Origin of the sequence: Brevibacterium sp. HMSC24B04 (assembly GCF_001806835.1) — a bacterium.
Taxonomy (GTDB): domain Bacteria; phylum Actinomycetota; class Actinomycetes; order Actinomycetales; family Brevibacteriaceae; genus Brevibacterium; species Brevibacterium ravenspurgense.
This window is the reverse complement of record NZ_KV786087.1, coordinates 162,668-211,475: the sequence shown is the minus strand read 5'-3', so window position 1 is coordinate 211,475 and position 48,808 is coordinate 162,668. Positions and strand designations below refer to the sequence as shown.

The following is a 48,808-nucleotide window of genomic DNA, read 5'->3' as shown; positions in this document are numbered from 1 at the left end:
TCAAGCTTCACGATTTTTGCAACAGAGCCCTCCACCTCGTGAGAGGACCGGCCCGGTCATGTCAGTGGGTGGCCCTATGATGGTGAGCCGCGGGGAAGCCCGCACAGGGGGAGGGACAGATGGCAGACAACACATGGGAACACGCAGACGCCGGTCTGCGCACACCACCGCAGGACCGTGACGCCGAAGCCAGCGTGCTCGGCGGCATGATGCTGTCAAAGGACGCAATTGCGGACGTTGTCGAACTCCTGCGCGGCGACGACTTCTACATCCCGTCGCACGAAACCATCTACAACACCATCCTCGACCTCTACGCCGCCGGCGAACCAGCAGACGCCGTGACCGTGGCCAACGCCCTGTCCAAAGCCGGATCCATCGCCCGGATCGGCGGCCCCGCCTACCTGCACACCCTCATTTCGTCCGTGCCCACAGCGGCCAACGCCGGCTTCTACGCGAACATCGTTCGCGAACAGGCCATGCTGCGCAAACTCGTCGAAGCCGGCACCCGGATCGTGCAGATGGGCTACGACGCAGAGGGCGACACAGAAGACCTCGTCAACCGGGCTCAGGCCGAAATCTATTCCGTCACCGAACGCAACGCATCGGAAGACTACGTGCGGCTGTCAGAAGTTCTGGGGCCCACAGTTGAAGAAATCGAGCGCTCCGGAGCCCACGACGGCGACACCATCGGCGTCCCCACCGGCTTCTACGAATTCGACGAACTCACCAACGGCCTGCACGCCGGGCAGATGATTGTCATCGCCGCCCGCCCCGGTATGGGCAAATCGACACTTGCCCTGGACTTCGCCCGCTCCGCTGCCATCCACAACAGCCAGACCACCGTCATCTTCTCGCTGGAAATGGGCCGGCAGGAACTGACCATGCGCCTGCTGTCAGCCGAATCCGGCATCCCCCTGCAGGCCCTGCGCCACGGCGACCTCGACCAGAGCCGCGACTGGACCACCCTGGCCAACACCATGGGACGCATCAACGACGCCCCGCTGTACATGGACGACTCCCCAAACATGGCGCTCACCGAAATCCGCGCCAAGTGCCGTCGGCTCAAACAGCAGCACGACCTCAAAATGGTCGTCATCGACTACCTGCAGCTCATGACCTCTGGTAAGCGCGTCGAATCACGCCAGCAGGAAGTCTCCGAATTCTCCCGTTCGCTCAAACTGCTGGCCAAAGAACTCGAAGTCCCCGTTATCGCGCTGTCCCAGCTGAACCGTTCATCCGAACAGCGAACCGACAAACGCCCCATGGTGTCTGACCTGCGTGAATCCGGTTCGATCGAACAGGACGCCGACATGGTTCTGCTGATCCACCGCGAAGACGTCTACGATCCCGAATCACCGTCGGCAGGTGAAGCGCAGATCATCGTCGCCAAACACCGAAACGGACCCACCGGCGAAATCACCGTCGCATTCCAGGGCGCGAAGTCGCGCTTTGCAAACATGCCGCGGTAAGCGCGGGCGTTTGGTGCCCAGGACCGGCAGCCCCGGGCACCTGGCAGCGCGAGGCGGGCGACACCTCGGGCCTCGGAACGTTACCGAACCGGCACCTGAGAGCCCACCCAGAAAAGTGTGCATAAACGCTGGACGGGGTAGACTGAGTAAGAATGTCCTAATCCGCTTTAGTGAAGAGGTCACTTATGCAGGTCATCGGTGCCATCATCGCCCTCATTGTCTTCGCCGCCTCGTGGGTTATTCTGCCCGCACTCTGCGTCGCAGTCGGTTGGGTAATCTGCTGGATCTACGAGCTCGGTCGCCGCGCGTTCTTCAACCACGCCGCGCACCAGTCCAAGGTTGATCAGCTGGTAAAGACCACCAACTGAACTAGTTGAGCTGAAAGCCGGTCCGCCCACCGCGGACCGGCTTTTTATGTCTTTTTTCAACCGTTAACCATAAATCCGAAAGGAGCGAGCGATGATTCTGTACGGAGTCGCCGCGCTCGCCGCAAGCGTGCTGGCCGGCACCATCATCGGTGAAATCCTCGGCCAGCTTCTGGGCGTCGATGCCAACGTCGGAGGTGTGGGCTTCGGCATGATCCTGCTGATTGCGCTCACCACCTGGCTGCGCAGCAAAGGCAAACTGCCTGCCCCCACAGAACACGGCGTCCTGTTCTGGAACGCCATGTACATCCCGATCGTCGTCGCCATGGCCGCAATCCAAAACGTGTACGCGGCTGTTGGTGCCGGTCCTGTTGCCCTGGCAGCCGGTGTGGCCGCCACTGTCGTCAGCCTCGCCATGGTGCCGCTGCTGTCGAAAATCGGTGCTCCGTCCGAGCCTCTGCCGGACGTTGAAGAACCAGGTGAGACAGCCGAGCCAACGGAGACAGCTGACCAAGCTGCGACAGCCGAATCAGCTGACTCTGCCGAACGAGCCGAAGCCACGGAAAGCAGGGGTCGCTGATGCTCGACACAGTTCTCTCAGTCCTTGAAGACCTTGACCTTCTGGTGGCGTTCGTTGTCGTCGCAGCCATCATGATCGTCTCCGGCTGGCTGTCGAAAACCCTCACGAAAGGCCGCCTGCAGGCCTCGGCCATCGCAATCGTCTTAGGCCTCGTGCTCGCTTATTTCGGCGGACTGGCAACCGGCGGCAAGAAGGGCATTTCCGACATCGCCATATTCGGCGGTATGGCTCTGCTGGGCGGATCAATGCTGCGCGACTTCGCGATCGTTGCCACCGCCTACGGCATTGACGTGCGCGAACTCAAGCGATCCGGACTGCCCGGCGCTCTGTCGCTCATGATCGGCGTTGTTCTGTCGTTTATTGTCGGCGCCGCTGTAGCCGTGGTCTTCGGCTTCCGCGATGCAGAATCAATTGCCACGATCGGTGCGGGAGCCGCCACCTACATCGTCGGCCCCGTCACCGGAACCGCGGTCGGCGCATCCGAAACCGTGATCGCCCTGTCGGTGGCCGCCGGCCTGGTGAAGTCGGTGCTCGTCATGATCGGCACGCCGTTCGCGGCGAAGCTCATCGGGCTGAACAACCCGAAGTCGGCCATGATCTACGGCGGACTCATGGGCACAACCTCCGGTGTAGCCGCAGGGCTCGCCGCCACCGATGAACGCCTGGTGCCCTACGGCGCGATGACCGCCACCTTCTACACCGGTATGGGCTGCCTGCTTGGCCCCAGCGTGTTGTACTTGGCAACGCGCGTCATCATCGGCTGAGCCGTCACAGGATGATTTTGTAGCCCTCGTGGGTGGCCTCGAAGCCCAGCCGGTCGTAGAACCGGTGGGCGCCGACGCGGGTCTTGTCGGTTGTCAGCTGCACAAGCCCGCACCCGGACTGTCGGGCGCATTCGATCGCCCACCGCATGAGCGCGCTGCCGAGTCCCATGCTCTGGTAGTCCTCCGCCACGCGGACGGCCTCCACCTGCAGGCGCGACATGCCCTTCCGGCTGAGGCCGGGCAGGAACGTCAGCTGGAACGTCCCGGCGAGCGGGATGGGCTCGTCTTCGCCGGGTTCTTCTGACGAGGCGCCGCGCACCTCTCGCACGGTCAGGAGGGCATTGTCTGGGCTCGCCTCGATGAGGTCGAAGGCCCGCTCATAGGCTTCGGCATTCTCCTGCCAGCCCTCACGGCCGACCCCGAGAACGTCGTCGGTCAGAAGTTCGACGATGGGCCGGACATCGTTCTTCGTCGCCTGGGTGATGGAGAAAGTGCGGCCGGCAACGGTGACCTGCGAGGGAAGACAGTAGGAGAACATGCCGAAAGTCTAGGACGGAAGGCGACAGGCACCTCGGCAGCTGTGCAGATTAAGGCGCCTATCGAGGCAAAACGGCGACTTTGCCTCCCTATTCCACCCAGTCAGCAGAAAACAGCTGCGGGGGCGGCTGCGGAAAAGTCCGCAACCGCCCCCACAGCTGTTTCAGTTCACGCAGGAACGTGCACTACACGCGGATCAGAGGAAGGCTTCGCCGGCCTCTGCGCGCTTCTTGAGGTACTCCGAGGGTGCGAAGCGTTCGCCGTACTTCTGTGCGAACTCTTCAGCGCGAGCAACAAAGGCCTTCATGCCGCCGGGGTAGCCGTTGATGTACTGGAGAACACCACCGGTCCAGGCGGGGAAGCCGATGCCGAGGATCGAACCGATGTTGCCATCGGCCACGGTCGTGAGAACGCCCTCTTCCAGGCAGTTGACGGAGTCGATTGCCTCAGCGAACAGCATGCGTTCACCGAGTTCGTGAATGTCGACGCCTTCGTGCTTGGAGTTGTACTTCTCACGCAGGCCAGGCCACAGGCGGGCGCGCTGACCGTCTTCGTATTCGTAGAAGCCCGCACCGTCCTTGCGTCCGGGGCGACCTTCGTCGATCATCCACTCGACAACGTCCAGCCCGAACTCTTCGAAGCGCTTGCCCTCAGCCTGGTTGGCCGCACGGGTTTCGTCCGCAATCTTCTTATTCAGGGTGAGCGTCAGTTCGTCCATCAGCTGCAGCGGACCAGCGGGGTAGCCGGCCTGCAGGGCAGCCTGTTCGATCATCTGCGGTTCGACACCCTCACCGACCATGCCGATGGCTTCCAGGAGGAACGTGCCGATGACGCGCGAGGTGAAGAAGCCGCGCGAATCGGTGACCACGATCGGGGTCTTGCGGATCTGCTGAACGAAGTCGAAGGTCTTCGCAAGCACAGCGTCCGAGGTCTTCTCGCCGCGGATGATCTCCACCAGCGGCATCTTGTCGACCGGGCTGAAGAAGTGGATGCCGATGAAGTCTTCCTTGCGCTCGACACCTTCTGCCAGCGTGGTGATCGGCAGGGTCGAGGTGTTGGAACCGAGAACAGCGTCGGGTTCGACAACATCCTGGATTTCCTGGAACACCTGCTGCTTGACGTCGACGTTCTCGAAAACAGCTTCGATGACGAAGTCAACGCCCTTGAAGTCCTCTGCGTCACCGGTGGTGGTGATGCGGTCAAGCAGATCCTGTGACTTGTCTTCGGTTGTGCGGCCGCGCTCAAGCGCCTTGGCTTCGAGCTTCCGGGCGTAGTCCTTGCCCTTTTCGGCTGCTTCCTTCGACACGTCCTTGAGCACAACGTCGATGCCGGCCTTCGCACTGACGTAGGCGATTGCGGCACCCATCATGCCGGCACCGAGAACACCGACCTTGGTGGCCTGGAACTTCTCGTAGCCCTCGGGGCGGGACTTGCCGGCCTTGATGGCCTGCATGTTGAAGAAGAACGCCGTGATCATGTTGGTCGACGTGGGGTGCGCCAGCAGGCTGATCAGGTAGCGCGACTCAATTGTCGAGGCGGTGTCGAAGTCCACGCGGGCACCTTCGACTGCCGCTGACATTGCGGCAAGCGGGGCCGGCATGGGCGCACCCTTGAGCTGCTTGCGCAGCTGGGCGGGCAGAGCCGCAACAAGACCCTGGTTGTCCTTCGGAGCACCGCCGGGGATCTTGAAGCCTCGTTCATCCCACGGCTTGACGGGTGCCGGGTTTTCCTTGATCCAAGCGCGAGCGGCTTCGTCCATCTGGTCCAGCGGAACGACGTCGTCGATCAGCCCGGCGGCCAGGGCCTTTTCCTGGTCGAACGGCTTAGCCGGCAGGATGACGTTCTGGAGTGCCTTCTGCAGGCCGAGCATGCGGGTGACACGGGTGACACCGCCGCCGCCGGGCAGCAGGCCCAGGCTGACTTCAGGCAGACCCAGCTGGATGCGGCCGTTGTCAGACGCGGCGATCCTGTGGTGGCAGGCCAGTGCAAGTTCGAAGCCGCCGCCGAGTGCCGCACCGTTGATGGCTGCGACAACCGGCTTGCCCAGCTGCTCCAGACGGCGCATGAGGGCTTTGGTGTATTCAAGCTTTTCGAATTCGGCTTCCAGAGCGTTTTGAGGCATGTTGAGGAAGCCGGTCAGGTCGGCACCTGCGAACCAGATCTTCTTTTTGGCGCTCTTGATGATGACGCCGGTGATCGAGTCGACTTCCGCTTCCAGACGCTCGACGGTTGCTTCGAGCGAGGTGAGGAAGTGCTGGTTCATGATGTTGGCGCCGCTGTTCGGATCGTCCATTGTGATGGTGACGATTCCGTCGGGGCTCTGCGACCAGTCGTATCCGGTGTATTCAGTCATGGTTTTTCCCCTCAGACTCGCTCGATGATGGTTGCGATGCCCATGCCGCCGCCGATGCACAGGGTGGCGAGGCCGCGCTTGAGGTCACGGCGCTCGAGTTCGTCCAGCAGCGTGCCCAGGATCATGGCGCCGGTGGCACCCAGCGGGTGGCCCATGGCGATGGCGCCGCCGTTGACGTTGACCTTGTCGTGCGGGATGTTGAGGTCCTTCATCCACTTGAGCACAACGGCCGCGAACGCTTCGTTGAGTTCGAACAGGTCGATGTCCTCAACCTTCAGGCCCGCGGTCTTGAGCACCTTTTCCGTGGCCGGGGTAGGGCCGGTGAGCATGATCGTCGGGTCCGATCCGGTGACGGCGGTGGCGACGATGCGGGCGCGCGGCTTCATGCCGAGCTTTTCGCCGATGGCCTTGTTGCCGACCAGGGTCAGTGCGGCACCGTCGACGATGCCGGAGGAGTTTCCGCCGTGGTGAACGTGGTCGATCTTTTCGATGTGCGCGTACTTCTGCAGTGCAACAGCGTCGAAGCCGACTTCTTCGCCCAGCTTGGTGAAGGAGGGCTTGAGCTTTGCGAGGTCGTCCACGGTGGTGCCGGGGCGGCGGTGTTCGTCTTCTGCCAGAACAGTGAAGCCGTTCATGTCCTTCACGGGGACGATCGACTTGTCGAAGTAGCCGTTCTGCCAGGCGTTTTCGGCGCGCTTCTGCGATTCGACGGCGTATGCGTCGCAGTCTTCGCGGCTGAAGCCCTCGGTGGTGGCGATGAGGTCAGCGCCGATGCCCTGCGGGGCGAAGTAGGAATGGTAGGCCGTCTGCGGGTCTTCTGACCATGCGCCGCCGTCGGATCCCATGGGGACGCGGGACATGGATTCGACACCGCCGGCGAGCACCAGCTGGTCCCAGCCGGCCGAGGTCTTCTGGGCGGCCGTGTTGACGGCTTCCAGGCCCGAGGCGCAGAACCGGTTGAGCTGGACACCTGCCACGGTGTCGGGCAGGCCGGCCGCGATCGCTGCCGTGCGGGCGATGACAGCGCCCTGTTCGTCGACGGGGGTGACCACGCCGAGCACGATGTCGTCGATTTCCTTGGGGTCAGCCTCGGGGTTGCGCTCGAGAATGGCGTCGATGAGGCCGGTCACGAGGTCAATGGGCTTGGTTCCGTGCAGTGCGCCGCCGCGGTTCTTACCGCGCGGGGTGCGCACCGCGTCATAGATGTACGCGTCTGACATCGGTGTCCTCCGATCTGGGGAGCAGTTTGTGTCTAAGCTAACACAAACCAAACGATCGTTCAGTAGGATCTCGCGCATTGCACACACTCCGCGCTCGTAGCCTAGAAGCATGGAGACGCTCACCCCCCTGCCGGACGATCCGAACCGCTATCGCGCCAAGCCGACGGTGATGGAAGCGCTGCGCTCGCCGAAGATTCTGTCGCGCGAGGTGCTGGCCGGTCTGGTGGTGGCTCTGGCCCTCATCCCTGAGGCGATTGCGTTCTCCGTCATCGCGGGTGTTGACCCCAAAGTGGGTCTGTTCGCCAGCTTCATCATGGCGGTCGTAACGGCGATCGTCGGCGGTCGGCCCGCAATGATTTCCGCGGCAACGGGAGCGGTTGCGCTCGTCATCGCTCCGGTTTCGCGCCTGTACGGCTTCGACTACTTCATCGCCACCGTCATCCTCGCCGGAATCTTCCAGGTGACATTGGCGCTGTTGGGCGCGCCGAAGCTCATGCGGTTCATACCGCGCAGCGTGATGGTCGGCTTCGTCAACGCGCTGGCGATCCTCGTGTTCATGTCCCAGCTGCCGCACCTTTTCAATGTGCCCAGCGCGGTCTACTGGCTGGTGGCAGCGGGACTCGTGCTGCTGATCGTGATTCCCAGGTTCCTGCCGAGCGTGTGGGCTCCCCTCATCACCATCGTGCTCATGACGATTGCGGTGGTGTCCTTCGGCATCACCGTGCCGACCGTGGGTGATCAGGGCGAACTGCCCAGCAGTCTGCCCGGCTTCTTCCCGCCCAATGTGCCGCTGACCCTGGAAACCTTCACAACGATTGCGCCCTACTCTTTGGCGATGGCCGTCGTCGGTCTGCTGGAGTCGCTGCTGACAGCGAAACTCGTTGACGAGATCACGGACACGCATTCCCGGAAGGTCCGCGAAAGCATGGGCCAGGGAATCGCGAACATGGTCTCCGGGTTCTTCGGTGCGATGGGCGGCTGCGCTGTTATCGGCCAGACGATGATCAACGTCAAGATCTCCGGTGCCCGCACGCGGATCTCCACATTCCTGTCCGGCGTCTTCCTGCTGGTCCTCGTGGTCACACTCGGCGACACTGTTGGCCAGGTGCCCATGGCAGCGCTCGTAGCGGTCATGATGATCGTCGTCTACCAGACCTTCGACTGGCGCTCGATCGCCCCGAAGACGCTCAAGCGCATGCCGAAGTCCGAAACTGCGGTCATGCTCATCACCGTCGTGTTCGTCGTCATCAGCGGCAACCTGGCGGTGGGTGTTGGCGCCGGCGTCATCGCAGCCGCGATCCTCTTTGTGCGCAAGGTGGCGCACTTTGCGGAAGTTGAGCGGCACCTCGACCGTGATCCCGACAGCGGTCGCGAACGCGCCCGCTACACGGTCACCGGCGAGCTGTTCTTCGCCTCGAGCAACGACCTGACAACGCAGTTCGGCTATTCAGAAGACCCCGACCTCGTGGTGATCGACATGACGAAGACGCGGGTGTGGGACGCCTCGACCGTCACAGCGCTGGATGCGATCGTTACGAAGTACGCCGAGCTGGGCACAGAAGTTCACTTCAGGGGCATGGACGATGTCACCCGACAGCTGTACGGACGGCTGAGCGAAGACACTCACTCCTCACGGTGAGCAGGGCTGCCAACCAGCGAGTGCTCAGCTGACTTCGCGTTCGATCCGGTTGATGAGCGTGTCGAGGGCGACGATGTTGCGGCCGCCTTCGGGGATGATGAGGTCCGCGCTGCGCTTTGACGGGTCCACGTAGAGTTCGTGCATCGGCTTGACCGTTTTGAGGTACTGCTCTTCGACCGAAGCCAGTGACCGGCCGCGTTCAACCACGTCGCGCTGAATACGGCGCAGAATCCGCACGTCGGCGTCGGTGTCGACGAACAGCTTGAGGTCCAGCTGCTCGGTCAGCTCCGGCAGTGCGAACAGCAGAATCCCTTCGACCACCAGAACGGGGGAGGGCTCCACCCGGACGGTCTCGGCGGCGCGGTTGTGCTCTGCGAAGTTGTACACCGGGCAGTCAATCGCCTGTCCGGCACGCAGCTGCCGTAGGTGTTCGGCCATGAGCTCGACATCGAAGGCTTCGGGGGCGTCGTAGTTCGTCACCACCCGTTCGTCCCACGTCAGGTGTGACTGGTCCTTGTAGTAGTTGTCCATGAAGACAACCGAGGACTGCCCGGAAAAGCGGTCAAGCAGCGCTCGCGTCAGCGTCGTTTTGCCGCTGCCGGTGCCGCCGGCAACACCGACCGTGAAACAGGACATCGGGCCTCCTCGAAATAGTTCCCGTACAGAATAGTCGAGCAGCCCCCGCCGAGGTGCCGCTCGGCTTATGCGTGCATGCTCTTCTGGTCGTAGCCGGACAGGAACTCTTCAAGCCGGTTGAGGGCTTCTGCGAGGTCGGTGACGCTGGGCAGGGTGACCAGGCGGAAGTGGTCGGTGTCCTCCCAGTTGAAGGCGGTGCCGTGGCTGACGAGGATCTTCTGTTCGCGGAGCAGGTCCAGTGCGAACTGTTCGTCGTCGACAATGCCGAAGCGGTCCTTGTCCAAACGGGGGAACAGGTAGAGGGCACCCTGGGCGGGCACGCAGTCCACGCCGTCGATTTCGTTGAGCCTGCGCGTGGCCAATTCCATCTGCGCACCCAGACGGCCCTGCGGCAGCACGAGGTCGTCAATCGACTGACGTCCCCCAAGGGAAGCCTGAATCGCGTACTGGGCGGGCACATTGGCGCACATGCGCATATCGGCCAGCAGTTTGATCCCGGCAATGTAGTCCTGGGCTTTCCAGTCCGGCCCGGTGATCGCCAGCCAGCCGGAACGGTAGCCGGCAACCCGGTAGGCCTTCGACAGTCCGGAGAACGTCAGACACAGCACATCCTCCCCGGTCAGGGAGGCCATGTTGATCATTTCGGCATCGCCGTAGGTGATCTTTTCGTAGATCTCATCGGCAAAGATCAGCAGCCCGTTCTTTTCGGCCAGCTCCACAATCTTCGTAAGCGTTTCACGCGAATACACGGCACCGGTGGGGTTGTTCGGGTTGATGACCACAATGCCCTTGGTGCGTGGGGTGATCTTCGCTTCGAGATCCTCAAGGTCAGGGTTCCAGCCGTCTTCTTCAAGGCACCGGTAGTGCACCGGGGTGCCGCCGGACAGGGCGACCGAGGCGGTCCACAGCGGATAGTCGGGGCTGGGCACCAGGATTTCGTCACCGGGATTGCACAGCGCCTGCAGCGACAGCGTGATGAGCTCAGAAACACCGTTGCCCAAGAACACCTCGTCAGAATCAAGGTTCTCGATCCCGCGGGTTTCGTAGTACTGCACAACCGCGCGGCGAGCAGACGGCAGACCCCTGGAATCTGAATAGCCCTGCGCTTCCGGCAGGTGCTTGATCATGTCGACCAGCACCGCATCGGGTGCTTCAAAGCCGAACGGAGCCGGATTGCCGATGTTGAGCTTGAGGATCTTGTGCCCCGCCGCCTCCATCTTCTGGGCTTCCGACAGGACGGGACCGCGCAGGTCATAGAGCACGTCTTTGAGCTTGTCCGACTGCTTGAACATGGTCGCTTTCTGCCGCCTTTCTGCTGTGTGCGTCACACCACACACTAGGCCACCGGGTGCCGCTGACGGCACAGCCGTCGAGGTGCCGCCCGCCTCCCGCCTGATCTTCAAGGACGAGACAGGCGGCACCGAAAGGGCGAGCGAGCAATAATAGAGGCGCTATGCCGTCGACAGACATGTACATCTACATCCTCGACCTAGTGGGCGTCCTCGCGTTCGCCCTGTCGGGGAACCTTCTGGCGTCGCGAAAGAACATCGACCTGACCGGCGGAATCGTGCTGGGCATGCTGACCGCAACCGGCGGGGGAATCGCCCGCGACCTCATCCTGGCCACCAGGCCGGCGGCCTTCAAAGATCCCGTCTACCTGCTCATCCCGATTGCCGCCGGCATCATCGTCTACCTGATCGGTCCGCGCGTTGTGCAGGCTGAGCGCGGAATCGTGTTCTTCGACGCAATCGGCCTGGGCGTGTTCGTCGTCATCGGCACCACAAAAGCCCTGCACTACGGCATGCCGGTGCTGTCGGCCGTTCTGCTGGGACTCATGACCGGTGTGGGCGGCGGAATGCTGCGCGATGTCTTCGCCAACCGCGTCCCCGTCGTGTTCCAAAGCTCCGACCTCTACGTCATCCCCGCCGTCGTCGGTGCGGCAGTCACCGCCGGGCTCCACCAGGCTGATCTCATCACCTGGTGGTCCGAGGTCGGCGTCATCGCAATGGTGACCATCTTTCGCCTGCTTGCGCTGCGCTTCGGCTGGCGAGCACCCTCATCCATGCGCAGCTGGTCCATCCGGCCCATCACCCGCCGCACCCTGAGCAGCGAACGCACCCTGAACAGAGAAGAGGAACAGGAATGACGCCTCCCGTTGGCTGGTGGTCGCAGACCGCGGCGAACCTCGGGATCGAACTGTGGCGAATCCCGTTCATCATCGGTGCGGCAATCGGCATCTACTTCATCCTGGCGCTGCTCGTGCGGCTCTACGGGGCGCGCTCGCTGTCATCGCTGTACATGACCGACACGATCGCAGTCATCATGCTCGGCTCGGTTGCCGGCCGCGTCATCCTCGGCAATAAGCCCACACTGGCCACCGGTGTCATCGCGCTGGTGTGCATCCTCACTCTCGCCTCGTTCATGCGGTTCATCAACCGCAGATTCGGAGCGCAGTCGCGCACCGCCCCGCACCCCATCGTCGTCATGGCCAATGGCGAAGTTCTGGAAGACCAGCTCAAAAGAGCCCACCTGGCCCGCGTTGACCTCTATGCCGCGCTGCGCCAAAACGGAGTCTTTCAGCCGGAAAAGGTGCGCGGCGTCATCTTCGAACAGACCGGCCAGTTCACCGTCATCAAAACGGATGAACCGGTTGACCCGGAGCTGCTCCGAGGTGTGTCTGGGGCCGAGGAGATCCTGGGGCACAAACCGGGGGATCTCACCGAATAGCATCGGCGGGGTCTCTCAGGTTTCGTGAACCCGGCTGTGCGAAGCTGGGCATAACACACTTCGAGGGAAGGAACATCTATGTCCACCATGAGCAGGCGCGATGTCTTCAAGAGCGCCGGTGTCATCGGAACTGTCGCAGCCACGGGAACCGTTCTGGCGGCCTGCTCCAGCCAGGACCTCGGTGAAATCGAAGTCAACGTTGCTGACGTTCCGGAAGGCTCCGGCATCATCAAGGACAACTTCGTCGTTGTGCAGCCTGAGAAGGGGCAGTTCAAAGCGTTCTCCGCCGTGTGCCCCCACCAGGGCTGCCTGGTCAACCAGGTGGACGAAGAAAAGATCGTGTGTCCCTGCCACACATCGCACTTCTCTTCCAAGGACGGCTCGTTCATTTCCGGTGCCGCCCAGAAACCGCTTGACGAAGCTCAGCTGACCCAGGACGGCGACACGCTGCATGTCTCCGGAAAGTGACGCTTCGAGCCCGGAAGAAACCCGCGGCTCACAGAAAGTTCGCGCATCCGCGGCGAAAGAAAACGAGTTCACCCACTACGGGCGCGTAGCCACGTGGATGATCGCCCGGGGACTGTGGTCGGTCATCTTCGGAATCGTCGTGGTGTTCTGGCCGCGCGTGCAGATCGACAGCCCCTTCAACACTGCCGTCGGAGTGCGCACAGCAGCGCTGCTCATCTTGGCCTACATCGTCGTGCAGGCCCTCATGCTGCTGGGCCAGGCGGCGAAAACCCCAGCCCTGCGCACCCAGCTTCTGGGCCAAGCAGTTGTTGTTCTGCCGGCAGCCGGCTTCCTGCTGTTTGCGTCTGAAGCCGGCGCAGTGCGAGCGGCGATCATGGTGTGGGCGCTGCTGCACGGACTGCTCGAAGCGTGGATCTACCTGCGCGTGAAACACCAGCGGATGTCCACCGACTTCGCAATCGCCGCCGCCGTCCACCTGCTTCTGGCCATCGCCATGATCGCCGGATCGAACATGAAGGCACTGTCGGAAATGGGCCTTACCGGAGCGGCTGCAACGATTATCGGCGTGGTCTATGCGGTCGGCGGCTTTACGCGCAACAATAGGAAAAACACCGGCGCAATCAGCGAGGATGGGGAATGAGCAACCACGCGCACATCGGTACCAGCTCAGCCGACGCCCACGGCATCGGCGTACAGACCGCTCTGCGGAAACTCGACCCGGAGCTCTTCCGGATCATCCAGCAGCTGGCCCGCGCGGAACAGCTCCTCGTCGCAACTGACTACGACGGCACCATCGCCCCCATCGTCGATTCACCCGCCCACGCCTACCCGAAAGAAGAATCGGTACAGGCCATGCGGGTCCTTGCAGAACTCGACAACACCACCTCGGCAGTGATTTCCGGGCGGTCCCTGCGGGACCTCGCCGCCATGTCGCGGCTTCCACGCGAAGTCCACCTGGTCGGCTCTCACGGCGGGGAAACCGACACGGACTTCGAAGAATCGCTCAGCCGGTCAGAACAGCACGCGCTGTCCACCCTGCGCCACGGTCTGGCCTCGGTCCAGGCGGCCATGCCTGCGCTCAACATCGAACCCAAACCCTCCGGTGCGGCCATCCACCTGCGCGGCCTCGAAGGAGCCCAGCGCCGCCAGGCAGAAGACGCCGTGGCACGCCTCGAAGCGCTGTCGGGCGTGCGTTCGGTGCGCGGCAAAGAAGTCGTTGACCTCACAGTGGTCGACTCCACCAAGGGCGACGCCCTGAACAAACTGCGCCGCCGCCTGGATCAGCCGACCGTGCTGTACATCGGCGACGACGCATCAGACGAACCGGCTTTCGCTTCACTCGGCGAAGACGACCTGGGGCTGAAAGTCACAGAGGCCGCAGCCGAAAACCGACACGGCGAAAACGGGAACGGTGTGGAAACCGCCGCTCGGTTCCTGCTGAGCGGACCTGACGAGGTGGCACTCGTCTTGTCCTCGGTTGTTGCGCTGCGCCGCGCGTGGCTGTTCGGCAAAGAAGCCGTGCCGATTGAGCGCTACACCCTGCTGTCCAACGGGACAACCACCGCGCTGGTCGACCCGACCGCACAGATTTCCTGGCTGCCGCACCCTCTGCCGCACTCAGATTCCCTGTTCTCGGAAATCCTCGGCAGCGACGACGCCGGCTACTTCTCCGTGGTGCCGGCCCGCGAACCCAACGCACTGCCCATTTCCCAGCGCTACCGCGACGCCACGCACATCCTCGAAACCCGCTGGCAGCAGGTTTCCGTCACCGACTACCTGGCACCCGTGGCCGACGGCGACCCAGCCGGCTCCGCCGTTCTGGTGCGCGCCCTCAAAGGTGAAGGGGAAGCGCTCATCCGCTTTGCACCTCGGCCCGATTACGGCGCCTACCCCGTACGTCTGAAGCTCACCGACCGCGGTGTGCGGGTGCGCGGTGTGGCAGAAGCCGTTGAGCTGGTTGCACCGGGCGTGCAGTTCAAAGTCATCCAGGACGGCGAATCCGAAACCGCGATTGCCCGCGTCAAACTGAAAGAGGACGCACGGGTTGTGCTCGCGCTCATCCTCGGCGGAGCTGAAAACACTGCGGCTGCGGTCCTTGAAGACGAATCCGCCGTTCGCGCATCAGTGAAAGAAGAATCGCGCGAATGGGTCGAAGCGCTTAGCCTGCCCACCAAGGCGCGCGATCGGGTTGGGCGCTCCGCCCTGACTTTGCGCGGGCTGTGCCACGCACCCACCGGGGGCATCCTGGCAGCTGCGACCACCTCGCTGCCCGAAGGCATCGGCGGTGTGCGCAACTGGGACTACCGCTACACGTGGCTGCGCGATGGTGCGCTCACCGCTTCGGCGCTTGTTGATCTTGGCTCTGCGGCTGAGGCCCGCGGTTTCCTGCAGTGGCTTGACGCCATCATCGCCCAGGCCGCCGAACAGGACATGACAGTTGAAGAACTCCGCCCGCTGTACGCGGTCGACGGTTCGCAGCTGGTCACAGAAGCCGTTCTCGAACACCTGCCCGGCTACGCCGGTTCCAGGCCCGTGCGCGTGGGCAACGCCGCTGAACACCAGGTCCAGCTGGATGTGTTCGGTCCGGTTGCTGACCTCATCGTGAGCCTCGCCCGCTTTGACGGGACACTGTCGGATTCGCATTGGAAGCTGCTGGAAGACCTCGTGCAGGCGGTCGCCAACCGCTGGCACCAGGCCGACCACGGCATTTGGGAAGCCCGCCGGGCACCGAAGCACAACGTGTACACGAAGGTCATGTGCTGGCAGACGGTCGACAGGGCGCTCAAGGCGGCCGAAGAGTTCGGCCGTCCCGCGGAGGCTGACTGGGAACAGCTGCGCGAGGACATCAAGAACGACGTCTGCTCCAAGGGCTTCAACTCCAAGGTCGGCGCGTTCACGGTTGCCTACGGCGAAGACGATCTCGACGCCGCGTGCCTGTTCGTCGGACTGTCCGGCATGCTGCCGGCTGATGATGAGCGCTTCCGCGCAACCGTCGACGCCGTTGAGCGCAGCCTGCGCGAAGGACCCACCGTGTTCCGCTACCGCTACGACGACGGCCTGCCGGGCCTTGAGGGTGGTTTCCACATCTGCACGTCGTGGCTGATCGAATCGCTGCAGATGGTCGGCCGGACCGCTGATGCGCGCAACCTGTTCAACCGCATGGAAGCACTAATCGGCCCCACCGGCATGTTGCCGGAGGAATACGACCCCGTTGCCGAACGGCACCTGGGCAACACACCGCAGGCCTACAGCCACATCGGACACATCAAGGCGGCAATCGCCCTGAGCGAGTGAGACTGGAGCCCGCACGCGCTCAGTGCAGGCGTGCCCCGCGGGGCGCCCGCGTCAGCCGGCTAGCGCGTCTTTGCCCCATTTGAGGTCGGTCTTTGCGCCGCCTGCCTGTCCGGTGCCGAACCCCAGGTCCATGCCCAGCAGCTTCGCCTGTCCCTGAGCGATCACGAGGCCCAGTCCCATGCCGCCGCCCCCGCCGCTGGAGAAGCGCGTGGGGCCGATGGTCAGGATGTCGGTGGGGTAGCCGGGACCGTGGTCTTCTACGCGCACGGCCGTGTCTGTTGCGGTGACCGTGATCGGATCGGCGCCGTGCCTGATGGAGTTGATGACCAGGTTGGTGACGATCCGCTCAAAGCGCCGCTGATCAGTGTTGATGGTCACGTCTGCCAGTGCGAAGTCGGAGTTGATGACGTGGTCGCCCACCGCGCCGGATGACCGCAGATTGCTGATGAGCGCGTGCAGTGTGGTTGCAACGTGCATGGGCTGGACGATGACGCGTGCGGCTCCGCCCTCCAGCCGGGAGACCTCCAGGAGGTCCTCGACGAGCTCTTGCATTCGGCGGGCTCGCTCCTTGACCAGTTCCGCTGCTCGGGAGTCTTCTTCCAGCAGGCCGGCGGCGGTGATGAGGCCGGTGAGCGGCGTGCGCAGTTCGTGCGCCAAGTCAGCTGTGAACCGCTGTTCGGTGTCGATGCGCTCTGACAGCCGGGCCACAGCGGAATCGACGGCATCGGCGAAGTCGGCGACTTCGTCGTGGCCGCTGGTGATGACATCGCCGATCTTCACCGAGGTGTCGCCGGCGGCAATCTGCCTGGCCACTTCGGCCCCGCGTGTCAGTCGGCCGGAAATCGTCCCGATTGTGAGCGCTCCGAAGCCGCCGACGAGCAGCGCTCCGATGACTGACGCGATGATGATGGTCGTGTTGGACTTCTTGCGCATCTGTTCGTATTCGACCGCCGAATGGTAGGTCGACAGCACCTCGGTTTCCCCACCGACGGTGATCGGCATGGCCGCCCACATGACGGGTTCACCGGTTTCGGGCAGCGTCCCCTTCACGGTGGCGGTCCGTCCCTGTTGGGCGGATTCGCGTGCGGCTTCGGGGGCTTCCGGGCTGTTGATGCGGGCGTCCAGCAGCAGTTGGCCCGTTTCGCGGTAGACGCTGTGTGCCTGTTCGAGCTTCCATTGGGCTTGCCTGCGCAACAGAGCATCGTCAGTGTTGCTCGACGTATTGCGCACAACCGCCCCGAGCATGAGCGCTGTGAGCACCACGCCCGCGAACAGAACGAGGACGAGTTTCAGCCGCAGTGACACGGCTCAGCCTGCAAAGCGGTAGCCGAAACCGCGGACGGTTTCGATCATGCGGGCACCGATCTTCTTGCGCAGCCGCTGAATGTGGACATCGACAACACGCGAATCGCCAGCCCATTCGCCGCCCCACACGGTCATCGCGATCTTTTCGCGTGAGTAGACGTGTTTCGGGTCTTCTGTCAGCAGCAGAAGAATTCGCAGCTCGGTGGGGGTCAGGTGAACTTCTTTTCCGTCGACCGTGACCGTCAGGCGGCTGTTGTCGAGTTCGAGGGAACCCAGCTTGGTCGTCGTGGAGCGCGCATCGGGGCCTACAGTTGGGCTCGAGGCACCTCCCGAGGTGGTGCTCGACGGATCTTGCAGTCCCGGGGTGGGGCCCAGGACTTCCGGGATCGCGCTGGCGCCCAGGATGGGCGCTGTGTCGTTGCGGCCGCCCTCCCACTGCTGGGCGGTCGCTGTGTTTGTGCCGCCAGTGGGAGCTGTGTGCGGGCTGGGGGATCCAACGGGGTCCTGTCCGACGGGGGCGGAGCCGAAGCCCATCGCCCCGGTGCCCGCGGTGACGAAACGGCGCACGATAGTGCGGATGCGGGCGTTGAGAACCTGCATGTCGAACGGTTTCGTCAGGTAGTCATCCGCCCCGGCTTCGAGCGCCTGGACGATGTCGATTGGGTCAGACCGCGCAGAGATCACAATGATCGGCACGGTCGACTTTTCGCGGATGGCACGAGTGATGGACGCGCCGTTCATGGTGGGCAGCATGAGGTCGAGCAGAACGGCGTCAGCGCCGTGTTCGGCCACGTATTCGTAGCCGTCGCGGCCGTCGGCGAATGTCGTGACCGTGTAGCCGAAGCGCTCCAGAGCCAACTGTGTGGTTTCGCGGATCACTTCGTCGTCTTCGACCAAGACAATATGCATGCCCACCCCTTTCCGATGGGTATTCTACTGAGTTCTAGTCGACAGACCACCCTCGGACCACTGTGTCGATCGGCTGAGCTTCTTTGCTGACCGGGCGGGGGTCCAGACGGCCGTGGGCAGAAAAACGAGGTGCCGGTCGCGGTTGGGTGACGCCGTCGACTTCCGTGTAAGTGCCCCGGGCTTTCAGCTGGGGGTCGTCCAGTGCCTGTTCCATGGACCACACGGGGGCAACGCAGGCGTCGGTGGGGTCGAAGATCTCAGTCCAGTGCGCCAGCGGGTGCTGCGCGATGGCATTGGCGATCAGCTGGTGGACTTCGTCGAATTTCCGCGGGTCGAAGCGGCCCTTTTGGGTCCATTCGGGCAGCCCCAGGTGTTCGCGCAGCTCTTCGAAGAACTGCGGTTCCAGCGGTGCCACGGCAAGGTATTCGCCGTCGGAGGTTCGGTAGCAGGAGTACGAGGGCTGCGATCCGTCGAGGAAGTTCCGGCCGCGAGCGTCCTGCCACATGCCCGTGTCTTTCAGGGCCCACAGCATGGTGGCCAGTGTTGCTGTGCCGTCGACGATAGCGGCATCGATCACTTGGCCGCGGCCAGTGGAGCTGCGCTCAAACAGGGCGGCGAGGATGCCGGTGACCAGGAACATGGACCCACCCCCGAAGTCGCCAACAAGGTTCAGCGGCGGGACGGGGCCGCTGTCAGCGCTGCCGATGAGCGAGGCCATGCCGGTGCGCGCAATGTAGCCCATGTCGTGACCCGCACGGTCTGCCAGCGGGCCGTCCTGCCCCCAGCCGGTCATACGGCCGTACACCAGGCCGGGATTGCGTTCGAGAAGCACATCCGGCCCCAGGCCAAGGCGCTCCATGACACCGGGGCGGAAGCCCTCAATGAGCACATCGGCCCGATCGAGCAGTTCGAGCACACCTTCGACAGCCGCAGGGTCTTTCAGATCAGCTTCGACAATTCGGCGGCCGCGCGCCGTGACGTCAGATTTCTTAGCGTTGCCCGGCCTGTCGATTCGCACAACATCAGCGCCGAGGTCAGCCAGGATCATCGCGGCGTGCGGACCCGGGCCCAGTCCTGTGAACTCAACGACCTTCAGTCCGGCCAGCGGCCCGGCTGTGCTTGTGTGCTGGCTTGTTTCCGTGTTGCCGCCGGCTGTGCTGTGCTGAGTCATGGTGTCCCTTCTGTGACTGCTTTGTCATCTGGGTCACATATTAGACAGGGGCACTGACACGGCCGAACGGTGCTTGCCATTCGGACGCGCGTACACTGGACGGCATGGCAAAAGACACGTCGGTTTCGCAGAATTCGGGTTCGTCCAAGGCTGTGTCTTATAAGGACACGTACACCTTCGGCATCATCACGGGCCTTATTGTGTTCGTGCTGACAATGATCTTCACCCGCGGCTGGCAGTCGTTTGAGCGCTTCGGCCTGGTGTTTCTCTACACCGTGATCACGGCGATCGTGGTCACCGGACTGGCGGCACTCATGAACTACATCGTGTCGAAGGACAAGACCGTTCACGACCCCGATTCGCCCGTGATGGACTGATTTGAATAAGAAAAAGAACGAGGCGCCTGCCCCGTTCTTTTTCTTCCCCGGGTTTCGCTTCACTCACCTGGGGTGAGTGAAGCGAAACCGGGCAGTGCGGATTAATCCTTGGTGCAATCAGCTATTTGAACCGAAGCAACCGCAGGCTGTTGAGCACAACAAACACTGAACTGAACGCCATGGCGGCCCCTGCGATCATGGGGTCGAGTTTGCCCGATACCGCGATGGGCACAGCCAGCACGTTGTAGATGAATGCCCAAAACAGGTTCTGCTTAATGCTGCGAACAGTGCGGTGGGATAGGCGAATAGCCTGCGGAATCTGCTGTGGGTCCGAACGCATGAGTGTAATGTCCGAAGCCGCAATCGCAACATCGGTTCCCGTGCCCATCGCTACGCCCAGATCCGCTCCGGCCAGGGCAGCGGCGTCATTGACTCCGTCGCCGACCATCGCAACACTGCGGCCTTCAGCCTGGAGGGCCTGAACGTGCGCGTACTTGTCCTCCGGCTTCACACCCGCGTGGACTTCGTCAATGCCGATGGCGTCAGCCACCGCCTGCGCGGACACCGGGTTGTCGCCGGTCAACAGAACAGCGCGCAGACCGAGTTCGTGCAGTTCGTCAATGGCAGGCTTGGCGGAGTCCTTAATCGTGTCGGCCACCCAGGCCCGGCCCCGGAATTCCCCATCAACCGCAACAGCAACCTCAGTCGCAGCCGGGTGGTCAGCAACCTCCGGGACAGCAACACCTTGGTCAGCCAGAAGCGCCGAGCTTCCAACGAGAACCTTGTACCCATCAACTGTGGCAGTGATCCCGCCACCTGAGATGTTTGCAAAATCGGTGACTTCACGACTAACGGAAACAGGCGAATCTGAGCCAGCCTCCGCCTCGTCAATGTGGGAAGCGGCCTGAACAACAGCGCGAGAGATCGGGTGCTCGCTGGCACCCTCGGCAGCGGCGGCCAGCGTCAGATCGTCAGGTGCCAGATCGTGCGAAACCACCCGCATGCGGCCCTCGGTGACGGTGCCGGTCTTGTCCAGCACGACGGTGTCGAGCGTGCGGGCTGCCTCCATGGCCTCGGGCCCGGAGACCAGAATGCCCAGCTGCGAACCGCGGCCGGACGACACCGCGAGCGCGGTCGGTGTGGCCAGCCCCAGCGCGCACGGGCAGGCGATGACGACGACCGTGATCGCGGCGTGCAGACCGTAAATCCAGTCGCCGCCGAAAATGCCCCATCCCAGCAGAGTGAGCACGGCGATGCCCAAAATCGTGGGCACGAAAACTGCGGAAATCGAATCGGCAATGCGCTGCGCGGCAGGTTTGCCGGTTTGGGCGCGGGCGACTAGGCGGGACATTTCGGCAAGAGTTGTGTCCGAACCGACGCGATCGGCCCGCACCGTCAAAGTGCCCGAGGTGTTCATGGTTGCGCCCGTGACCTTCGAACCCTCGGTGACCTCGACGGGTGCGGATTCGCCTGTCAGCATGGATTCATCAACGGCTGAAGTACCGCCGACAACTGTGCCGTCAGCGGCAATAGTTTCGCCGGGGCGGACGCGGAAAACATCGCCCACACGCAGCTGATCAGCGGGGATAGTGCGCTCAGTGACCGGGCCGTCAGCGTCGGTTTCAACCAGCAGCGCCTCTTTTGAGCCCAGGTTGATTAGTTCACGCAGCGCCTTTGTGGCATTCGACTTGGCGCGGTGCTCCAGCACGCGCCCGGCCAGCAGGAACACCGTGACGGCGACGGCGGCCTCGAACCACACGTGCGCATTGTGCGGCAGAACCCAATTTCCGGCCGCCGCCTGCGCGAAAACAGTCCACAGCGAATACAGGGTCGCGGTGATGACGCCCACTGAAATCAGGGTGTCCATTGTGGAGGAAAAACCGCGTGCGGCCTTGAACGCCGCCTCGTGGAACGGCCACGCACCCCACGTCACAACCGGCAGCGACAGCGCAAGAATCAGCCAGTGCCATCCCGGGAAATGCCACGACATGACCATCGAAATGGCGATGACCGGCGCCCCGAGGATTGCGCTGACAATCAGGCGGGTACGGAAGCGAGAGGCGAGATCCGGTTCGTCTGCTGGGTCCTCAAAGGACTGCACCGACGCCCCGTAGCCGGTCTTTTCGACCACTGCGATGAGGTCCTCGTCGGTGACATCTGAGCTGACCTCGACGTGAGCCGAGTTCAGAGGCAGGTTGACCACCGCCTCGACCCCGTCAAGCCGGTTGAGTTTTTTCTGCACCCGTGACGAGCATGACGCGCACGTCATGCCGGTAATGGCAAGGTCGACTTCCCGGACTTGTGTTGCCGAGGTGGAGCTTCCGATCGGGTCTGGGTGTTCGGCTGGAGTGGGGGTCATTTGACGATGGTGTAGCCGGCTTCGTCGATTGCGTCGTTGAGGTCGGCTTCGGCCAGCGGTGTGGCCGATTCGATGGTGACCGGGGAGATTCCGCCTTCGACGAGTTCGACGTTGACGGACTGCACGCCGTCGATTGCGCCGACTTCGTCCTTGACTGCATTGACGCAGTGGTTGCAGGTGAGGCCGGAAACGTTGATGGTCGTCGTAGCCATGAGCCCTCCTAAAGTTCAGGCGATGCCGTGCGGGGCTTCGCCGTGGCATTGAGTTTCGGGTGCCCACCGAGTTGGCGTGTGTCGCCGGTTTGGCGGGCCTACCGGGGCAACGACGACACCCGCCAGAATATTCCATGGGGTGGGTGTGTGGGCTGTGGGCGTTGTGTGCGGGCGGTAAGTTCGGTAAAATACGGCTTATCAAGACCGGTTCCGCTGCTCTTTGGAGCAGTCCAGGGCCGGTCCTCATTTTTCTTCGGACCTCCGAGGGGCTTAACGTGTCGCAGCCGGCGAAAAACTTCAAGTCTCATGGCCAACAGATTGGAATAAGCTGCTCCTCTGGAAACACTGACCCAGGCCAAATGCTGGTAGGTTTTTGTTCAGCACCGCCCTAAGCATCCGCTGGAGGTCACCGTCTATGAATCTGGACCCGACTGCTCTGCTGCTTGGCATTGGCATGCTTCTCGGTGGGGGTCTCGGCTGGACCTTCTACATGAAGGCGATACGAAAAAAGCCTGAAACCGAAGAGTGGTACGACTCGGCTGATGGTTGGGAGAGCGGCGTCACGGACCGCGATGCCTCCCTGTATTTGGTTCCCTTCGGTTCACTGTTCTTCTTTCTTTTCGGGTTCCTAATGCTGCTGTCCTGCTTCACTATCCCAGACTCGGTCAAACCGGTGCTTTTCTGTGTGTACGCAGTGGCTGCCGCCCTTCCGGTTATCGGCATGATCGGAATTATGGGAGTCCCGCTGCCGTGGCCTATTGTGCCGCGCTGGGTTGTTGACATCCGCAAGAAGAAACGCGCCCGTGCCCGGCAGCGCCGAGCAGCCAAGAGGGCGGCGAAGAGGGCAGAAAAGAACAAGTAGGGCGGCCGAGGTGGAACCGACTTGGCCGGGGCATCCTCCTCAGAGGACATCCCGGCCAAGCCAGCTCCAAATCTGTCAGCTCCAGTGAGTCTGTGAGCGTTTGCGCATGAGTGCCCGGTATTCCTCTGTTGTCTTCGGGTAGAGCTCACCGGTGCCCCAGTCGAGCACAACTCCGTAGCGGCGGATGACATCGTGGACGCTCAGATCGCCCTTGCTGTAGCGCTCTGCCACAGACGAAGCGTCTTCTTCCAACCAGCCATCGCGCTGCGAGCGGATTTCTTCGCGCTTAGCTTCGGTTGCATCGAAGTCGATTTCATACTTGTCGAGTTCAGGGTCGATCGGCGTGATGACAACGCCGTAGTCGAGTTCGGCTCGCTCAAGTGAAACATATTCGTCGATAACATCCTCGAGCACGTCCTCCGGCTTGCGCTTCAGCGGGTCACCAAAGCCGCCGCCGCCAGCAGACGGACGGGTGAACGTGTCGCCGGGACCAACCGGAACATTCGAGAACGTGGCACCCAGGTAGCGGCTGTCCTCAGTGTCAGGGTTGAGCCACACGCCGTGCGGAATCGACGGCAGGCCACCGTTGATTCCCCACGTGACAGACCGTCCGCGGTCACAGCAGTAGCTCATAACAGTGCGTGCAGCATCGGTGAGCATACCGCCCTTCGAAATACCGCATCCGCCGCGGAACTGCCCCGGCCCACCGGAGTCTGTGGCGATTGCGTGCTCGGTGGTGAGCACCGGGCTCAAACGCTCCTGGCCTTCGATCGGCTGCACGGCAAGACCCGTGCCGAAAACCGGTGCGGTGGCAGATGATCCGTCCTTTGTGGAGCGCCCACCCCAGCCGCCGGCCATCCAGTCGTACCACATGAAGTACTGGTCATCGTCGGTTCGCGCATCATGGCCGCCGACCAGCAGATACTCCAGGTTGAACGCGCATGCCATTGCACGTTCCGGCATGACCTGAGACCACAGTTCGAAGCAGGCGTTCATGACCTTTTCATACGGACCGGAGCAGAAGCCGGTCACAGCGTGCGGCCAGCCGGCATTGATCACAGTGCCCTCTTCGCCGATATCCGCGGTCACCGCCTCATAGAAGCCGGAGTTGAGCGGCACCTCGGGGAAGAAGGACTTGGTTCCCGCATAGATGGCCGAGAACGTCGTGCCGTAGCCGGAATTGAGGAACGTCGACACAGCCGGTGCGCCCGACACGTCATAGTGAATGCCGTCGTCATCAAGCGTGAGTTTCACCGTGATAGGCACCATGCCCTCGCCGTGGGCCGGGTCGAAGTCAAGGTAGTCAGTCGTCTCCCACGTGCCCTGCGGCAGCTGCTTGAGGTTCTCCAGAACTGTGCGGCACACGTAGTCCTGGGTTTCCTGCATGGCAGCCTTCACCGTGTCGAAGCCGTACTTGTCGACCAGGCGAATGACTTCGTGGGCACACACGTCTGTGGCTTTCGACTGGGCACGCAGGTCGCCGAGTGCGCTTTCGGGATCACGGGTGTTCGACACCAGAAGCTGAGCAACATCGTGAAGGAACTCGCCCTTGCGCCATACGCGCACAGGCGTGATGCGCAGGCCTTCACTGAAGTGCTCGGTTGCATTGACGTCGAACGAACCGGGCACATTGCCGCCGATGTCCGCCCAGTGGCCCTTGTTCTGGGCGTAGCCGATGATCTTCCCCTCGGCAAAGATCGGGCGGATGAAGCTCACGTCATTGAAGTGCGTGCCGCCCCGGTAGGGGTCGTTGACTGCAAAGACGTCACCTTCGTTGATGTCATCGCCGAACTGTTCTAGCACCGCCTTGCACTGGAAGTGCAGCGTGCCGACGTGCACGGCGATATCGCCGCTTCCCTGCATGACCGTGTTGCCTTCGGCATCGCACAGAGCAGAGCTGAAGTCGCGCGAATAGATGACGAAGGAATAGCAGGTCCGAAGAATCTGCTCGCTCATGAGGTCAACGCTCGTTGCAAAAGCGTTCTTCAGAACCTCAAAGGTGACTGGATCGAGTTCGTGCTGTGCGGTGGTCACTTTTCAACTCCATTGTCCAAAGTGATGCGGATGTTGTGCCATTCGTCGATTTCAGCCGTGCAGTACGGCGGAACGACCGTGGTGCTGTCCAGCTGATCGATGATGGCTGGACCTTCGATCACCATGCCCCAACCGAGTTCATCGCGGTTGTAGATGGGAGTGTCGGTCCATTCGCCGTTCCAGCGCACCTGACGGGTGGAAACCGGTTCGGCAGTCGAGGTGGTCTTCTCCTTTTCGGGAACAAAGCTCGGCTTGGGTGTGCGTCCAATGGCCTTGACGTGGATCTGGTAGATCTCAACCGGTTTGTCGTCCTGACGGAACGAATAGCGGCGCTCGTGTTCTTCGTGGAAGGTTTGGATGGCCTCAGCCAGGCCGCCTTCCTGCGTGATCGGCACCTGCAGCGAACGCCACTGGCCGTGATAGCGCATCGAAATGCCGCGCTGGATTGTCGAGTCTTCGGCAGCGACACCCTCAGCGCGCAGTCGCTCCCACGCCTCGTCTTCCAAACGACCGTAGGCGGCGGACAGTTCGTCGGTGTCTGCGTTCTTGGCGTCAGCGTCGAACATCTCCGACAGGTCGTGCTGGATGTCGACCAGCAGGCAGCCCATAGCCGAGTGCACGCCCGGGTTCGGGGGAACAATGACGGCGGGGATGCCGAGTTCACGAGCAACATCAGCACCGTGGAGTGCACCCGCACCGCCGAAGGCGACAAGCGCGAATTCACGCGGATCGAGCCCGCGGCGGATGGACACCAGGCGCACAGCATCAGCCATGTTGGCGTTGGCAACCTGGAGGATCGCCTCGGCGGCATCGTCCGTGTCCATGTTCAGCGGCTTCGCGATGTCACGCTCGATGACGGTCTTCGAGCGGCTCTTGTCGAGTGACATAGCGCCGTCGGCAAGGTCTGCGCCCAACCGTCCCAGCAACAGGTTGGCGTCCGTGTTCGTCGGGGCATCACCGCCGAGGCTGTAGCAGGCCGGACCGGGGTCAGCACCGGCCGACTGGGGTCCGTTGCGCAGGGAGCCGGCGATGTCGATGTGAGCCAGGGATCCACCTCCGGCGCCGATGGTGAGCACCTCGATGCTGGGAAACACGATGGGGTGGCCGAACTCGACTTCCCACCTGTGGGTGGTGCGCAGGTTCCCGCGATCGACCAGAGAAATATCGGTCGAGGTGCCGCCCATGTCGAGTCCGACCGCGTTTTCGTAACCGCACTGCAGGGCGACGTGCTGGGCTGCGATGGCGCCCGCAGCAATGCCAGATGCGGCAAGGCGCACCGGCAGCTTCTTCACCAGCGGGGGAGTCATGGATCCGCCGCCGGAGTGCAGCAGCAGGAGGTCACCGTCGTAGCCGCCGTCAGTGAGCTTTTCGTCAAGCTGTTCGACGTAGTCCGACACGAGCGGACCCAGCAGCGCATTGGCCGTGGCGGTGGTGAAGCGGTCGTGCTCGAAGATTTCCGGCAGCACTTCCGCCGAGTTCGTCACCGCGACGTCGGGCAGTTCACGGCGGAGGATTTCGACCATCCGGTTTTCGTTTTCCGCATTCGCGTAGGAGTTGATGAAGCACACCGCAACGGTCTTCACACCGCGACGACGCAGCAGGCCGGCGAGTTCGACCGCTTCGTCTTCATCCAGGGGTGTGACAACACGGCCCGAGTAATCGATCCGCTCGGTGACTTCGAAGCGGTCGCGGCGGCGAATGTACGGCGGGGACACGTCCTTGTAGGCGTCCCACAGGTCGTCCTTTGTGCCGTCGCGGATCTCAATGACATCCCGGAAGCCCTTCGTGGTGACAAGCGCGGCCTCGGGGAACCGCCGGGTGATGAGCGCGTTGGTTGCCACGGTCGTGCCGTGGGAGAAAAGCTCAACGTCTTCGAGGTTGATCTCACCGCGCTTCACGCCGTTGAGAATGGCCTCCATGGGGTTTGAGGGGGTCGACGGGACTTTTGTCACGCGCATCGACTTGGTTTTTTCGTCAAAAATACAGACGTCGGTAAAGGTTCCTCCGACATCGACAGCGACACGAAGTGGTTTCACGAATACTCCTTTGTTTCATGATGTGCCTACCAGTGTGGTTCGGAGCACACCGTGATTCAATGGTGAAAACGAAGTCTTCCCCAGCCGTTTTTGTAGATTCTCCAAAGGTGTGGAAAGGGGCGGAGCCGTGGACGCTGAAGAAAGGCTCGCCGCTGTTGAGGCCCTGCTGCGGGCCATGGGTTCGCCCGATCCTCTGGGCGCTGTAGTTCGCCAGCTCAATGCCTATGTGGACGGTGGGGCGATTATCTTCGACCACTCGGCCAATCCTGTTCGCGCTGCCGGGAGGGCGCCCGTGCATCTGCTTGCGGCTTCTCTGGATAACGGCATTGCCGAGGGGCAGCTGCAGTTGGGGCGGTGGCGTGCTCTGGTGCGCGCTGTGACGATTCGCGGCAGCCGCTACTGTGCGGTTCTCGTTGGGTCGGACAAAGGCTTTATGCAGGATGACGGCCTGTGGCTGCTTGAGCGCCTTGAAGCAGTGTTGGCAAGTCTTGACGGTGTAGCAGCATTTGCTGCCTATGAGCGTGTGCGCTGGTCCGAGCAGATTCTCCGCCAGCTGGAATCGGGTGTTCTGACAGCGCGCGTGCCGTATTACTGGGACAGTCTGGAGCGGTTGGGGTTCACGGTCTACTCTCCCGTGGTCTACGTGCGCGGCACGGTGAATGTCGAACCAGCCTCGCTTGTCGAAGAAACCGAGAAGCTGGCCGCCGACGGGGGAATCGCGCTGATCCATCAGTCAATCAGCGGGGACGAACGCTCCACCTTCCGCATGCTCATCAGCGCTGACCTGAACATTGTGGACGCTCTCCGTGAGATCGATGGTGTGGAATCGGCAGGGGTTTCCGAGGTGTTCGACGACCTGGGCACGGTTCCGGATCATGCGGCCGCGGCAATCCGCGCTGAGCGGATGGCGATCAACCGGGGGCGAAAAGTGCAGACCGTTGTTGAGCTTCGACCTCTGGAGTGGCTGTTAGCACAGCGTCCTTCGCGCTTGGACTATTCGCAGTTCGACCGGTTTGCGGCCGTCATCGCCGACAAACAGGACCTGGTCTCCACCGTGTGCGCCTATATTCAGCATGACCAGAGCGTTGATAAGTGCGCAGAAGCGCTGTCCATTCACCCGAACACCGTGCGGTATCGCCTAAGCCAGATCGAGCAGGCCCACGGTGAGTCGATGAAGAACGTCGACTTTCTGGCGAGCCTCTCCATTGCGCACCTGTGGCGGGAAAATTCGTGACGGCGATTCGGCTGTCTAGGTGGAATACGGAGGCAAAATCGCAGTTTTCGCCTGTATATTCCACCTAGACGGCAGAGTAACCCCGATCGAACGCTGGTAGGTTTTTGTTCAGCACCACCCCAAGCATCCGCCGGAGGTCACCGTTTAATGAGTCTGGATACCACCGAGCTGCTTCTAGCTCTCGGCTTGATTCTCGGCGGGGGTCTCGGCTGGACCTACTACATGCAGGCCATACGAAAACAGCCTGAAACCGAAAAGTGGTACGACTCGGCTAATGGGTCGGAGAGCGGCGTCACGGACCGCGACGCCTCCCTGTATTTGGTTCCCTACGGTTCCCTGTTCTTCGGTGTTCTCGGGGTGGCGCTGTTGCTGGGTGGCATGAGCTTCCCTGAGCCCCTCGAAACGATCATTGCTCTTCCGTTCATGGCGGTTTTCGTCATCGCGGTCATCGGCATGACGGGCATTCTGGGAATCCCGCTGCCGTGGCCTTTTGTGCCGCGCTGGGTTGTTGACATCCGCAAGAAGAAACGTGCCCGAGCCCGGCAGCGCCGAGAAGCCAAAAGGGCAAAAAAGAACAGGTAACCCGGGCAGCCCCGTCCCTACATAACTGCCCGCCCCACCTCGTCAGCCAGACGAATGAGCTTTTCCGGCAGTTCCAGGTGCCCCGACCCGTCGCTGTTCTCCACAACGAACGGCCGCACCTCGAGCACGTCACGATTGCCCGCAAGCACCTCGCGAACACCAGCGTGCCCGTACAGTTCGACAAAAGTGCACAGCTGAGGGGGCATCAGCTGCAGCTCACCGGCGGCACTCTTGCGCACAGCGTCTTCAGGCGTGATCCACCCGTCGACAGTCGACTCAGCCGACACCCCAAGAACCTCCTGCCCAACAGGACAGGCGGCCAAGAAGAACCATGTGTGGAAGCGGCGCGGCTCAACCTCGGGTGTCACCCACACACTCCACGGGGTGAGCCAATCAGTGCGCAGAACCAAGCCGTGCTTGCGCAGCAGATCAGCAAAGGACATTTCTCGGGCATCAACCGCCTCCCGGTCAGCCCGCCACTCATCAGTGTTCAGCGTCGTTAGATCGCTGCCATCAGCCGCCGTGGCCAGCAGATAGCCAGACTCCTCAAAAGTCTCCCGCGCCGCCGCAACCAACAGGCCCCGCGCGTCATCCGCACTGACACCCAGCCGCTGCGCCCATTCCTCAGGCGAGGGCCCATGCCACGCATCAATTTCTGCACTGTCAGCAGCGTCGACCTTCCCACCAGGGAAAACGGGCCGGCCTCCGAACACCATCGACGACTGGCGCTTCTGCAGGTACGCCTCCGGTCCGCGCTCGCCATCACGCAACAAGATCACGGTGGCCGACGGCCGGGGAGTGTCCGGCTCAACGCCGCTCATACGCTCTTTGATCTTCGCCAGCGACTCTGCTGAGAAGTGAATTCTGGGATCCATGCCCTCACTGTATGGCCCCGCCACCAGGCGCGCCACCAGCAGGCCCGCACCCGGCCGCGAAAGAAGACCGAGCCATCTGGCGCCTCGTGGTTTTCTACCGCACATCACGAGGCGCCTGCCCGGTCCGCCTATAAACTCCAGGTGAGGGTCCCTCACCAGGGCCCGCAGCAGGTTCGGCGCGCGGGCACAGCGCAGACACCGGGCACAGCGCAGACACAAGGAGCAGATTCATGGGACAGCGGGCAGAAGCAGCGGCACTGCGAGTGGCTCGTCTGTCGCCACGCCTGTCTGACTACGCTGAGCTGCGCTCCAGCTGGCTGCGCGACATCATGGCCGGCATCACCGTCGGCATTGTTGCGATCCCCTTGGCACTGGCCTTCGCAATTGCCAGTGGAGCACCCGCCGAAATGGGGCTCATCACCGGGGTCGTGGCAGGTTTTGTCGCCGCAATCTTCGGCGGTTCCCACGTGCAGGTGTCCGGTCCGACCGGCGCCATGGTCGTCATCCTCCTGCCAATCGCCACCGAATTCGGCTATCAGGCACTGCCGATTGTGGCCATCATGGGCGGAATCCTGGTGATCGCCGCCGCCGTGCTCAAACTAGGGCGCGTGGTTGCCTTCATCCCGTGGCCCGTCATCGAGGGCTTCACGCTGGGCATCGCGATCATCATCTTCATGCAGCAAGTGCCCGCGGCCCTGGGGTCAGAGCCGGGAGAGTCGACAAACGCCATCATCGCGGCCGTCCAATCCTTCGCCCACATCAACACCACCCAAATGCTGTGGTCACTGGCCATGGTCGCCGTTGTGGCCATCATCATGGTTGGGTCAACCCGCCTGCACGAACGCCTGCCCGGTTCGATCCTCGCGATCATCGCGGTCGCGGTCATTGCTCAGGTCGCCGAGGCGCCTCTCGCCGTGATCGGGGAACTGCCCACATCACTTCCCGCACCGAGTGCGCCGGACGCCGATCTTGCGCTGCTGCAAGCACTCATCGGCCCCGCATTCGCGGTTGCAGCACTCACCGCCATCGAATCCCTGCTGTCAGCCCGCGTGGCCTCCGGCATGACATCGGCCGGAGCCTATGACGGTGACCGTGAACTGCTCGGCCAGGGCTTGGCCGGGGTCGCTTCCGGCTTCTTCGGCGGCATGCCCGCAACCGGTGCCATCGCCCGCACAGCAGTCAACGTCCGCGCGGGCGCCCGAACCCGCCTGGCCGCCATCGTCCACGCGCTGTTCCTTGCCGGTGTCGTCTACCTGGCATCAGGGCTGGTCAGCCAGATCCCGATGGTCGCGCTCGCCGGCGTTCTGCTGGTGACAGCCGTCAACATGGTCGACTACCACAACGCCGGCAAGATCATCCGAAGCAGCCGGCAGGACGCGTTCATCTTCGCCCTCACAGCACTCATTACGGTGTCCTTCGACCTGATCTTCGCGGTGCTCATCGGCATTGCGGTCACCGCAGTGTTCGCACTGCGCGCCCTGTCGAAAACCGCTGCTGTCGAACACGAAGAGATCCCGGAACCCCACCAGCCGGAAGACAAGCACATTGCGATCGTCCGCTTCGACGGGGCGCTGTACTTCGGCATCGGCGACCGCATTCTCACCGCCGTCGAAGCAATCGAGGGCATCAACGACGTTGACGTCGTCATCCTCAAGCTGTCCCAGCTGCGGTTCATGGACTCTTCCGGCGCTCGTGTGCTCGCCGAACTCATCAAAGTGTTCGGCAGGCGCAAGATCACCGTGATCGTCAAAGGTCTGCAAGAACGGCACAAACACCTGGCGACCTCGACCGGTGTCCTGTCATCACTGCGCGAAGACGACTACATCATTGCCTCACTGCCGGACGCTGTAGCCCAGGCCCGCGAAATCGTCGCCGCAAAACGCGGCTGACTCGCCGCTTGCAGGTTAAGCTGAGCGAATCTGACTTCGGCAGCGCAGGAGCGCCGAGGCCGCTGAGAAACGCCGCTGAGAAGCGCAGCTTGAGTGCAGGGAAGCACCGAACCAGAGCTGCGCGTCCTGGTCTGGAAAGGGAAATCAATGCGTGATTCGAGTAGAAAGCCCGGTGGCTCACTGTGGCTTGTTTCCGGGGCTCTGTTTGTCATTGCGGCAAGCATCAACGGCTTCAGTGATGGGCTCCTCGACGTTGTTTCCTACCGATTCGCCCTTATCGGAACTGCCGTTTTCGCAGTGGCGGGTCTCGCAATGGTCCTCGCCGCACCGGGGCAGCAGCACGGCCAATCCTCGCGACGCAAGGGCGCGCTCATCGGCTTAGGACTGTCCGCGGTTATCGGCAGTGTCCTTGTGCTGCTTGATACCAGCGCAGAGAAGGCGCTGTTCGGCGAATTTCCCGGCTTCCTCATGCTGGTGGCCCTGCCGGCACTCATCATTGCAGCAGCAATCTGCCTGGCCGCAGCCTTTCCCGCAACCTTGTCTGCCGAAGCTTCCGCTGGCAGCGCGCCGACGGCCAGCAGCGTTCCTACCGCCAGCAGCGGCTCAGGTGACACCGCCGAACGCGGTCCCCGGGCAGCAGGAGCATCGACCTGGCTTCTGTGCGCGATTCTCTATGCTGCAGTGCTTGCCGTGACTGTGTTCGGGGTCTTCCTCGAAGGCATCCTCAACAACAATGTGGCCTTCCCTGCTTCTCAGATCCTGGCGCTGCTGCTTATGACCGCAGCGCTCACGTGCGCCCTGCGCGCCCGTGAACTGAGCGGCTGCGCGCAGCCGTGGAAGCTGTTCACCCTGTTTGCAGTGCTGTCACTGCCGACGCTCATGTCGATCTTCTCTCTGCCCATCACAGCCTATGGCGGCCCTGGGCAGTTCTACGACTTCACTTACCTCGACGTGATCCTTTGGTTCATCGGCGCGCTTGCATTGTTCGCATTGATTGCCGTGTCCGTCGGCGCGTGGCGCTCGAGGAAGGCGTAGACCTCGGTGCGGTCAACACCGGGGAACGCTCCCGGTGGGACCGCGGCAAGGAGGGATGCGTGGGTTCGGGCTGCCGGCCACGAGGCGTCTTCCCACTTGGCACTGAGCTGTTCAGGGGGCTGCGAACAGCAGCTGGGGTCCGGGCACTTCGATACCGACCGGTGGGGTGTTTCCTGTCCCATGAACCACTTGACGTGGGCAAACGGCACGCCGACGCTGATCGAGTACTCACCTCCGGGCAGCACTCGAGCGGTGCACCAGAAGGTTCCCTCCGGGGTGTCCGTGTACTGGAAGTACGGGCTGAAGCGGTCTTCCACCCGGTAGACGGCACGCGATGTGAAGCGTTTGCACGCAAACTGCCCTTCGACAGAGCCCAGGGGGTCCTGGGGGAAGGGAAGCCCATCATTTGAGTAAGCCTTATGAATGGTTCCCGTCTTGGCGACCTTCATGAAGTGCACCGGAAGATCCAGGTGGCGCGTAGCCAAGTTCGTGAACCTGTGCGCGGCTGTTTCGTAGGACACCGAAAAACGGTCGCGCAGCTCCTCAATAGAAATACTCCGGTTTTTCTTGTCGTTCTGCAGCTGTTCAACGGCTGATTTTTCTGGCACGAGCAGCGCTGCGGCCAGGTAATTCACTTCGACGCGCTGACGGAGGAAATCCTGGAAGTTTTTCGGCGGTGTGTGGCCGAGCACGTGTGAAGCCAAAGCGGTGAGCACATGGGAGCGCGGATCGCCCAGTGCCTGTGAATCGTTCGACAGGTACAGCCTCTTATTGCGCGTGTCCGACACCGACCGCGTGGACTCCGGGAGGTCTGGCACGTAGTGCAGGGAAAAGCCCAAGTGGTTGGCGATTGCGGCGGTTTGTGCCTGTGACAGGGGACCGTCGCCCGACCCAATGGCGCCCAGCAGCTGTGCTGCGGCGGCTTCGATGTCCGGGAAATAGTTGTCTTGGGCGCGCATTTCTTCGCGCAGCACTCGGTTGGCTCGGCGTGCTTCCTCCGGTGTTGCGGCCCGCTGTTCCAAGACTGTTGCCAGGGCTCGCTGTAGTGAGGCAATCGCCTGGAGTTCGTCATTGCCCAGTGATTTGGCCCGCACCGTCGGCAGGCCCAGGACGGAGTACAGCGAAGAATTCTGACGGCGCTCAACTTCGAGTTCCAGCGCTGCGCGAGGATCAGCCGGGGTGGGGTTGAGGAGGTCGTCAACCGAAACATCCAGCGCGCTGGCCAGAGAGCCGAGCATGTCGAGGCTGGGTGCGCGTTTGCCGGTTTCAAAAGCAGAGATCTGCGATGCCGCCCGTCCCACGAGGCCGCCGAGTTCCGCCATCGTCATCCCGGCCTGCCCGCGGTAGTGCCGCAGGTTGAGGCCAATGGACAGGGCGTCAGCTTCCGCATGGTCGGACTGGCTGGACCCGGTGGGCAGAAAACTGTTCTCAGGTGAGCTCGACATAGACCCAGTATCGCACCGAATACAAAATAAGCCATCAATTTCTATACGGCAGAAAAACAGTCGAAATTCTCTTGAAAAAGTCTTTCGGAGACCTGAATCACAGAGAAAGATTGAATCCAACACCGGAACCCGGCAGCACCCGCCCAAGGCAAAGCCCCAGAGGCCCAAGCCCCACGGCACAGACCGAGAGGCACCAGCTTCAGCAGAGGCAACCGCTTCCCCGGTGCAACGGCTCAAACGGCTCACAAAGGAGAAACCATGACTGACCTGCACAACGCATCGGCAATCCAGAAGGACTGGGACGAAAACCCCCGCTGGAAGGGCATCGAACGCGACTATACGGCTGAAGACGTCGTCAAACTGCGCGGCTCGCTCATCGAAGAGCACACCATCGCCCGCCACGGTGCTGAACGCCTGTGGGAACTGGTCAACACGGAAGACTTCGTCAACGCACTCGGCGCGCTTACCGGAAACCAGGCCGTCCAGCAGGTCAAGGCCGGACTGAAGGCCATCTACCTGTCCGGTTGGCAGGTTGCCGCAGACGCAAACCTCGCAGGCCAGACCTACCCCGACCAGTCGGTGTACCCGGCCAACTCGGTTCCCGCCGTTGTGCGCCGCATCAACAACGCCCTCATGCGCGCTGACCAGGTCGAAACGGCCGACGGAAAGAAGACTGTCGAAGACTGGTTTGCTCCGATCGTCGCTGACGCTGAAGCAGGCTTCGGCGGCACGCTGAACGTGTACGAACTCATGCGCGGCATGATCAACGCCGGCGCTGCAGGTGTCCACTGGGAAGACCAGCTGGGCTCGGAAAAGAAGTGCGGCCACCTGGGCGGCAAGGTGCTCATCCCGACCGCACAGCACATCCGCACCCTCAACACGGCCCGCCTTGCAGCCGACGTCGAGAACGTGCCCTCGCTCATCATCGCCCGCACCGACGCAGAGGCAGCGACCCTCATCACCTCGGACGTTGACGAGCGCGACCAGCCCTACATCACGGGTGAGCGCACCGCGGAAGGCTTCTACCGCGTCAAGAACGGCATCGAGCCCTGCATTGCCCGCGCCAAGGCATTCGCTCCGTACTCCGACATGATCTGGATGGAGACCTCGACGCCTGACCTCGAAGTCGCCAAGCAGTTCGCAGAAGCGGTCAAGGCCGAATACCCGGACCAGATGTTGTCCTACAACTGCTCGCCTTCATTCAACTGGAAGAAGCACCTGGACGACTCCACGATCGCCAAGTTCCAGCGCGAACTCGGTGCGATGGGCTACAAGTTCCAGTTCATCACCCTGGCCGGCTTCCACGCGCTCAATTACTCGATGTTCGACCTGGCTCACGGCTACGCCCGCGAACAGATGAAGGCCTACGTCGAACTGCAGGAACGCGAATTCGGCTCCGAAGACCGCGGCTACACCGCAACCCGCCATCAGCGCGAGGTCGGTGTGGACTACTTCGACCAGGTTGCCAACATCATCAACCCGCAGTCCTCGACCACCGCAATGAAGGGCTCCACCGAGTCCGCTCAGTTCTGACCCACGTCAGAAGAACCCCTAGAACGTCGGCTCTGGCGGCCACGGCGGCAGCCAAGCCACTCCACGGCGGCAGCCAAGTCACACCACGGCGGCAGCCACGCGCTGACCAGGGCCGACGTCAACCCAGAAAAGGAACACACCGTGTCTCGCATGATTGTCCGCGGAACCCAGACTTCCGAGTTCGGCCGAGTGCTCTCCACTCCGGCTCTCGAGTTCGCTGCGGCTCTGCACAGTGAGTTCGAGACCGAACTGCGCACAGTGCTGCACGGTCGGCAGGTGTCCCGGTCTCGTTCAGACGTGGGTCGCCTCCCCGCCTCGGGGCAGCCGGTCTCGGTCCAGTCCGCCTCGGGAGAGTCCAACGAAGATCCTCGCACGATGCCGGGCTTCCGCGTTGTCGGTGCCGGTCAGGATGTCTGTTCCTCCCCAGACACCCCGGCTGGCACTGCCGACGCCGACGTCCCGCGCACCGCCGGGATCTCGGGCGAGACCTCCCGCAGCACCGACACCAGCACCGGCTTTGTCGAGGTGGTTGCTCCTGCTCTGGGTCAGCAGATTTCCGACGCGCTGCGTTCGGGAGCACAGCTGTGGGTGGCTGACTTCCACACCGGTTTGAGCCACCGGTGGAAGAACGTCGTCACCGCTCAGCAGAACCTGAGGGCCGTTGTGCGGGGAGAGGCTTTCGCCGTCGATCCGCACAACGGTCACCGGGTAAGCATCCGCACTCGGCAGATGCCGAAGGTGAGCATCCGCCCGCGTGACCTCCACGCCCGCGAAGCCCACCTGGTGTGGGAGTCCGACTCCGGTCGGCGCGTCCGCTCAGTTGCCGGTCTGGTTGACTTCGGCCTGTTCTTCTTCCACAACGCAGCCGGCCTGTACATGCGCGGTGAACACCTGCGGGTGCACCTGCCGGGCATCGAAACCGCAGCGGAAGCCGCCCTGTGGAACAGCGTCTTCGCCTACGCGGAAGACCGCATGGGCTTTGAGCGCGGCTTCATCCGCGCCACCGTCCAGGTGGACACCTTCGGCGGTGCGTCCTTCCTTGAGGACATTCTCTTTGCCCTGCGCGAGCACTGCGAAACCGTCACAACCGGTGTGCGCGCCTACATGTCCTCGCTCATTTCCGCAGCCCGCGACTTCGCAGACATTTCGTTCGACGACTGGACGACGCTTAACTACGATGAACCGTCCGTCACCGCTCTGCTGGACCGCGCGGCAGCTCTCAGCGCAGCACACGGCGCCTTGTTCAGCGCTGAATACGACTCCACGCGGCCTGAGATGACTCGCATCCGCGTGGGCGACCCCGCCCTCGTCGAAGAAGCCCGCGAACTCCTGAACACCACCCGCGCCCACGTGGCCGCCGGCGAAACCCAGCCGACCACAGATCCTGGCCGCACCGCCCTCATCGTGGGTGCCCGCACCCCGAACATCAGCATCGACGATGTTCACGCCAACATCCGTCGTGTACTCGGCTACACCGACACCTACCTGTCGGGTCTGGGCGAGTACCGCGAAGACGGCCGCATCATCGGCACCGCCGCGGCGGAACTATCCCACAGCCAGCTGTGGCAGTGGCTGCGCAACAGCGTCGAACTCACTGACGGCCGGACCTTCGACACGACGGTCTTCACGCGTGCTGTCGCGGAAGAACTCGCGGTGGTGCCGCTGCACGCCGCCGACTACTTCCACGAAATCGCGGACATGCTGCGCGAAACCGTCGACCACCCAGATTTCACGGAGTCTTTCGTGCGGCTGGCCTATGACCGCTTCCTCGTGGAGCGGGCCGCACGCCGGGCCTCGTGATCCGGTTCTCGCACACGGAACCGAAACACACACAGAACCGCACACACAGAAAAACTGACGAGGTGCCGCTCCAGGTGAGCGGCACCTCGTCAGTTTTTGTTGGGGTCAGCTGACAGTGGGCAGCACGGTCAGCCGTTCTTCAGCGCGCTCCAGCGTTCGGCGTGATCGGCGGCAAGCTGGCGGGCCTGACCGATGTAGGTCTGCGGGCGCAGTTCCTTCAGACGCTCGGCGTCGTCTTCCGGCAGACCCAGGCCCGCAGTGAATTCCTGCAGGTCAGCCTGGCCGATCCGGTGGCCCCGCGTGAGCTCCTTGAGCTTTTCGTAGGGGTTTTCCATGCCGGGAACACCGCGCAGGTAGGCCGCGCGCATGACCGACTGGACGGCTTCGCCGAGCACTTCCCAGTTGCCTTCGAGGTCGGCGTTGAGCTCTTCCTGGTTGATGTCGAGCATCTTCAGGCCCTTGACCAGGTTGTTCATCGCCAGGATCGAGTGGCCGAACGCCACACCGATGTTGCGCTGCATGGTGGAGTCCGTCAGGTCGCGCTGCAGGCGGCTGGTGACAAGCGTGTCGGCCAGGGTGTTCAGCAGAGCGCAGGACACTTCGAGGTTCGCTTCTGCGTTCTCAAAGCGGATGGGGTTGACCTTGTGCGGCATCGTTGACGAACCGGTCGCACCCTCAACGGGGATCTGCTTGAAGTAGTTCATCGAAATGTAGGTCCAGAAGTCTGTCGCCAGGTTGTGGGCGATCCGGTTGAACCTGTCGATGTCGGAGTACAGCTCCGCCTGGAAGTCATGCGATTCGATCTGTGTGGTCAGCGGGTTGAACGTAAGCCCCAGGCGGTCTTCCACGAAGCTGCGGGCGATCTCCGGCCAGTCAGCGCCGGGAACCGCGACCGAGTGGGCTGCGTAGGTGCCGGTCGCACCGTTGATCTTGCCCAGGTAGACAGTGTCCTTGATCCGCTTGAACTGGCGGGCCAGGCGGTGTGCGGTCACCGCGATTTCCTTGCCCATGGTGGTCGGCGTGGCCGGCTGACCGTGCGTGTGGGCGAGCATCGGAACGTCCGCGAGTTCCTGCGCCATGTCCGTCAGCTGATCAATGAGAGCTTCGGCCCGCGGCAGCCACTGGTTCTCCACCGCGCCCTTGAGCCCCAGGGCGTAGGACAGGTTGTTGATGTCTTCGGAGGTGCAGCAGAAGTGCACGAACTCGCGCAGGTCATCCCCGCCCAGCTCAGCCAGGCGGTCCTTGATGACGTACTCGACTGCCTTGACGTCATGCACCGTGACCTTCTCAATGTCCTTGAGCTTGGCAATCGTGTCAGCGTCAAAGTTCTCGACCAGACCGCGCAGGCCGGCCTTCTCTTCGTCCGTCACAGCGCGCACACCGTCGATCACACCGTTTTCCGACAGGTGGATCAGCCATTCCACTTCCACGTGGATGCGGTCGCGGTTGAGTGCGGCCTCAGACAGGTAGTCGACGAGGCCCGCCGCATCGGCACGATAGCGGCCATCAAGCGGGCTCAGGGCAATAGCGGGGTCAAGATCAGCCAAAGTCACGCGAGTCATAGCCCCATCATCCCACGTCCGCTCCGGTGACGATTTCCACGACCTCGGTTCCATACGCCTCGAGCTTTTTGTCGCCGACCCCGCTGACCTTCCGCAGAGCAGCCAGCGACTGCGGCTGGGCAATCGCAATGTGCATGAGTGCCGCATCCGGGAACACCACGTAGGCGGGGACACCGGCGGTTGCCGCAGTGGTCTTCCGCCAGGCGCGCAGCCGGTTGAAGATCTCCTCCTGGTCTTCTGTCAGGTGGTACTTCCGCACACTCCCTGACGAGGCGGAGCTCGCCCTGGTCTGCCTCTTCGGCTTGGCCAGTTCGACCCTGACCTCACCGCGCAGCACCGGGTCGGCAGAAGCATCGACCATGAACACGCCGTACTCGCTGACCGGCACGGTCCAGCCGCGGGCCGTGGTCTGCCTGAACACCGAACGCCACTGGGCTTCGCTCAGATCAGCGCCGATGCCCCACACCGACAGGCTCTTGTGGTCAGATTCGTCCGAGCGCGGATTGTTCTTGCCGCGCAGCACATCGATGATCTGCCCCGTGCCGAACCGCTGACCGCGCTCGCGCTCCAAGCGGATGATGGTCGACAGCAGCATCTGCACCGCCACCGTCGCATCCCACGCCTGCGGCGGATTAAGGCACGTATCGCAGTTGCCGCACGGGCCGGATTCCTCGCCGAAGTACTGCAGAATCTGCTGACGGCGGCACGTGAGCGACTCACACAGGGCCAGCATCGAATCCAAATGCCGGCTCAAGTTCTGCCGGTGCTGCGGCGAACCCTCCGACTGACTGATCAGCCTGCGCTGAGCCACAACATCGCCCAAGCCGTACACCATCCACGCGGTCGCCGGCAGACCATCACGGCCAGCACGGCCCGTCTCCTGGTAATAGCCCTCAACGGACTTCGGCAGATCCACGTGGGCAACAAAGCGCACATCCGGTTTGTCAATGCCCATGCCGAACGCAATCGTGGCGACCATGACAACGCCGTCCTCGCGTAAGAACCTGGCCTGCCGGGCCGAACGCTCCTCCTGCGGCAAACCCGCGTGATAGGCAAGCGCATCAATGCCCTGCTCACACAGGTAATCCGCAAACTGCTCCGTGGATTTGCGTGACAGACAGTAGACAATGCCCGCCTCACCCGGATGCTCATCCTTGATCAGCTCCACCAGCTGCCGGCGCGGGGACGTCTTCTCCGCAATCCGGTACTGAATGTTCGGCCGATCAAAACTCGAAACAAAATGACGCGCCTCACCCATGGCCAACCGCCGCGTCAGTTCATCATGGGCAGCCGGGGCGGCGGTTGCCGTCAGCGCGACACGCGGCACGGTGGGAAAACGCTCATGCAGAACCGACAAACCCAGGTAGTCAGTCCGAAAATCATGACCCCACTGGGACACACAGTGCGCCTCATCAATGGCAAACAGCGAAACCTCTGTCTGTTCGAGGAGGCGAAGCGTCCTTTCCTGGACGAGCCTTTCGGGAGCCAAGTACAGAAGATCCAAATCACCTGAGCGGAACCGGGCCTGCACCTCGTGCGCCTCTTCCGGGCTCAGGCTCGAATTGAGGTAGGCGGCCTTGACCCCGAGCGCTTCGAGGGCCACAACCTGGTCCTCCATGAGCGCGATGAGGGGCGAAATGACCACGCCGGTTCCGGGACGCACGAGGGCCGGAATCTGGTAGCACAGCGACTTCCCGCCGCCGGTGGGCATGAGGACTACCGCGTCACCGCCTGTGCATAGGTGCTCGATGATCTCTTCCTGCTGGCCCCGAAACGACGAATAGCCGAAGACGGAATCGAGAACTTCGGCGGGGGTTCGCTGTTCGGCAGTCACGGGCACACCCTATCCGTGTTGCTGGGGAGTGTGCGGCTGAGTGTCGACCGGCTGTGGACAACTGCAGGCTTGTCCACAGGGCGCTGCGGGATCTGGTGGCTGTGTGCCGGCGGTGCAGAAGATCGGGCCATGGACGAACTGCACGCAATGATGAAGCAATGGGAAGCCGCCAGCGCCGAATGGGCGGTGTTGGCACGGGCTGTCGCCGCAGCTGATCCCGATTACTGGGAGGGTGCTGCCGCTGACGCCTTCCGCTGGCAGCTGCGGGAACGCGCACGAGCCTGCTCTGAGGCTGAGCGCATGGCAGGCGAGGTCGTGCTCGCCTTCGCCGAGCACGTCAGGCAGGTGGCGCCATGACGTGGCTCGATCTTGACCCTCGCGCTTTTGCCGAACTGCCGCCGGACCTCGTCGCGCTCCTGCCAGCCGGGGTCGTGCCGACTCTGAAGGAACCGGATCTTGGTGATCCAGCTGACGAGGTGCCGGTTCCGGGGGAGGGGAGTGGCACCTCGTGCGTTGGTGGGGAGTGCGCGGATGGCGGGGGCAGTCGTAAGGGCTCCCCTGGGGAGCCCGTCGACGGTGCCGAGCTTGCGTTCGCAGTGGCCTTCGCCTCGAGCCCCTTTGTCTTTTCCGCCTATGCGTGCGGGCCGCCGGGCACGCTGGTAATCCACGCGGTGTTCGATCCGGCAACCGCCGCGGTCATCGTGCGTCGGGACAGCGGTGATTTAGGCGCCGACGGTGTTCCGGCAGACCTGGGTGAGGCCGTGCGCGGCCGTCTGCTGCGGGGAACCTTCTGCGATCTGGGCGACCTTCCGCAGATATTCGGCGACATACTCGCCGCCGGCTACAGTGCCGGCGTTTTCGCCGTGGGTGCGCTTACACCTGAAGGCCAGCCGGGACATGTGTTTGAGCACGTCGAATTCACTGCCGCCGACCGTCCCGCTGCCACTGTCGCGGTTCTCGACGCAGCGCTCGCCGCGGCTTATGAATGGGTCGAATCATGAGGGTCATCGGAGGTGAGCGCGGATTCTCTGCCCGACTGGAAAACATTCGCAGTGCCGGAGGTGCGCTCGAAAGTCTGGGCGGCACCGTCGGAGACCTCGTGCGGGCAACCCCACCGCCGCCGGGCGTGAGCTCACTGCTGGATTCGCCAGTGACGTGGGCGAAGGTTGAATACGCCTGCACTGCGTTCTTCATGCGCACACGCGGGCTCAGTGACAGCATTACGAAGCTTGGCACGCAGGCGCTGCTGGCGGCAGCAGGCTATGAAACGGCGGATTCCGCGGCTCGAGCGGCGCAGCAGGTCGGCAGTTGGGCGGCCGGGTGGGGCTTCGGCGTCGCAGTGCGGGTGACAGCACCCCTATGGGCGGTGCCGGCCGCCATCACAGCGCTGACAGCGGCCGGATGGATTGCGGCGGCAGATGGCCTTGTCACGCTTGCCACCGGCAACAGCCCCGAATTCGGCAAGAAGGCCATGGCGGCAGCCCGCGGGATCTTTGAACAGGCGCTGGCAGACAACACGGGCGCTTTCAGCAGAGTCCTCGATTCGGGACTTTCCGGTTTCGCCACTGGCCTGCTCGGTCTGCCCCCGCTGCCTCCGATCATCGAAGCGATGCGAGCCGGTCCGCTCACGCGCTCTTTGGCCAGGACGGGCGAAGCCAGCGGAGCCTTCCCGACAGAACCGCCGGAGGTCCGCTCCTACAAGGCGACGCCCGGTGGGTCGCCGCGTTCCCTGTCAGGTCTGTACGAACGTGAAGTCGCTGCGCACTCCGGACGCGACAACGGTAGGGTTCGGGTGGACGCCGTGCGTGGGCCGGACGGGAAGAAGCGCTACATCGTGTATGTGCCCGCAACAACTGACTGGAGTGTCAAAGGAGGGCGCAACACAACGGACACCGCTACGAACGTGCAGACCATGGCCCAGCGCGAATCCGCCATGCGCCACGTGGTGAGGACGGCAATAAAGGAAAGCGGCATCGGGCCGGATGACGAAATCATGTTCGTCGGCTATTCGCAGGGCGGGATTGTTGCGGCATCGTTGGCCGCCGATCCCGAATTCCGCAAGCAGGCGAACGTGAGGCAGGTGGTTACGGTGGGCAGCCCCATAGGGCGCTTCGACGTCGGCAACACCAAGGTGCTGTCCATCGAACAGGACCGGGACGTGATTCCGGCACTCGACGGCACTGACAACCCAGACAAGCGCAACTGGACCACCATCATCGCCGACTCACCACCCGTCGACAGCCCTCTGGGTGCGCACTCATCTGATGCGTACACTGAGGTCATCCGCGATCTCGAGAAGAGCAGACAGCCCGATGTTGTGCAGTTCTCGAAAGACAACCGCGATTTTCTTGGCGGCACGGTCGAAGAGTCACGCGAATTCGAAGGGGTCCGGAAGGAAAAATAAGCGCTCATCTTGGCATAGGTCGTCACTTCCGTTAGATTGTGTTCACAATGTGAAACGCGTCACCGACGCCTAGGCAAACAGCCGAGCGCTCGGTTGGTTTGGCAAAGAGGCCACAAGCCACTCGGCCACGACTAGAGGAGAAGCTATGACTTCGAATCTCGCAGGCAACACCAATACTGCACAAGATTCAGATCGTCCGATGATTCAGATGCTTTCGCCGGAAGGCAAGCGAGTCCGCTCCGGAGAGTACGATTCCTACGCAGCAGACCTCACAGGCGAGGACATGCGGGAGTTCTACCGGGACATGGTGCTCATCCGTCGAGTAGACGCAGAGGGCAATGCCCTGCAGCGTCAGGGACAGCTGGGCCTGTGGGCCCCGCTCAAGGGCCAGGAAGCAGCGCAGATCGGACTGGGCCGCGCACTGCGCAAACAGGACTTCGTGTTCCCCACCTACCGTGAACACGGTCTGGCATGGTGCCGCGGGGTTGAACCCGAAACGCTGCTGGGTATGTTCCGCGGCCAGCACCACGGTGGCTGGGACCCGCAGGAAAACCGCTTCCACACCTACACGATTGTCATCGGCTCGCAGGTTCTGCACGCCACCGGCTACGCCATGGGCGTGAAGTTCGACGGCGACGTCGCCACCGGCGACCTCGACCGCGACACCATCTCGGTCGCCTGCATGGGCGACGGTGCCACCAGCCAGGGCGACGTTTCTGAAGGCCTCAACTTCGCAGCGGTCTTCCACGCACCCGTCCTGTTCTTCATCCAGAACAACCAGTTCGCCATTTCGGAACCGAACTCCGCGCAGATGGCAGCCCCGCTGTTCAAGCGCGGAACCGGCTTCGGCGTGCCCGGTGTGCGCGTCGACGGCAACGACGTTCTGGCCATGTACTCCGTGGCGAAGGCCAGCGCCGACTCGATTCGCGCAGGCCTGGGCCCCATGCTGATCGAAGCGTTCACCTACCGCATGGGGGCACACACCACGGCTGACGACCCCACCAAGTACCGTTCGGACGCACTGACGGAATCGTGGCTCGAAAAGGACCCGATCGACCGGGTTCGCCGCTTCCTGCATCACGAGGACTACGCCGACCAGAAGTTCTTCGATGAGGTCGACGAAGAAGCGGATGCTCTCGCAGCCCGCATCCGCGCGGCATGCATGGCCATGGAACCTCCGGCACCGTCAGAGATGTTCGACTCCGTGTTCGTTGAAAAGCACCCTCTCATCGAAGCCGAACAGCGCGAGTACCTCGAATACCTCGACTCGTTCGCAGAGGAAGGTGCACTGTGACCGCAGTTTCCACCCTCGACTCGATCCAGAAGATGCCACTGTCCAAGGGCATCACCGCGGGCCTTCGCAAGGCCATGGAAGAAGACTCCAAGGTCGTTCTCATCGGTGAGGACATCGGCAAGCTCGGCGGTGTCTTCCGTGTGACAGAAGGCCTCCAGAAGGACTTCGGCGAACAGCGCGTCATAGACGCGCCCCTGGCCGAATCCGGCATTGTCGGCACCGCAATCGGTATGGCCATCCGCGGCTACCGTCCGGTTGTCGAAATCCAGTTCGACGCGTTCGTCTTCCCGGCCTACGACCAGATCGTGACCCAGCTGGCGAAGCTCCACGCGCGCACCCGCGGAAAGCTCAATGTGCCGGTCGTCATCCGCATACCCTACGGCGGCGGCATCGGCTCACCCGAACACCACTCGGAAAGCCCCGAAACGGTCTTCGCCCACCACGCAGGGCTCAAGATCATGACGCCGTCGAATGCGAACGACGCCTACTGGATGATCCAGGAAGCCATCAAGAGCCCCGACCCGGTCATCTTCTTCGAGCCCAAGCGCCAGTACTGGCTGCGCGGCGACGTCGACCTCGACAACCCCGCAACCACCGCCTACAGCGCGCACATCGCCCGCCCCGGCAAGGACTGCACGCTCGTGGCCTACGGTCCGCTCGTTCCGCAGGCGCTCGACGCCGCGGCCGCTGCGGCCGAAGAGGGCGTTGACCTCGAAGTCATCGACCTGCGCGGCCTCAACCCCATCGACTTCCCGGTCATCGAAGAGTCCGTGAAGAAGACGGGCCGTCTGGTAGTCGCCCATGAAGCCCCCGTCTTCTTGGGCCTGGGGTCGGAAATCGCCGCACGGATCAGTGAACGCTGCTTCTACCACCTCGAAGCTCCCGTGCTGCGAGTCGGCGCACCGCACGCCCCGTACCCCGGTTCGAAGCTCGAACAGCACTACCTGCCCGACCTCGACCGCATTCTCGATGCCGTCGACCGCGCTATGGACTTCTAAGGAACCCAATGACAGACACATTTCTCCTGCCCGACCCGGGCGAGGGGCTGACCGAAGCTGACATCATTTCGTGGAAGGTCGCGGAGGGCGACACCGTCACGGTCAACCAGATCCTCGTCGAAATCGAAACCGCTAAATCGCTCGTCGAACTGCCCAGCCCGCACGCCGGTGTGATCGCCAAGCTGCTGGTAGAGGAAGGCCAGACCGTCGAAGTCGGCACCCCGATCCTCCAGTTCGAAGGCGATGGCACCTCGTCCGGTGACGCTCCCGCAGCGGACGCTGCCGATGACAGCGCTGCTGATGAAGGCTCCGGCCCTAACCTCGTGGGCTACGGAACGACCGCGCAGTCCAAGCGCCGCCGCCCCCGCAAGGGACAGCAGGCTCCGGCGGCAGCGCCGGCAGCGGCCCCAGCAGCTGAAGCCAAGCCGGCAGCCCAGCCAGAGCCCGCGGCCCCGGCCCGTGCCGGACACGCCCTGGCCAAGCCGCCCGTGCGCAAACTCGCAAAGGACAACGGCATCAACCTCGCCGATGTCCCGGCAACCGGCGAAGGCGGCATCGTCACCCGCGCCGACCTCATGAACTTCATGGAAAGCGGGCAGGCGAGCACCGCGGCCGCCCCGGCGACCGGCACCTCGGCAGCTGCTGCCGCACCGGGAACCGAAGAGCGCATCCCGTTCAAGGGCGTCACCAAGTTCATGGCGCAGGCCATGGTCGATTCGGCGTTCACCGCGCCGCACGTCACCGAGTTCCTCGACGTGGACATGACCGCCACGATGGAACTGGTGCGCCGCTTCAAGGCCTCCGGCGTTCTCGGCGATGTAAAGCTGTCGCCGCTGGCAGTCGTTGCCAAGGCTGTGACCTGGGCTGTTGCCCGCAACCCGCGGATCAACAGTTCGCTGGAGGGCGACGAAATCGTCGTCAAGCACTACGTCAACCTGGGCATTGCGGCAGCAACGCCGCGCGGCCTGGTCGTGCCGAACATCAAGGACGCCCACGCGATGGGACTGGGTCAGCTTGCCGGAGAGATCCGCGAACTGGCACTCACCGCGCGCGACGGCCGGACCACCCCGGCTGCGCAGACCGGCGGAACCATCACCATCACCAACGTCGGAGTGTTCGGCGTGGATGCCGGAACACCCATCATCAACCCCGGCGAGGCCGCCATCCTCGCCTTCGGCCAGGTGCGCCAGCGCCCGTGGGTTGTCGACGGAGAAATCGTGCCGCGCGAAATCACCACGCTGGCAGTGTCTGCAGACCACAGGCTGGTCGACGGCGAGATCATCTCGAAGTTCCTCGCCGATGTGGGTCGCGCACTCGAAGACCCGGCGGTCATGCTGGCCTAAGGTGCAGCGCCGATGCGCCTCGGCTGTACCAGAGCTGCAGTCCGATTTGGCGCATCGGCGCGCATCGGTTTAGAATAATTCCCTGTTGTGGCCGAATTGTGCCCCAACGCGCTCACACAGCGATGCTGAGCACAGGCCCTTCTCTCACAGGCCTGACACACGCTGGTGAGACATCGTCGGAACTAGGGACTATCCACCCCGAAGGTTTCGCACAAGCCCTTCACCGGGCAAAGAGCAACCACCGCTGTGTTCACGTCGGCGCGAACGCCGACAGGGGAACGAGCCCGGTGGAACTGTGAAGATGTCTCGGCGGCTGCCCTCACGCACTTAATGCGAGGACAACGCCGCCGGCAGAAGTCAACTGGAGGAGAGTCATGGCAGCAGTCTGCCAGGTAACCGGGGCCACCCCTGGTTTTGGGAACAACGTCTCCCACTCGAACCGCCGCACCCGTCGTCGGTTCGACATCAACATTCAGAAGAAGCGCTACTACGTGCCGTCGCTGCGCCGCAAGGTCACGCTGACGGTTTCGACCCGCGGCATCAAGGTCATTGACGCTCGCGGCATTGACGCTGTGGTCAACGAGCTCATCGCTAAGGGAGTGAAGCTCTGATGGCAAAAGCACAGGACGTACGCCCCATCATCAAGCTGAAGTCAACGGCCGGAACCGGTTACACCTACGTGACCAAGAAGAACCGCCGCAACACCCCCGACCGCATCGTCATGAAGAAGTACGACCCAGTGGTCCGCAAGCACGTCGAATTCCGCGAGGAGCGCTGATAGTCAATGGCTAAGAAGTCTAAGATCGCACGCGAAAAGCAGCGCCAGGCCATCGTCGAGCGCTACGCTGAACGCCGCGCTGAACTCAAGCGTCAGCTGGTTCACCCCGATTCCACCGACGAACAGCGCGAGGAAGCACGCCTGGGTCTGCAGAAGCTGCCCCGCGATGCTTCGCCGGTCCGTCTGCGCAACCGCGACCAGGTTGACGGTCGTCCGCGCGGCTACCTCCGCAAGTTCGGTGTTTCCCGTGTTCGCTTCCGGGAAATGGCCCACAAGGGCGAGCTTCCCGGCGTTACCAAGTCGAGCTGGTAAGGTTTTTCCTGTTCGTCTCGGTTATACCGAAACCTAAGTCCTAGAGGAGGACGTTCTTATGGCTAAGAACCGCAGCGAGCTTGTCGCAGAAGTTGCAGACAAGTCCGGCCTGACCCAGAAGCAGGTCTCCGACGTTCTCGATGGTGTCTTCGACGCCTTCGCAGATGTCGTCAGCAAGGGCGAAAAGCTCACCATCCCGGGCTGGCTGTCCGTTGAGCGCACCGAACGTGCCGCTCGCAAGGGCCGCAACCCGCAGACCGGCGAGGAAATCCAGATTCCCGCTGGCTACTCCGTGAAGCTTTCGGCTGGTTCGAAGCTCAAGGCTGCTGCAGGCAAGCCCTGATCAAGCAGACTGAGGACTTCAACGTTCTTTAGCTCTGACCGCGGCGCTTAGGCGCAGCGGAGAGCACTCGCGAGGGGATCCCGACGTTTGTCGGGGTCCCCTCGTTTTTGTTTGTGCGGTTTGGGGTGGACTCGTAGGGGTTCGCTGGCGCTAGCGTGCTCGAAACTCCGGTTAGGCGGTATCTGCGCTTTAGAAGCGAATCCACCCGTTAGCCGCATGGGGACACCCGT

Annotated in this window: 44 protein-coding genes; 28 read left to right on the top strand and 16 right to left on the bottom strand. The window is 62.8% G+C overall.

From position 1 onward, the window contains the following. The first annotated feature begins 119 nt into the window (after positions 1-119). The 4 genes from dnaB (at position 120) to madM (ending at position 3,178) form a co-directional block, all read left to right on the top strand. On the top strand, positions 120-1,469 hold the full coding sequence (gene dnaB / locus HMPREF3092_RS05685) for a replicative DNA helicase (RefSeq protein ID WP_019174251.1): 1,350 nt from the start codon (positions 120-122) through the stop codon (positions 1,467-1,469). Between the two features lie 185 nt (positions 1,470-1,654). Beyond that, positions 1,655-1,837: a hypothetical protein gene (locus tag HMPREF3092_RS05680; protein WP_019174252.1), complete on the top strand. Its 183-nt coding sequence runs from the start codon at positions 1,655-1,657 to the stop codon at positions 1,835-1,837. 91 nt (positions 1,838-1,928) lie between these two features. Further along, the gene (madL, locus tag HMPREF3092_RS05675) at positions 1,929-2,414 is read left to right on the top strand and encodes a malonate transporter subunit MadL (protein WP_070424140.1); all 486 of its coding nucleotides are present in this window, start codon (positions 1,929-1,931) and stop codon (positions 2,412-2,414) included. Further along, a complete protein-coding gene (gene madM, locus HMPREF3092_RS05670) occupies positions 2,414-3,178 on the top strand; it encodes a malonate transporter subunit MadM (RefSeq protein ID WP_019174254.1) in 765 nt (254 codons plus the stop codon). Before madL ends, madM begins: the two co-directional genes overlap by 1 nt. A 4-nt stretch (positions 3,179-3,182) precedes the next feature. Here madM and HMPREF3092_RS05665 read toward each other — a convergent pair whose 3' ends face one another. The 3 genes from HMPREF3092_RS05665 to HMPREF3092_RS05655 all read right to left on the bottom strand — a co-directional run bounded on the left by HMPREF3092_RS05665 (position 3,183) and on the right by HMPREF3092_RS05655 (position 7,288). Continuing rightward, complete coding sequence (locus tag HMPREF3092_RS05665) at positions 3,183-3,716, bottom strand: GNAT family N-acetyltransferase (protein WP_070424139.1); 534 nt, start codon at positions 3,714-3,716, stop codon at positions 3,183-3,185. A gap of 195 nt (positions 3,717-3,911) precedes the next feature. Beyond that, positions 3,912-6,068: a 3-hydroxyacyl-CoA dehydrogenase NAD-binding domain-containing protein gene (locus HMPREF3092_RS05660; RefSeq protein ID WP_070424138.1), complete on the bottom strand. Its 2,157-nt coding sequence runs from the start codon at positions 6,066-6,068 to the stop codon at positions 3,912-3,914. A gap of 11 nt (positions 6,069-6,079) precedes the next feature. Continuing rightward, complete coding sequence (locus HMPREF3092_RS05655) at positions 6,080-7,288, bottom strand: acetyl-CoA C-acetyltransferase (RefSeq protein WP_070424137.1); 1,209 nt, start codon at positions 7,286-7,288, stop codon at positions 6,080-6,082. Positions 7,289-7,397: 109 nt separating this feature from the next. Between HMPREF3092_RS05655 and HMPREF3092_RS05650 the strand changes: the two genes are divergently transcribed. Beyond that, on the top strand, positions 7,398-8,927 hold the full coding sequence (locus HMPREF3092_RS05650) for a SulP family inorganic anion transporter (protein WP_070424136.1): 1,530 nt from the start codon (positions 7,398-7,400) through the stop codon (positions 8,925-8,927). Between the two features lie 24 nt (positions 8,928-8,951). On the opposite strand, the gene udk is transcribed toward HMPREF3092_RS05650, so the two are convergent. Beyond that, a complete protein-coding gene (udk, locus tag HMPREF3092_RS05645; protein WP_061944618.1) occupies positions 8,952-9,563 on the bottom strand; it encodes a uridine kinase in 612 nt (203 codons plus the stop codon). Between the two features lie 65 nt (positions 9,564-9,628). Next, a complete protein-coding gene (locus HMPREF3092_RS05640; RefSeq protein ID WP_070424135.1) occupies positions 9,629-10,855 on the bottom strand; it encodes a pyridoxal phosphate-dependent aminotransferase in 1,227 nt (408 codons plus the stop codon). A 161-nt stretch (positions 10,856-11,016) separates the two neighbouring features. On the opposite strand from HMPREF3092_RS05640, the gene HMPREF3092_RS05635 reads away from it, so the two are divergent. The 5 genes from HMPREF3092_RS05635 (at position 11,017) to otsB (ending at position 16,052) form a co-directional block, all read left to right on the top strand. Continuing rightward, entirely contained in the window at positions 11,017-11,709 is a 693-nt protein-coding gene (locus tag HMPREF3092_RS05635; protein WP_083274271.1) for a trimeric intracellular cation channel family protein, read from the top strand. After that, a complete protein-coding gene (locus HMPREF3092_RS05630) occupies positions 11,706-12,290 on the top strand; it encodes a DUF421 domain-containing protein (RefSeq protein WP_061944642.1) in 585 nt (194 codons plus the stop codon). The genes HMPREF3092_RS05635 and HMPREF3092_RS05630 overlap by 4 nt, the downstream gene beginning before the upstream one ends. A gap of 78 nt (positions 12,291-12,368) precedes the next feature. Next, positions 12,369-12,758 carry a QcrA and Rieske domain-containing protein gene (locus HMPREF3092_RS05625; RefSeq protein WP_061944645.1) on the top strand — a complete coding sequence of 130 codons (390 nt, stop codon included), beginning with the start codon at positions 12,369-12,371 and terminating at the stop codon, positions 12,756-12,758. Continuing rightward, positions 12,742-13,398 (top strand): hypothetical protein, encoded by a 657-nt coding sequence (locus HMPREF3092_RS05620; RefSeq protein ID WP_070424134.1) that lies wholly within the window; start codon positions 12,742-12,744, stop codon positions 13,396-13,398. The genes HMPREF3092_RS05625 and HMPREF3092_RS05620 overlap by 17 nt, the downstream gene beginning before the upstream one ends. Then, positions 13,395-16,052, top strand: a complete 2,658-nt coding sequence (otsB, locus tag HMPREF3092_RS05615; RefSeq protein WP_070424133.1) for a trehalose-phosphatase — start codon at positions 13,395-13,397, stop codon at positions 16,050-16,052. Before HMPREF3092_RS05620 ends, otsB begins: the two co-directional genes overlap by 4 nt. 51 nt (positions 16,053-16,103) lie before the next feature. Here the strand turns inward: otsB and HMPREF3092_RS05610 are convergent, their stop codons facing one another. The 3 genes from HMPREF3092_RS05610 to HMPREF3092_RS05600 are packed head-to-tail and all read right to left on the bottom strand — an operon-like array spanning position 16,104 to position 19,437. Beyond that, on the bottom strand, positions 16,104-17,357 hold the full coding sequence (locus HMPREF3092_RS05610) for a sensor histidine kinase (RefSeq protein ID WP_019174266.1): 1,254 nt from the start codon (positions 17,355-17,357) through the stop codon (positions 16,104-16,106). Between the two features lie 3 nt (positions 17,358-17,360). After that, positions 17,361-18,266, bottom strand: coding sequence for a response regulator transcription factor (locus tag HMPREF3092_RS05605; protein ID WP_070424152.1), 906 nt, complete (start codon positions 18,264-18,266; stop codon positions 17,361-17,363). 34 nt (positions 18,267-18,300) lie between these two features. Further along, complete coding sequence (locus HMPREF3092_RS05600) at positions 18,301-19,437, bottom strand: CaiB/BaiF CoA transferase family protein (RefSeq protein ID WP_070424132.1); 1,137 nt, start codon at positions 19,435-19,437, stop codon at positions 18,301-18,303. 104 nt (positions 19,438-19,541) lie between these two features. On the opposite strand from HMPREF3092_RS05600, the gene HMPREF3092_RS05595 reads away from it, so the two are divergent. After that, positions 19,542-19,814 carry a hypothetical protein gene (locus HMPREF3092_RS05595; RefSeq protein ID WP_070424131.1) on the top strand — a complete coding sequence of 91 codons (273 nt, stop codon included), beginning with the start codon at positions 19,542-19,544 and terminating at the stop codon, positions 19,812-19,814. A gap of 121 nt (positions 19,815-19,935) precedes the next feature. Here the strand turns inward: HMPREF3092_RS05595 and HMPREF3092_RS05590 are convergent, their stop codons facing one another. Continuing rightward, positions 19,936-22,173 (bottom strand): heavy metal translocating P-type ATPase, encoded by a 2,238-nt coding sequence (locus HMPREF3092_RS05590; protein WP_070424130.1) that lies wholly within the window; start codon positions 22,171-22,173, stop codon positions 19,936-19,938. Continuing rightward, positions 22,170-22,385: a heavy-metal-associated domain-containing protein gene (locus HMPREF3092_RS05585; protein WP_019174271.1), complete on the bottom strand. Its 216-nt coding sequence runs from the start codon at positions 22,383-22,385 to the stop codon at positions 22,170-22,172. Before HMPREF3092_RS05585 ends, HMPREF3092_RS05590 begins: the two co-directional genes overlap by 4 nt. 415 nt (positions 22,386-22,800) lie before the next feature. Between HMPREF3092_RS05585 and HMPREF3092_RS05580 the strand changes: the two genes are divergently transcribed. Continuing rightward, a complete protein-coding gene (locus tag HMPREF3092_RS05580; RefSeq protein ID WP_070424129.1) occupies positions 22,801-23,247 on the top strand; it encodes a hypothetical protein in 447 nt (148 codons plus the stop codon). A gap of 75 nt (positions 23,248-23,322) precedes the next feature. On the opposite strand, the gene HMPREF3092_RS05575 is transcribed toward HMPREF3092_RS05580, so the two are convergent. Next, positions 23,323-25,281, bottom strand: coding sequence for a hydantoinase B/oxoprolinase family protein (locus HMPREF3092_RS05575; RefSeq protein WP_070424128.1), 1,959 nt, complete (start codon positions 25,279-25,281; stop codon positions 23,323-23,325). Then, positions 25,278-27,317 (bottom strand): hydantoinase/oxoprolinase family protein, encoded by a 2,040-nt coding sequence (locus HMPREF3092_RS05570; protein ID WP_070424127.1) that lies wholly within the window; start codon positions 27,315-27,317, stop codon positions 25,278-25,280. The genes HMPREF3092_RS05575 and HMPREF3092_RS05570 overlap by 4 nt, the downstream gene beginning before the upstream one ends. A 127-nt stretch (positions 27,318-27,444) precedes the next feature. Here HMPREF3092_RS05570 and HMPREF3092_RS05565 point away from each other — a divergent pair, with 127 nt between their 5' ends. Further along, positions 27,445-28,551 carry a PucR family transcriptional regulator gene (locus tag HMPREF3092_RS05565; protein ID WP_070424126.1) on the top strand — a complete coding sequence of 369 codons (1,107 nt, stop codon included), beginning with the start codon at positions 27,445-27,447 and terminating at the stop codon, positions 28,549-28,551. A gap of 147 nt (positions 28,552-28,698) precedes the next feature. Continuing rightward, positions 28,699-29,133 (top strand): hypothetical protein, encoded by a 435-nt coding sequence (locus HMPREF3092_RS05560; protein WP_070424125.1) that lies wholly within the window; start codon positions 28,699-28,701, stop codon positions 29,131-29,133. 17 nt (positions 29,134-29,150) lie between these two features. On the opposite strand, the gene HMPREF3092_RS05555 is transcribed toward HMPREF3092_RS05560, so the two are convergent. After that, positions 29,151-30,008, bottom strand: a complete 858-nt coding sequence (locus HMPREF3092_RS05555) for an NUDIX hydrolase (protein ID WP_070424124.1) — start codon at positions 30,006-30,008, stop codon at positions 29,151-29,153. 230 nt (positions 30,009-30,238) lie between these two features. On the opposite strand from HMPREF3092_RS05555, the gene HMPREF3092_RS05550 reads away from it, so the two are divergent. After that, on the top strand, positions 30,239-31,897 hold the full coding sequence (locus HMPREF3092_RS05550) for a SulP family inorganic anion transporter (protein ID WP_070424123.1): 1,659 nt from the start codon (positions 30,239-30,241) through the stop codon (positions 31,895-31,897). A gap of 147 nt (positions 31,898-32,044) precedes the next feature. After that, positions 32,045-32,932, top strand: a complete 888-nt coding sequence (locus HMPREF3092_RS11200) for a hypothetical protein (protein ID WP_141737962.1) — start codon at positions 32,045-32,047, stop codon at positions 32,930-32,932. Here HMPREF3092_RS11200 and HMPREF3092_RS05545 read toward each other — a convergent pair. Further along, complete coding sequence (locus HMPREF3092_RS05545; RefSeq protein ID WP_070424122.1) at positions 32,839-34,377, bottom strand: helix-turn-helix transcriptional regulator; 1,539 nt, start codon at positions 34,375-34,377, stop codon at positions 32,839-32,841. The genes HMPREF3092_RS11200 and HMPREF3092_RS05545 overlap by 94 nt on opposite strands. 258 nt (positions 34,378-34,635) lie before the next feature. Between HMPREF3092_RS05545 and aceA the strand changes: the two genes are divergently transcribed. Both aceA and HMPREF3092_RS05535 read left to right on the top strand, forming a co-directional pair. Continuing rightward, positions 34,636-35,910, top strand: a complete 1,275-nt coding sequence (gene aceA, locus HMPREF3092_RS05540) for an isocitrate lyase (protein WP_070424121.1) — start codon at positions 34,636-34,638, stop codon at positions 35,908-35,910. 150 nt (positions 35,911-36,060) lie between these two features. Beyond that, positions 36,061-37,710 (top strand): aldolase/citrate lyase/malate synthase family protein, encoded by a 1,650-nt coding sequence (locus HMPREF3092_RS05535; protein WP_070424120.1) that lies wholly within the window; start codon positions 36,061-36,063, stop codon positions 37,708-37,710. A 128-nt stretch (positions 37,711-37,838) separates the two neighbouring features. On the opposite strand, the gene purB is transcribed toward HMPREF3092_RS05535, so the two are convergent. Both purB and recQ read right to left on the bottom strand, forming a co-directional pair. After that, positions 37,839-39,272 (bottom strand): adenylosuccinate lyase, encoded by a 1,434-nt coding sequence (gene purB / locus HMPREF3092_RS05530; protein WP_019174284.1) that lies wholly within the window; start codon positions 39,270-39,272, stop codon positions 37,839-37,841. A 7-nt stretch (positions 39,273-39,279) separates the two neighbouring features. Continuing rightward, positions 39,280-41,112: a DNA helicase RecQ gene (gene recQ, locus HMPREF3092_RS05525; RefSeq protein ID WP_070424119.1), complete on the bottom strand. Its 1,833-nt coding sequence runs from the start codon at positions 41,110-41,112 to the stop codon at positions 39,280-39,282. Between the two features lie 123 nt (positions 41,113-41,235). Between recQ and HMPREF3092_RS05520 the strand changes: the two genes are divergently transcribed. The 10 genes from HMPREF3092_RS05520 (at position 41,236) to HMPREF3092_RS05475 (ending at position 48,578) form a co-directional block, all read left to right on the top strand. After that, a complete protein-coding gene (locus HMPREF3092_RS05520; protein WP_070424118.1) occupies positions 41,236-41,463 on the top strand; it encodes a hypothetical protein in 228 nt (75 codons plus the stop codon). After that, positions 41,460-42,107, top strand: coding sequence for a hypothetical protein (locus HMPREF3092_RS05515; RefSeq protein WP_070424117.1), 648 nt, complete (start codon positions 41,460-41,462; stop codon positions 42,105-42,107). Before HMPREF3092_RS05520 ends, HMPREF3092_RS05515 begins: the two co-directional genes overlap by 4 nt. Further along, the gene (locus HMPREF3092_RS05510) at positions 42,104-43,510 is read left to right on the top strand and encodes a lipase family protein (RefSeq protein WP_070424116.1); all 1,407 of its coding nucleotides are present in this window, start codon (positions 42,104-42,106) and stop codon (positions 43,508-43,510) included. The genes HMPREF3092_RS05515 and HMPREF3092_RS05510 overlap by 4 nt, the downstream gene beginning before the upstream one ends. Before the next feature lie 145 nt (positions 43,511-43,655). After that, positions 43,656-44,804, top strand: coding sequence for a pyruvate dehydrogenase (acetyl-transferring) E1 component subunit alpha (gene pdhA, locus HMPREF3092_RS05505; RefSeq protein ID WP_019174292.1), 1,149 nt, complete (start codon positions 43,656-43,658; stop codon positions 44,802-44,804). A 32-nt stretch (positions 44,805-44,836) separates the two neighbouring features. Next, positions 44,837-45,802 (top strand): alpha-ketoacid dehydrogenase subunit beta, encoded by a 966-nt coding sequence (locus tag HMPREF3092_RS05500; protein WP_040377070.1) that lies wholly within the window; start codon positions 44,837-44,839, stop codon positions 45,800-45,802. An 8-nt stretch (positions 45,803-45,810) separates the two neighbouring features. Then, the gene (locus HMPREF3092_RS05495; protein ID WP_070424115.1) at positions 45,811-47,145 is read left to right on the top strand and encodes a dihydrolipoamide acetyltransferase family protein; all 1,335 of its coding nucleotides are present in this window, start codon (positions 45,811-45,813) and stop codon (positions 47,143-47,145) included. 374 nt (positions 47,146-47,519) lie between these two features. Next, a complete protein-coding gene (gene rpmB / locus HMPREF3092_RS05490) occupies positions 47,520-47,756 on the top strand; it encodes a 50S ribosomal protein L28 (protein ID WP_019174295.1) in 237 nt (78 codons plus the stop codon). Beyond that, the gene (gene rpmG / locus HMPREF3092_RS05485) at positions 47,756-47,923 is read left to right on the top strand and encodes a 50S ribosomal protein L33 (protein ID WP_019174296.1); all 168 of its coding nucleotides are present in this window, start codon (positions 47,756-47,758) and stop codon (positions 47,921-47,923) included. Before rpmB ends, rpmG begins: the two co-directional genes overlap by 1 nt. Before the next feature lie 6 nt (positions 47,924-47,929). Then, positions 47,930-48,235, top strand: coding sequence for a 30S ribosomal protein S14 (rpsN, locus tag HMPREF3092_RS05480; RefSeq protein ID WP_019174297.1), 306 nt, complete (start codon positions 47,930-47,932; stop codon positions 48,233-48,235). Positions 48,236-48,293: 58 nt separating this feature from the next. Beyond that, complete coding sequence (locus tag HMPREF3092_RS05475; RefSeq protein WP_019174298.1) at positions 48,294-48,578, top strand: HU family DNA-binding protein; 285 nt, start codon at positions 48,294-48,296, stop codon at positions 48,576-48,578. Positions 48,579-48,808 lie beyond the last annotated feature (230 nt).

Coding starts and splice junctions, on each gene's coding strand:
- dnaB (WP_019174251.1), top strand. CDS start 120: ATGGCAGACAACACATGGGAACACGCAGACGCCGGTCTGCGCACACCA.
- HMPREF3092_RS05680 (WP_019174252.1), top strand. CDS start 1,655: ATGCAGGTCATCGGTGCCATCATCGCCCTCATTGTCTTCGCCGCCTCG.
- madL (WP_070424140.1), top strand. CDS start 1,929: ATGATTCTGTACGGAGTCGCCGCGCTCGCCGCAAGCGTGCTGGCCGGC.
- madM (WP_019174254.1), top strand. CDS start 2,414: ATGCTCGACACAGTTCTCTCAGTCCTTGAAGACCTTGACCTTCTGGTG.
- HMPREF3092_RS05665 (WP_070424139.1), bottom strand. CDS start 3,716: ATGTTCTCCTACTGTCTTCCCTCGCAGGTCACCGTTGCCGGCCGCACT.
- HMPREF3092_RS05660 (WP_070424138.1), bottom strand. CDS start 6,068: ATGACTGAATACACCGGATACGACTGGTCGCAGAGCCCCGACGGAATC.
- HMPREF3092_RS05655 (WP_070424137.1), bottom strand. CDS start 7,288: ATGTCAGACGCGTACATCTATGACGCGGTGCGCACCCCGCGCGGTAAG.
- HMPREF3092_RS05650 (WP_070424136.1), top strand. CDS start 7,398: ATGGAGACGCTCACCCCCCTGCCGGACGATCCGAACCGCTATCGCGCC.
- udk (WP_061944618.1), bottom strand. CDS start 9,563: ATGTCCTGTTTCACGGTCGGTGTTGCCGGCGGCACCGGCAGCGGCAAA.
- HMPREF3092_RS05640 (WP_070424135.1), bottom strand. CDS start 10,855: ATGTTCAAGCAGTCGGACAAGCTCAAAGACGTGCTCTATGACCTGCGC.
- HMPREF3092_RS05635 (WP_083274271.1), top strand. CDS start 11,017: ATGCCGTCGACAGACATGTACATCTACATCCTCGACCTAGTGGGCGTC.
- HMPREF3092_RS05630 (WP_061944642.1), top strand. CDS start 11,706: ATGACGCCTCCCGTTGGCTGGTGGTCGCAGACCGCGGCGAACCTCGGG.
- HMPREF3092_RS05625 (WP_061944645.1), top strand. CDS start 12,369: ATGTCCACCATGAGCAGGCGCGATGTCTTCAAGAGCGCCGGTGTCATC.
- HMPREF3092_RS05620 (WP_070424134.1), top strand. CDS start 12,742: ATGTCTCCGGAAAGTGACGCTTCGAGCCCGGAAGAAACCCGCGGCTCA.
- otsB (WP_070424133.1), top strand. CDS start 13,395: ATGAGCAACCACGCGCACATCGGTACCAGCTCAGCCGACGCCCACGGC.
- HMPREF3092_RS05605 (WP_070424152.1), bottom strand. CDS start 18,266: ATGCATATTGTCTTGGTCGAAGACGACGAAGTGATCCGCGAAACCACA.
- HMPREF3092_RS05600 (WP_070424132.1), bottom strand. CDS start 19,437: ATGACTCAGCACAGCACAGCCGGCGGCAACACGGAAACAAGCCAGCAC.
- HMPREF3092_RS05595 (WP_070424131.1), top strand. CDS start 19,542: ATGGCAAAAGACACGTCGGTTTCGCAGAATTCGGGTTCGTCCAAGGCT.
- HMPREF3092_RS05590 (WP_070424130.1), bottom strand. CDS start 22,173: ATGACCCCCACTCCAGCCGAACACCCAGACCCGATCGGAAGCTCCACC.
- HMPREF3092_RS05585 (WP_019174271.1), bottom strand. CDS start 22,385: ATGGCTACGACGACCATCAACGTTTCCGGCCTCACCTGCAACCACTGC.
- HMPREF3092_RS05580 (WP_070424129.1), top strand. CDS start 22,801: ATGAATCTGGACCCGACTGCTCTGCTGCTTGGCATTGGCATGCTTCTC.
- HMPREF3092_RS05560 (WP_070424125.1), top strand. CDS start 28,699: ATGAGTCTGGATACCACCGAGCTGCTTCTAGCTCTCGGCTTGATTCTC.
- HMPREF3092_RS05555 (WP_070424124.1), bottom strand. CDS start 30,008: ATGGATCCCAGAATTCACTTCTCAGCAGAGTCGCTGGCGAAGATCAAA.
- HMPREF3092_RS05550 (WP_070424123.1), top strand. CDS start 30,239: ATGGGACAGCGGGCAGAAGCAGCGGCACTGCGAGTGGCTCGTCTGTCG.
- HMPREF3092_RS11200 (WP_141737962.1), top strand. CDS start 32,045: ATGCGTGATTCGAGTAGAAAGCCCGGTGGCTCACTGTGGCTTGTTTCC.
- HMPREF3092_RS05545 (WP_070424122.1), bottom strand. CDS start 34,377: ATGTCGAGCTCACCTGAGAACAGTTTTCTGCCCACCGGGTCCAGCCAG.
- aceA (WP_070424121.1), top strand. CDS start 34,636: ATGACTGACCTGCACAACGCATCGGCAATCCAGAAGGACTGGGACGAA.
- HMPREF3092_RS05535 (WP_070424120.1), top strand. CDS start 36,061: ATGATTGTCCGCGGAACCCAGACTTCCGAGTTCGGCCGAGTGCTCTCC.
- purB (WP_019174284.1), bottom strand. CDS start 39,272: ATGACTCGCGTGACTTTGGCTGATCTTGACCCCGCTATTGCCCTGAGC.
- HMPREF3092_RS05520 (WP_070424118.1), top strand. CDS start 41,236: ATGGACGAACTGCACGCAATGATGAAGCAATGGGAAGCCGCCAGCGCC.
- HMPREF3092_RS05515 (WP_070424117.1), top strand. CDS start 41,460: ATGACGTGGCTCGATCTTGACCCTCGCGCTTTTGCCGAACTGCCGCCG.
- HMPREF3092_RS05510 (WP_070424116.1), top strand. CDS start 42,104: ATGAGGGTCATCGGAGGTGAGCGCGGATTCTCTGCCCGACTGGAAAAC.
- pdhA (WP_019174292.1), top strand. CDS start 43,656: ATGACTTCGAATCTCGCAGGCAACACCAATACTGCACAAGATTCAGAT.
- HMPREF3092_RS05500 (WP_040377070.1), top strand. CDS start 44,837: ATGCCACTGTCCAAGGGCATCACCGCGGGCCTTCGCAAGGCCATGGAA.
- HMPREF3092_RS05495 (WP_070424115.1), top strand. CDS start 45,811: ATGACAGACACATTTCTCCTGCCCGACCCGGGCGAGGGGCTGACCGAA.
- rpmB (WP_019174295.1), top strand. CDS start 47,520: ATGGCAGCAGTCTGCCAGGTAACCGGGGCCACCCCTGGTTTTGGGAAC.
- rpmG (WP_019174296.1), top strand. CDS start 47,756: ATGGCAAAAGCACAGGACGTACGCCCCATCATCAAGCTGAAGTCAACG.
- rpsN (WP_019174297.1), top strand. CDS start 47,930: ATGGCTAAGAAGTCTAAGATCGCACGCGAAAAGCAGCGCCAGGCCATC.
- HMPREF3092_RS05475 (WP_019174298.1), top strand. CDS start 48,294: ATGGCTAAGAACCGCAGCGAGCTTGTCGCAGAAGTTGCAGACAAGTCC.